This is a genomic window from Mycobacterium heidelbergense, assembly GCF_050205645.1.
In the GTDB taxonomy this organism is placed as follows: domain Bacteria; phylum Actinomycetota; class Actinomycetes; order Mycobacteriales; family Mycobacteriaceae; genus Mycobacterium; species Mycobacterium heidelbergense_A.
This window is the reverse complement of the sequence record NZ_JBNMQT010000009.1, coordinates 169,132-226,802: the sequence shown is the minus strand read 5'-3', so window position 1 is coordinate 226,802 and position 57,671 is coordinate 169,132. Positions and strand designations below refer to the sequence as shown.

Below are 57,671 nucleotides of genomic sequence, written 5' to 3'. Positions count from 1 at the left end.
GACGTAATCGACGCTGCGCGCGGTGTTGCAGGCCGCCGCACCGATCCGCGCCCGGGTCTCGGGATCGAGGAGCGGCGAAGGCGCTTCCTCGATGACCTTCTGGTGACGCCGCTGCAGGCTGCACTCGCGCTCGCCGAGGTGGATCACGTTGCCGCGCGCATCGGCGAGCACCTGCACCTCGATGTGCCTGGGCCGCAACACGAATCGTTCCAGGAACAACGTGTCGTCGCCGAACGAGGAGGCCGCCTCCCGGCGCGCGCTCTGCAGCGCCTCGCGCAGCCGGGCCGGGTCGTCGACCAATCGCATGCCCTTGCCGCCGCCGCCGGCCGACGGCTTGATCAGCACCGGATAGCCGACCTCGTCGGCCGCCGCGACGAGCTCGTCGTCGGTCAGGCCCGGCTTCGCCACCCCGGGCACCACGGGCACGTCGAAGGCGGCGACCGCATTCTTGGCGGTGATCTTGTCGCCCATCACCTGGATCGCAAGCGCCGGCGGGCCCAGGAACACCACCCCGGCGCGTTCGCATGCCGCCGCGAAATCGGCGTTCTCGGAAAGGAACCCGTAGCCCGGGTGGATCGCCTGCGAACCGGTGCGCTCCGCCGCGTCCAGCACGCGGGAGATGTCGAGGTAGCTCTCGCGCGCCGCGGCGGGCCCAAGCCGCACCGCCTCGTCGGCCTCCAGCACGTGCCGTGCGGCGGCGTCGGGATCGCTGTAGACGGCGACCGACCGGATGCCCAGCCGCCGCAGGGTCCGGATCACCCGCACCGCGATCTCGCCGCGGTTGGCCACTAGCACGGTCTCGAACATCGTCACATCCGGAAGACGCCGTAGGAGAGCGGTTCCAGCGGCGCATGGGCGCACACCGAAAGGGCAAGCCCGACAAATGTTCTGGTGTCGGCCGGATCGATGATCCCGTCGTCCCAGAGGCGGGCCGTGGAGTAGTACGGGTTGCCCTGGTCCTCGTACTGCTCGCGGATCGGCGCCTTGAACGCCTCCTCGTCGTCGGGCGACCAGGGTTTACCCGCCGCGGCGAGTTGTTCGCCGCGCACGGTGGCCAGCACGGACGCGGCCTGCTCGCCGCCCATCACCGAGATCCGCGCGTTGGGCCACATCCACAGGAAGCGCGGTGAGTAGGCGCGGCCGCACATCGAATAGTTGCCCGCGCCATAGGATCCGCCGATCACGACGGTCAGCTTGGGCACCCGTGCGCAGGCCACGGCCGTGACCATCTTGGCGCCGTGCTTGGCGATGCCGCCGGCCTCGTAGTCGCGGCCGACCATGAACCCGGCGATGTTCTGCAGGAATAGCAGCGGAATCTTGCGCTTGTCGCACAGCTCGATGAAATGCGCACCCTTCAAAGCGGATTCGCTGAACAGCACACCGTTATTGGCGACGATGCCGACGGGATGGCCGTGGATGCGCGCGAACGCGGTCACCAGGGTCTTGCCGTAGTTGGCCTTGAATTCGCTGAATTCGCTGCCGTCGACCAACCGCACGATGACCTCGTGCACGTCATAGGGCACCCGCGGATCCGGCGGTACGACGTCGTAGAGCTCGGACTGTGCGTGCGTGGGCTCGATGGAGGGCCGCACCTCCCATTGGCTGGGCTCACACGGACCGAAGGTGGCCGCGATCGCGCGGACGATCCGCAGCGCGTGCTCGTCGTCGTCCGCGAGGTGGTCGGTGACCCCGGACACCCGCGAATGCAGGTCGCCGCCGCCGAGCTCTTCGGCCGAGACGATCTCGCCCGTGGCCGCCTTGACCAGCGGCGGCCCGCCGAGGAAGATCGTGCCCTGCTCGCGAACGATGACGGCCTCGTCGCTCATCGCCGGCACGTAGGCGCCGCCCGCCGTGCACGATCCGAGGACCGCGGCCACCTGCGGAATTTCCTTGGCGCTCATGGTCGCCTGGTTGTAGAAGATCCTCCCGAAATGCTCCCGGTCGGGAAACACCTCGTCCTGGCGCGGCAGGAAGGCGCCGCCGGAGTCGACCAGGTAGATGCAGGGCAGCCGGTTCTGTAGCGCGACTTCCTGTGCCCGCAGGTGCTTTTTGACCGTCATGGGGTAATAGGTGCCACCCTTGACCGTCGCGTCGTTGGCGACGATCACACACTCGCGCCCCGACACCCGGCCGATACCGGTGATGATCCCGGCGCCGGGCGACTCATCGTCGTACATGCCGCCCGCCGCCAGCGGGGACAACTCCAAGAACGGGCTGCCCGGATCGAGCAGTCGGTCCACCCGTTCGCGAGGCAGCAGCTTGCCGCGGCTGACATGACGCTCCCGCGCGCGTTCGTTGCCGCCCAGGGCCGCCGCCGCGAGCTTCGAATTCAACTCCGCGACCAGCCTGCGGTGCTCATCGGCGAAAGACGGCGCGGCCGTCACGGAGGTCACTGTGCGGCCGCTCGAATCGTAAGGGGCGGTTGGGTCTTGGCGATCACTTCCTCGACCGATACCCCGGGGGCGGTCTCGATCAGGTGCAGGCCGTCGGCGCAGATGTCGATGACCGCGAGCTCAGTGACGATGCGATTCACGCAGGCGACCCCGGTCAGCGGCAGCGTGCAGCGCTCGAGGATCTTGGGGCTGCCGTCCTTGGCGGCGTGCTCCATCATCACGATCACCTTGCGGGCGCCGTGCACCAGGTCCATCGCGCCGCCCATGCCCTTGATCATCTTTCCCGGGATGGTCCAGTTGGCCAGGTCGCCGGTGGCCGAGACCTGCATGGCACCCAACACCGCGACGTCGAGGTGCCCGCCGCGGATGATCCCGAATGACGTTGAGGAGCAGAAGAATGCCGCGCCGGGAAGCGTGGTGACCGTTTCCTTGCCGGCGTTGATCAGGTCTGGGTCGAGCTGCTCGCGCTTGGGGTACGGCCCGACGCCCAGAATCCCGTTCTCCGAATGCAGGATCACGTGCACACCCTCGGGGATGTGGTTGGGGATCAAGGTGGGCATCCCGATGCCCAGGTTGACGTATTGGCCGTCTTCGAACTCCGCGGCGATGCGCGCGGCCATGTCGTCTCTGCTCCAACTCATGGCCGCACCGTCTCTTTCTCGATCAGCTTGGTGGGATTGGGCACGTGCACCACCCGCTGGACGAAGACACCCGGGGTATGGACCGTGGCGGGGTCGATTTCTCCGGGCTCGACGAGGTGCTCGACCTGGGCGATGGTGATCCGACCGGCCGCCGCGCAGTCGGCGTTGAAGTTGGCCGCCGCCTCGCGGTAGACCAGGTTGCCGTGGCGATCACCCTTCCAGGCGTGCACCAGGGCGAAGTCGGTGCGGATCGAGCGCTCGAGAACGTAGGTGACGCCGTCGAACTCGCGGGTCTCCTTGGCCGGCGACACCACGGCCACCTCTCCGGATGCGTCGTAGCGCCAGGGCAATCCGCCGTCGGCGATTTGAGTGCCGACCCCGGCCGGTGTGTAGAAAGCCGGAATTCCCATGCCGCCGGCGCGCAGCCGCTCCGCGAGCGTGCCCTGGGGGTTGAGTTCCACTTCGAGCTCGCCCGAGAGGAATTGGCGGGCGAACTCCTTGTTTTCGCCCACATAGGAACCGGTGGTACGGCGAATCCGCTTGTGCTGCAACAGCAACCCCAGCCCGGCGCCGTCGATGCCGCAATTGTTCGACACCGTCTCGAGATCGGTGACACCGCTATCGACCAGGGCAACGATCAGCGCTTCCGGGATGCCGCAGACCCCGAATCCCCCCACCGCCAACGACGACCCGTCGGCGACGTCCGCCACTGCCTCGGCAGCGGTCGCGAACACCTTGTCCATTGCCGCAATGCCTCCTCGCCGCGCCAGCCGATTTCAGTTAATTTTCATTAACTGGGTGAGAATACCATTACCCGTGCCGCCGCGTCCAGGGAGCTCATGCCTGGTCACGGAGGTGGTCGACGGCTCGCTCCCGCAGCTCGGTTTTTCGGACCTTGCCGGTGACCGTCATCGGGAACTCGTCGACGATCCACAGGTGCCGCGGGATCTTGAACCCGGCGATTCGGCCGGTGCAGAAGTCCCGCAGGCGCTCGACGGTGAGCGGCTGCGCGCCGTCGCGCAGCATGACCACGGCCATGATCTCCTCCCCGTACTTTTCATCCGGCACCCCGATCACATGGCAGTCGACGATGTCGGGATGGGTATGGAGGAATTCCTCGATCTCGTGCGGCGCGATGTTCTCCCCACCCCGAACGACGATGTCCTTGATCCGGCCCGTGATCCGGACATATCCGTCCGCGTCCATGGCGGCCAGATCGCCGGTGTGCATCCAGCCGTCGGCGTCGATGACCTCCGCGGTGCGCTCGGGGTCGCGCCAATAGCCGGCCATCACCGAGTAACCCCGGGTGCAGAACTCGCCGGCGACGCCGCGCGGCACGGTCGCACCGTTGGCCGGGTCCACCACCTTGACTTCCAGATGCGGGCCCACTCGGCCCACGGTGCCGACGCGCCGTTCCAGCGAATCGCCGGTACGCGTCTGGCAAGAGACGGGCGACGTTTCGGTCATGCCATAGCAGATCGAGATGCCCGGCATGTGCATGCGCTCGATCACCTCGCGCATCACCTCGACCGGGCAGGACGAGCCCGCCATGATCCCGGTGCGCAGGCTGCGCAGCTCGTAGTCGGCGAATTCCGGGAGGCCGAGCTCGGCGATGAACATCGTCGGCACGCCGTAGAGGCTGGTGCACCGTTCCGCTTGCACCGCCCGCAAGGTGGCGGCCGGTTCGAAGCCGGGCCCCGGAATCACCATGCACGCACCGTGACTGGTGGCCGCCAGATTGCCCATGACCATTCCGAAGCAGTGATACAGGGGCGGCGCAATGCAGATCCGATCCGCGGCGGTGTACTCGAGCAGCTCGCCCACCAGGTAGCCGTTGTTGAGGATGTTGCGGTGGGTCAGGGTGGCGGCCTTGGGGTATCCCGTTGTGCCGGAAGTGTATTGGATGTTGATCGGATCGTTTCGGTCCAGCCCCGCCGCGATCTCGCTCAGCGTGTCGGGGTCGGGGTCGGCGTCGGCGAGCGCGTTCCAGCGGTCGCTGTCCAGCAGCACCACGTCGCGCAGGCAGGGGCAACGCGGCGCCACCTCGACCAGCATCGAGGCGTAGTCACCGGTCTTGAAGCTCCGGGCGGCGATAACCATCGTGACCTCGGATTGCCTTAGCGCATACTCCAATTCGCCGGCGCGGTAGGCGGGATTGATGGTCACCAGGATCGCGCCGATCTCGGCGGTCGCGTACTGGACGAGCACCCACTCCCATCGGTTCGGCGCCCAGATGCCGACCCGATCGCCCACACCGATCCCCGCCCGCACCAATCCCGTCGCCAAACGCCGCACGGACACCAGCATTTCGGCATAACTCCACCGCCGATCGGCCCGGACGTCGACGAGCGCGTCGGCATGCGCGTGCCGAGCGGCCGTGGCGGCGAGGTTGGCTCCGATGGTCGTCTCGAGCAGCGGAGGCTCGCTGGGACCGCGTTCGTAGGACTGCAGGTGTGCGGATCCGGTTGCTGCCACGGTTCCTCCGGCTCGGTCGGTTACCAACGTAGACCGTCGCCGACATCGACGACCATGCCGAAACTTGAGTTAATAACCGATAACTCGTGCTATGTTAGTCGCAATTAACTCAAGTGGGACGGAGGCAGGTCATGACGACGTCCGTTCCGAACGGCCGGACCGGGGCGGCTGACGCCCGAAATCGCCGCAGCCAGTTGAAATCCGACCGGCGCCTGCAACTGCTGGCCGCCGCCGAGCGGCTGTTCGCCGAGCGCGGTTTCCTCGCGGTGCGGCTGGAGGACATCGGCGCGGCGGCCGGCGTCAGCGGCCCGGCCATCTACCGGCACTTCCCCAACAAGGAATCGCTGCTCGTCGAGTTGCTGGTCGGGATCAGCGCTCGGCTGCTCGCCGGCGCCCGGGATGTGAAGGCCCGCAGCCCCGACGCCGCCTCGGCGCTGGACGGCCTCATCGACTTTCATCTCGACTTCGCGCTGGGCGAACCGGACCTGATCCGCATCCAGGACCGCGACCTGGCCCACCTGCCCGAGGCCGCCGAGAAGCAAGTGCGCAAAGCCCAGCGCCAGTATGTAGAGGTGTGGGTGAGCGTGCTGCGCGAGCTGAACCCCGGGCGGGCCGAAGCCGACGCCCGGCTGACGGCGCACGCGGTCTTCGGCTTGCTGAACTCGACGCCGCACAGCATGAAGGCGGGCGAAAGCGCGCTCACCAGGCAAAGGGCGGCGCGGTCACGTGCGGTGATGCGGGCGATGACGGTCGCCGCGTTGCTGGCCAGTGAGCGGAGCCCGTAGCGTCCCGCCGGGTACCCTGCATGCCATGAGGCGGACATGAACGATCCACGCCCGACGGAGCGGTTCAGTCCCCCTCTCCCGGGATCGGAACCGCCGGGCCCGCAGGGTCAGCCGAATACCGCGCCCGTCGATCCGGCCTACGCCGGGCAGGCGCCGTATGCGCCGACCTATGGCGGTGGGTATGGCCCGCAATGGACGCAGAGCCTGAACGAGACCAGCCCGACCGATCAGCTGCCGGCGTACTGGCAGCAGGGCCAGCCTCCGCCGGGCGAGCTACCGTCCGAGGGCGCCGGTCCCCCGCCGCCGGAAGGCCCGAAGTCGCCGCGGTGGCTGCTGATCGCCGCCGGCGTTGCGGTGCTGTTGGTCGTCGCGCTGGTAATCGCGCTGGTGCTGGCCAACGGCGCGGTCAAAACACAGACCGCCGTGCCGCCGCTGCCCGCCATGCCGGGGTCGAGCCCGGAAACCACCACCCCGACCACGCGGACCTCGCCGCGGTCGCGATATCCGCTGCCGCCGCCGTCCGTCTCCGCCACGCCCACCGAGACCACCGGACCCGCCGGGATGCAAAGCGTCGTCTACGACGTCAACGGCGACGGGCGGGCGATCAGCATTACCTATTGGGACACCGGCGACGTCATACAGACGGAGTTCAACGTGGCGCTGCCGTGGAGCAAGCAGGTCAGCCTGTCACGGTCGCCCACTCATCCGGCCAGCGTCACGATCATCAACATCGGCCACAATGTCACCTGCACGCTCACCGTGGACGGGGCCCAGGTGACCCAACGCGTCGGAGTGGGCATCACCATCTGCGACGCCGCACACTAGGACGGTTCTAACCCCGCGTGGCGCGGCGGGACCCGAACCAGCGCCATGCCCAGCAGCCCGGCGATCAGCACCAGCGCTATGCCGCCGAGGCCGGCGCGGACGGCGCCGAACGCGTCGACGAACACCGAGAACAGCCACGGCGCCAGGAATGCGACGGCCCGACCGGTCATGGTGTAGAGGCCGAACGCCACGCCTTCCCTGCCGTGGTGTGCCATCTGGAGCAGCAGGGCGCGCGCCGACGACTGCGACGGCCCGATGAACATGCACAGCAGCAGTCCGCATATCCAGAAGGGCACGGGCCCGGACAGCACCATCAGGGTGAGTGCCATGGCGACGATCGCCACCAGCGACCCCAGGATCACAGGTTTGGATCCGATGCGATGGTCGACGAATCCACCTAGGACGGCACCCACCGCGGCCACCACGCTGGCCGCGACGCCGAAGATCAGCACATTCGCTTGCGAGATGCCATACACGTTGACCCCGAGCACCGCGCCGAAGGCGAAGATCGCCGCCAGTCCGTCCCGGAACAGCGCGCTTGCCCCCAGGAAGTAGACGAGGTTGCGGTCGCGCCGCCATTCCGCGGAAACCTCCCGCCACAGCTTGCGGTAGCCACCGAGCAGGCCGGCGGGCGGGCGCGCGGGTGTCGAGTCGGGCAGCCGGTGCGCGGCGAGCAGCAACGGCAGCGCCAGCACCGCGAGCCACGCCGCGGCCGCCAGCATCGCCACCCGGACGTAGAGCCCGTCGGAGACGGGAAGCCGGAGCAGCCCGCGCACCGCGCCCGGGCCGGAGCCCGATCCGGCGATGAATCCCGTATAGATCACGGCCAGCAGCACGACGCTGCCGAGATAGCCTGCCGCCCAGCCGAGTCCGGAGATGCGACCCGCCGTCGCCGGTGTCGAGAGCTGACGGAGCATCGCGTTGTACGGAACGCTTGCCAGGTCACCGCACGCCGCGGTCGCCCCCAACAGCAACAGCCCGGCCCACAGGTAGCCGGGGCGGTCGTGGATGAAGAACATCCAACAGGTCAGCGTCACCGCCAGGGCCGTCAACACGCTCAATACCACGCGCCGGCGGTGCGCGGCTTCCACCCACACGCCGACGACGGGCGCCAGCACCGCGACGGTCAGCCCGGCGACGGCCCCGGCGCGACCCAACCAACTCGCCGGCGTCGTCGGGCCCGGCAGGCCGACCCCCACGCTGCTGGTCAGGTAGACGGAGAACACGAAGGTCGTCACGATCGCGTTCAGGCCCGTGGATCCGGTGTCCCACAGCGCCCACGCCACGATTCGGGATCGCGCAACGGTGCCCGAACCCGAATCCGGCTGACTCATGCCCGGCACTCTATGTGTTGGGGGGCTGTCTACGATTGGCGCATGCCGATACCCGCTCCCAGCCCTGACGCGCGGGCCGTGGTCACCGGAGCTTCGCAAAACATCGGCGAAGCGCTGGCCACCGAGCTCGCCGCGCGCGGCCACAGTTTGATCGTCACGGCGCGGCGTGAAGACATCCTGACCGAGCTGGCCGCGCGACTGGCCGACAAATATCGCGTCACGGTGGAAGTGCGACCGGCCGACCTTGCCGACCCGGCGGATCGCGCGAAACTGTGCGACGAGCTGGCCGCCCGCCCGATCTCCATCCTGTGCGCTAACGCCGGGACCGCGACGTTCGGCCCGGTCGCGGCCCTCGACCCGGCCGGCGAGAAGGCGCAACTGCAGCTCAATGTCCTTGGGGTGCACGACCTTACGTTGGCGGTACTGCCCGGCATGATCGAGCGCAGGGCCGGCGGCATCTTGATTTCCGGCTCGGCGGCGGGCAATTCGCCGATCCCCTACAACGCGACCTACGCGGCCACCAAGGCGTTCGTGAACACCTTCAGCGAATCGATACGCGGCGAACTGCGCGGTTCGGGCGTACACGTCACCCTGCTGGCACCGGGCCCGGTGCGCACCGATCTGCCCGACGACACCGAGGCCACGCTGGTCGAGCGGCTGGTGCCGGACTTCCTGTGGATCTCCACCGAGCACACCGCCCAGGTATCGCTGGATGCGTTGGCGCGCAACAAAATGCGCGTCGTCCCGGGCCTGACGTCGAAGGCCATGTCGGTGGCGAGCGGCTACGGGCCCCGCGCCATCGTCGCCCCGATCGTGGGCAGCTTCTACAAGAAGCTCGGCGGCGGGTAGGCGTTACTTGCGGCGGCGCCTTCCGCCGGGCAACAGATTGCGGATGATCTCGCGTATGCCGGTGTTGACATAGCTTTTCACCGTCGGGTTTTTCAGGATTTCCTCCCACATCGCGGGCCCCTTGGGCTCGAAAGGCGCTGGCATCGGCGGCACGTCGAGCTGGTCGGGCGACGGCAGTCGGTCGTACTGGCCGCCGGGAGCCTGCGGGGGTGACGGAGCGTGCGGCGGCGGTTCCGACGGCTGCGGGACGGTCTGGCCGTATTTGGCCTGCAGCGGACTGGATTTGGCCGCGGCGGAGACGGCGTCGGTGCCGATGGCGGCCATCAGCGATCGGGGCACTCGCATGCGGGTCCACGCGACCGGCGTCGGTGCGCCCTTCTCGGAGAGCACGGTCACGACGGCCTCGCCGATTCCCAACGACGTCAACGCCGACTCCAGGTCGTACACATCGGTTTTCGGATAGGTGCGCACGGTCTTGGACAGCGCCTTCTGGTCGTCCGGGGTGAACGCGCGCAAGGCGTGCTGAACGCGGGCGCCGAGCTGGGAGAGCACGTCATTGGGCAGGTCGGTGGGCAGCTGCGTGCAGAAGAACACCCCGACACCCTTGGAACGAATCAGCTTGACGGTCTGCTCGACCTGCTCGAGAAACGCCTTGGACGCGTCGGTGAAAAGCAGGTGCGCCTCGTCGAAAAAGAACACCAGCTTCGGCTTGTCGACGTCACCGACCTCGGGCAGCACGGTGAACAGATCCGCCAGCACCCACATCAGGAAGGTGGAGAAGATGACCGGGCGCAGCGACTGACCGCTGAACTCGAGCAGCGAGATAATGCCGTGGCCGTTGCCGTCGGTGCGCAGCAGATCCTGCGGATCGAGCTTCGGCTCGCCGAAGAATGTGTCGCCGCCCTCGGCCTCCAGATTCACCAGCGCCCGCAGGATGACACCCGCCGTCGTCGAGGACACCCCACCCAGCGATTTCAGGTCGGCCTTGCCCTCGTCGCTGGCCAGATGGCTGATGGCGCCGCGCAGCTGGTCCAGGGTGACGAGCGGGCGGTTGTTGTCCTTGGCCCAGTGGAAGATCAAGCCCAGCGTCGACTCTTGGGTCGCGTTGAGCCCCAACACTTTTGACAAGAGGATCGGGCCGAAGCTGGCGACGGTCGCCCGTATCGGTACGCCCACCCCGTCGGTGCCCAGCGACAAGAACTCCACCGGGAACGCCGTCGCCGCCCAATCGTCGCCGGTGTCTTCGGCGCGTGCCGCGGTCCTGTCGTTGGCCTCCCCCGGCCGGGCCAGACCAGACAGATCGCCCTTGACGTCGGCCATCAGCACCGCCACGCCCGCGGCGCTGAGCTGCTCGGCGATCAGTTGCAGTGTCTTGGTCTTGCCGGTTCCGGTCGCCCCGGCCACCAGGCCATGCCTGTTGACGGTGGCCAGCGGGATACGAATCTGAGCGCTCGGGTCGGCCGCGCCGTCGACGACGACCGTGCCCAATTCCAGCGCCTGACCTTTGACGGCGTAACCGCTCGCGATCCGCTGCGCGGGTGTCGCCGCCGATTCGGTGCTCATCGTGCCGCGCCCCCTGTCGTTGGTTCAGCACCGCCCACCCTACTGCCCGTCGGCAGGCGGGGGCAGGGCCCGACGGGGTCCCACGTGCGCCTACGCTGAGCGCTGTGCGCGACGAATTGGTGTGGATCGACTGCGAGATGACCGGGCTGGACCTGGGTTCGGACAAATTGATCGAGATCGCAGCCCTGGTCACCGACGCCGACCTCAATATTCTCGGCGACGGCGTCGACGTGGTGATCCACGCCGACGACGCCGCGCTGTCGTCGATGATCGACGTGGTCGCCGAAATGCACTCGCGCTCGGGCCTTATCGACGAAGTGAAGGCATCGACCGTCGACCTCCCGACCGCCGAGGCGATGGTGATGGACTACATCGGCAACCACGTCAAGCAGCCCAAGACGGCGCCGCTGGCGGGCAACTCGATCGCCACCGACCGTTCGTTCATCGCGCGCGACATGCCCGCGCTGGACTCGTTTCTGCACTACCGGATGATCGACGTCAGCTCGATCAAGGAACTGTGCCGGCGCTGGTACCCACGCATTTACTACGGCCAGCCGGTCAAGGGGCTCGCCCACCGGGCGCTGGCCGACATCCACGAATCCATCCGGGAATTGAAGTTCTATCGGCAGACCGCATTCGTGCCGCAGCCGGGCCCGTCTACCAGCGAAATCGAGGCGGTGGTCGCCGATCTCGGCGGCGGAGAGCAAGCTGGCGGGCCAATCGATTCGGCCGCCGAGCCACCAACCGGCTAGTATCGACAGTCGCTGCGCGTCTAGGCGCGGCCACGGTGGCTGTAGTTCAGCTGGTAGAGCACCAGGTTGTGATCCTGGGTGTCGCGGGTTCGAGTCCCGTCAGCCACCCCACCTTCGGAGCGCCCGCGCGCGCCCGACGCACTCAGGTGTTGGCGTTGCCGGCCTTCCACACCGGCCATGGAACGTTCCAGTCGCCCAGCCCCTCGGTCCCCGGCAGCGTCGGCCCGACGGTGTGGACAACCTCGACGATATCCCCGCTCTTGCTGTGGTCGTAGAACCACTCTGCGTTGCTGGGGCTGACGTTCAGGCAGCCGTGGCTGGTGTTCGTGTGCCCCTGGGCGCCGACCGACCACGGCGCGGAATGCACAAAGACGCCGCTGTAGGACATCTGCGTGGCCCAGTCGACCTCGGTGCGATATCCGTTGGGCGAGTTGACCGGAACCCCATAAGTCGACGAATCCATGATGATGTGTTTGAACCGGCCACCGATGATGTACACGCCGTTGGCCGTCGGGGTGCTGTCCTTGCCCATCGACGTCGGCATGGTCTTGACGACTTCGCCGTTGACCCGCACCGTCACCGTCTTGGTGGTGTCGTCGGCGGTCGAGATGACCTCGTCGCCGATGGTGAAGTGCGTCTTGACGTTGTCTTCGCCGAACATCCCGTCACCCAGGTCGACACCGTAGGTGTTCACCGCCACATCAACGGTGGTGCCCGGCTTCCAGTAATGCTCTGGGCGCCAACGCACTTCGCGGTTGTTCAACCAGTAGAACGCGCCCTCAACGGGCGGGTTAGTGGTGATCGTGACGGCCTTCTGGGCCGCGGCGCGATTCGCGATGTTCTCGTCGAACCGGATCGCCACCGGCTCGCCGATGCCCACCACCTCGCCGTCGGCGGGGTAGACGTAAGGCATGGTCAGGTGGGCGGGGGAACTGGTCGCGAAGCTCATCTGGCGGTTCGCCGCGCTACCACCGAGTCCGAGCGCCTTCGCAGTCAGCGTGTAGCGCCGGTTGTAGCCGAGCGGCTCGGTGGTCGACCAGCGCAGCCCGTCGGGGCTGAGTTGCCCGTTTATCGTCTTGCCGTTCTCGTTGACCATGCTGACCGACGCCAGCACCCCGTCGGCAACGCTGACCGTCACCGGTGCGTCCACGGTGACCCCGACCGCGCCGTCGGACACCGACGACGTGAGCTTGGGAACCAGCAGATCGGCGAACGGGGTGCCCTTGTCGAAGATGACCTTCGCCGGCGCGGCCGTCTGGCTGCTGCTGCAGGCAACACCGACCACAGCAAACATGATCATGGCTACAAGCAGCCATGATCGGCGTCTGCGCAAAGGCGTCATCGAGCTGCCTTCCAATAAGATCGGCTGAGTTTGGTCACCGCTGACCAGAATCGGTGCATGCATTCTAATGGGTTCTGGCCGCTCCCCATGCCGACATCGAGCGGCAACGGGCGTCACAATCGCGACAAATTCTCCGCTGCTGCGCCGTCGCGGGCCGAGACGGCTTCGACGCGCGCGAGTTTGACGATGGCCGCCGTCGTCACCAGCGCCGCCGCCACCAGGGCGAGGCTCCCGGCGCCACCCGCACTCAGCGTCTCGCCCAGGACGACAACACCCAGCACCGACGCCACGACCGGCTGCGACACCTGCAGGGTCGGCATCGATGCGGTCAAGGGCCCGGCCCGGAACGCCGCCTGGCTCCACACCACACCCCCCGCCGCAACCAGCAGCAGGGCGTAGAGCTCTGGAGCCTGCGTCGCCGCCCATCCCCGATCGCCGAGCCGGGCGACGACCTCCTTGGCGAGCACCGCAAACACCCCCCAGAGCGAGCCCGACACGAAGGCGAACAACACCGCGGCCACCGAGCCACCCCAGATGCGGCCGGCCGCGACGCACGCGACCAGCAGCGGCCCGAGGACCACACCGACGACCGCCCAGGTTTGCGGTGGCGCGCTCGTCCGACCGGCCTGCGGATTGCCGATTACCACGATCACGATCACCGCCGCAGTGAGCAGGCCCGCCCAGATCCACTCGCCGCGGCTCACCGTGCGGTCGTACAGCCTGGCATTGATCGGCAGCGCAAACAGCAACGAAAGCACGAGCAGCGCCTGCACCAGCAGCACCGATCCCTGGCCCAGCGCGGCCGCCTGCAGCGCGAGGCTTGCCGCGAGCAGCAATGTGCCCCACCACCACCGCCGGTCGCGCAGCAGGCCCACGAACAATTCGATGTGGCCGACCGCGCCGTCGGTGACGCAGTGCGCCGCCCGTTGCTGCAGCACGTCGCCCGTCGCGATGCACAGCGCGGAACCCAGCGCAAGCACAACGGCGATATCGAGCCGGGTGATTCCTTGCAGCATTGCCGTATCCCATACCCAAACGTGGCCGTTCTGACCCGCCGGAAGTGCGGCCAGGTTTGACGGTGAGCCACTCGGGTATGGGTTTGGCTGGGGTAGAAGCGGATTGGATAGGCGATGAACACGACGGACGAGTCGATCAGGATTAGGCATCCAACCGAAGACGACTGGCAGGTTGTCTATGCGAATCAGGCTCGCGCTTTCGGGGATCCGGTGGGCGCGCGGGACGTCGAAGCCTGGAAACGCCGCGTCGAATTGGAAGACATTCTGGTCGCCGAGGATTTCTCCGATCCGCGGCGGCCATTCCTGGTAGGGACGTCGATCATCTACCGCACGCGGCTTACCGTGCCCGGCGGCGCCCGCCTGCGAGCCGCGTGGCTGTCGATGATCGCCGTCGCGTCAACTCATCAGGGCAAGGGAATATGGGCGCAGCTCAGCGCCCAGGGACTGGGCAAGCTGTTGGAGCGCGGCTATCCGGTCGTGTGCGGGGTCCCGACCCAAACCGCGATGTACGACAACTTCGGCGCCGGCGTGGCCAGCTACAGCCGCACCTACTCGATCGACCGGCGCTCGGCGAAGTTGCGGGACGCACCGAGCGATAACCGGGGCCGCGAGGTCAACGCCGCCGAAGCGCGACGACATCTGCCCGAACTCTACGAAAGGTGGTGCGCCGCAACCGATGGGGCCGTGGAGCGCAACGACGCGTGGTGGACCGACTACCTGGAAGACCGATCAACGCAGCGCGGCAACCGATCCGCGCTGAATTGCACGATTCACCCGGACGGCTTCCTCACCTATCGCGTCATCACCGAGACACAGCACGGCTTTCGGCCGCCGTTGGGAACCGTTGTCGTGCAAGACTTCTGCCCCATCACCGACGAGGCACATACCGAGCTGTTGCAGACGTTGTTGGTTTTGGAGATGTTCGACGACATAGAGATCGACGTGCCGGTCGATGATCCGCTTCCGCTCAAACTGCGCGACCAGCGTTCCGCTCGAACCGCGGGCGTCAACGACTTTCTCTGGGTACGCATCAACGACGTGCCCGAAGCACTCGGTGCCCGCGGGTACTTCGCCGACGCCGACGTCGCACTGGAAGTGGTGGACCCGCTCAATCTCGGCGGGGGACGATTCCTCCTCCAGATCCGCGATGGCATGGGGAAGTGTGTGCCGCACGAAGGGCCCCCGGACGTGGAACTCGGCCTGGCCGACTTGGCCACGCTCTATATGGGCGCTCATCGAGCGTCCGAGCTTGTCCGTGCGAACCGGATCACCGAAGTGCGCCCGGGTGCCCTACGCGAGCTGGACGCCGCCTTCAGCACCGAGCGAGCACCGTACTGCGGGACGCTTTTTTGACTCTGTTCGCTCGCGGCTCAGCAGCTACCCTGGAAGGTATCGGTGATTTCGCTCCGCGGCAGGACGCCTGTTATTGTCGCGTACGCGGTCTCGGCCGTCCAAGGCGCCGTTAGCTCAGTTGGTAGAGCAGCTGACTCTTAATCAGCGGGTCCGGGGTTCGAAACCCTGACGGCGCACCCAATCACATTTCCGGTTTTCCCGGAGTCACGATCCGGCGCGCGGCCTCTACGGCCGCTGCGCGCCGTGCGGCGATGATCGCGGGATCGGTGGCGACGGAATCAGGATGCGGTGACTGCGCCCACGCCAACGCGACGCCGAACAACAGCACGAGCAGATCCATGGGGCGCCAGACCGAGTCGACGTAACCGGCGGCCTGGGCGGCCTCGATCACGCGGAGGTCGCGGGCCTGGATCGACTCAAGGTCGTCCATCGGAGGCGGGTCGAGCGTCAGCCCCTCGAGGACGGCCCAGGTGATCATCCGGAGGTGCTCCGGCCGCCGGCAGGCGAGGTCGTAGATGTCGCCGACGAATTCCGGCACCGCCTCTGGACGCAGCGTGACGGCGGCGAAGAATTCCGCGCCATCGGCGGCGACGACGCTGCGGAACAGGGTCTCTTTGTCTCCGAAGTGGGCGTAGAGCCGCTCCTTGCTGGCGTCGGCGGCTTTGGCGATGCGGTCGATTCGGGCGCCGGCCAGTCCGTATTGGGCGAACTCGGACCGCGCGGCGGTCAGGATCGTGTCACGAAGTTCGCTGGTGGTTCGCACAGGAAGATCATACTCAGACGAACTAGTTCGTTTGGTAAGATCGTGGGAAAGCTCCCCGCCCCGATCCGAGGAATGTCGTGAACCAACCAATCAACGCGGTGATGAACCACCCGCGCCGTGTCCAGATTTTGCGCAGCGCGCTGGACCGGGTCCAGGACGGCATCGCGCCCGTCATCGATCTTTTCCGCCCGTACGTGAGCGGGTTGGCGACCTTGCCCGCCGACGGGCGGTTCTTGTTGGTGGGCAACCACACCCAGTTCGTCGGCGGTGAGGTGTTGCTGATTCCGCACTTCGTGCGTCGCGCGATCGGCACCCAGGTCCGGCCGCTGGCCGATCGCCGGTTCGGGCAACAACCCGGGTTTGCCCGCGACCTGATGACCGCCTACGGCGGCGTCGTCGGCGCGCCGGAGACCGCACGAGAGCTGATGCGGCACAACGAAACCATCCTCGTGTTCCCCGGAGGCGGCCGCGAGATCGCGAAATTCAAGGGCGAGGAGTATCACCTGAACTGGGATGGTCGTTCCGGCTTCGCCCGCCTCGCCGTGGAAAACGACTACCCCATCGTCTCCGTCGGCCTGGTCGGCGGCGACGACGTCTACAAGAGCCTGGTCACCCGCGACAGCGCGTTGGGTCGGCTCAGCCGGGCCGCGAGCGCGAAGCTAGCCGGCAATGCCGACATGGCCCTGCCCTTGATGCGTGGAGTCGGCCCCACCCTGCTCCCCCGTCCGCAACGGATGTATCTGCGGTTCGGGGAACCGATCGACACCGCGAAGCCGAACGGCGAATCGACGGAGCAGTGGGTGGCGTCAGTCAGGGACAGCACTCAGCGATCGCTCGAAACCATACTGAGCGAGCTGCTTGCAATTCGCGCTGACGATCCCTTCCACGAACTCAACCCACTGGCCTGGGCGGGGGCCGTTCAAGCGGGCGAATGAGCCTTGGGCCGCAACGGGTTTCGCTGCGGATCAGCGATTCCTGATCCTTCGGACCACCACGACCACAACCACCGAGCCAATTCCCACCAGCGAGACGGCCACCGCGGGCTTCGTCACGAACCCGATCACCTTGGCCTTGAGGTCGTCGGCCAGGCGCCGAGGATTTGCGCGCTCGGCGAGGGAGTCGACGGTGGACGCCAGCTGGTCGCGGGCGACGTCGATGTCCCGCTTGATGGTCTCGGGGTCCCGATCCGCCACGTCTCTTCCTCCAACTCGCCTTGTGCACCTGACGCACTACCCTAGATCAGCTGGCGATAACCCCACGATCCGGTGAACCGAAAGGACTCACGTTGACCGAGACCACGCGGCTTGCCCCGGGCGACAAAGCGCCCACCTTCAGCCTGCCCGACGCCGACGGCAACAAGGTGTCCCTAGCCGACTACCGGGGGCGCCGCGTCGTCGTGTACTTCTATCCGGCCGCTTCGACGCCCGGGTGCACCAAGCAAGCCTGCGATTTTCGCGACAACCTGCACGACCTCAACCACGCCGGACTCGACGTCATCGGCATCTCCCCGGACAAGCCGGAAAAGCTTGCTAAGTTCCGCGACGCCGAGAAGCTGACGTTCCCGCTGCTGTCCGATCCGGATCGCAAGGTGTTGACGGCCTGGGGCGCCTACGGCGAGAAGCAGATGTACGGCAGGACGGTGCAGGGCGTGATCCGTTCCACCTTCGTGGTCGACGAAAAAGGCAAGATCGCGGTCGCGCAGTACAACGTGAAGGCCACCGGCCACGTGGCGAAACTCCGGCGCGACCTGTCCGTCTAGACGCCGGTCAGGTCGGCCAGGTTGGCCAGCAGCAGCGCTTCGGCGATCGCCGCGCGCTCCAGCACACCCAGGTGCAGGCTCTCGTTGACGCTGTGTGCCTGGGTTGCGGGATCCTCGACGCCGGTGACGAGGATCTTCGCCTGGGGGAACGCGGCGGCGAACTCGGCGATGAACGGGATTGAGCCGCCCATGCCCATGTCGACCGGGTCGACGCCCCACGCTTGCCGAAATGCCGCCCGCGCGGCGTCGTACACCGCGCCGCTGGCCTCGATGGCGTATGGCTCGCCGAGGTCGCCGGGTGTGACGGTGACCTGTGCGCCCCATGGCGCCTGTTCCTGTAGATGCGCGGTCAAGGCGTCCAGGTGCGCCGCCGCGTCGCCGCCGGGCGCGACGCGCATGCTGATCTTGGCGCGGGCCCGCGGGATCAGCGTGTTCGACGCGGCCGCAACCGATGTGGTGTCGATACCGATCACGGTGATCGCCGGCTTGGCCCACAGCCGCTGCGGCACCGAACCCGTGCCGATTTCGGACACGCCGTCGAGCAGACCGGAGTCGGCGCGCACCCGCTCGGTCGGGTAATCGACTGGCGCGGCGCTACTTTCGTGCAAGCCGGCGACGGCCACGTTGCCGTCGTCGTCGTGCAGGCTGGCCAGCAGCCGCACCAGCACGCTCAGCGCATCGGGGACCACGCCGCCCCACAATCCGGAGTGCAGCCCGTGGTCGAGCGTGGCGACCTCCACCACGCAGTCGGCCAAGCCGCGCAGCGAGACAGTCAACGCCGGGGTGTCGACGCTCCAGTTGTCCGAGTCCGCGATCACGATCACGTCGGCGGCCAGCGCGTCGCGATGGGCAGCCAGCAACCGGCCCAGTGAGGGCGACCCGGATTCTTCTTCGCCTTCGACGAACACCGTGACCCCCACCGGGGGCCGCCCCCCGTGCGCCCGAAACGCCGCCAAATGCGTTGCGATGCCCGCCTTGTCGTCGGCGCTGCCGCGACCGTAGAGGCGCCCGTCGCGCTCGGTGGGCTCGAAGGGCGGCGAAGCCCACTGGCCGCGGTCGCCTTCGGGCTGCACGTCGTGGTGGGCGTACAACAGCACGGTGGGCGCGCCCGCCGGCGCCGGATGATGCGCGATGACCGCGGGCGCACCGACCTCGCTGACGGTGCGTACATCGCCAAAACCCGCCTGCGACAATAGGTCCGCCACCGCCTGGGCGCTGCGGTGTACCTCGGCGCGGCGGCCCGGGTCGGCCCACACCGATTCGATGCGCACCAAGTCCTCGAGATCGCGGCGTACCGACGGCAACACCTCGCGGACCCGCTTCGCCAGGTCAGTCAAGAAGTCTCCAAGATGGCCACCGCGGCGGCGGTATCCCCCTCGTGCGTCAGCGACACGTGGATCGTCACGTCGGCCAGATGCTTGGCGATATCACCGGTCAGCCGCACCCGCGGTCGTCCCCACATGTCGGTGACCACTTCGATGTCGCGGTGAATGTCCTCCGGCAGCACCGGACGTTGCGCGAACCGCGACCCCGACCAGGCCTTGATCACGGCTTCCTTCGCGGCCCAGCGCGCCGCCAGGTGCCGCGCCGCCGACGAACTCTTGTCCGAGGCATCACGGCGCTCACCCGGCGTAAACGTCTCGGAGAAGACGGTTCCCGGCTGGTCGACCTGCTCCGCAAAATCAGGGATGGAGACGAGGTCGATCCCCACTCCGACGATGCCCATGGCTGGCCAGGTTAACGGACGACCGGCGTCATCCGGCAGGGACCTCGTAGGCCTCGTCGTCACCCAGCCGGGCGGCCGGATTCAGCAGCATCGCCGCCTCCTGCCGCTTCTCCGGGGCGCCGTGGTCGAAGCGGCGGTCCGCCGGCCGCTCGTACATCGGCGCGCCGCCGGCGATGGCCGAGGCCAGTCGGCGCTGACCGGACAGCAGGCGTGCCTCCGCGCGCTGCTGGTAGGTCTCACGCTGCTCCGGGTCCAGCGCGGCGATGAACGCCTGCGGGTGGACCAGCGCGACGAGCCCGGACACATGGCCAAACCCGAGGCTGGTCAGCATCCCCGCCTTGAGCGGGAACTTCCCGCCCAGCCGCAACGTGTCTCGCACCCAGACGAAGTGCGCGGAGCCGGCGAGTTCGTCGTCGACGCAATCCAGGCTGCGGTTCGGCGGGATCACCCCGTCGCGCAGCATCTGGCACAGGCCCATCATCTGGAAGACCGCCGCGCCGCCCTTGGCGTGCCCGGTCAGGCTCTTCTGCGACACGATGAACAGCGGTGCGCCCTCGGAGCGGCCCAGCGAGTCGGCGAGCCGCTCGTGCAGCTCGGTCTCGTTGGGGTCGTTGGCCAGCGTCGAGGTGTCGTGCTTGGAGATCACCGCGACGTCGTCGGCGCCCACACCGAGCTTGGCCAGCGCGCGCGCCAGCGGAGAATCCGTGCCGCCGCGCCCCGCGCCCAGCGCACCCAGGCCCGGGGCCGGGATCGAGGTGTGCACGCCGTCGCCGAACGACTGTGCGTAGGCCACCACCGCAAGCACCGGCAACCCCATCTTGAGCGCCAGGTCGCCGCGCGCCAGCAGGATGGTGCCGCCGCCCTGGGCCTCGACGAAGCCCAGCCGGCGCCGGTCGTTGGGCCGGGAGAACTTCGAGTCGTCGATGCCGCGTCCGCGCATCATCGCGGTGTCGGCGGTGGCCGCCATGTCGCCGAAGCCGATGATGGCCTCCAGCGTCAGGTCATCCAGGCCGCCGGTCACCACCAGTTCGGCCTTGCCCAGCCGGATCTTGTCGACGCCCTCCTCGAGCGACACCGCCGCTGTCGCGCAGGCCGCCACCGGGTGGATCATCGAGCCGTAGCTGCCGACATAGGACTGAACCACATGCGCGGCAACAACATTCGGCAGCACTTCCTGCAGGATGTCGTTCGGCTTGTTCCGGCCCAACAGGTTGCCGTGATACATGGTCTGCATCGACGTCATGCCGCCCATCCCGGTGCCCTGCGTGCTTGCCACCAGGCTCGGGTGCACGTAGCGCATCACTTCGGCCGGGCTGAATCCGGCGGACAGGAATGCATCGACGGTCGCGACAATGTTCCACAACGCCACCCGGTCGATCGAGGTGGCCATGTCGGGGCTGATGCCCCACACCGTCGGGTCGAACCCGGTCGGAATCTGGGCGCCGACGACGCGCGACAGCTTGGTCTTGCGCGGAACCCGGATCTCGGTGCCGGCCTTGCGGATTACCTGCCAGTCGGTTGAGTCGGGCACCGGCCGGATGACGGTGTGCTCGGGGTCGAATTCGACGAAGCCGCGGGCGTCGGCCTCCGACGACACCACGAAGCTGAAGTCCTTGTCCAAGAAGACCGACACCAGCAGCGGTGAGGCGTGGTCGGGATCGATCGCGCCGTCGTCGACGAACTCACGGATGCCCGTGCGCTCGAGTACGGCGTCGTGGTAGCGCTCGACCAGCTCCGCTTCGTCGACCAGGTCGCCGGATTCGGTGTCGTACCAACCCGGTTGGGGGTCGTCCTCCCAGCGGATCATTCCGGTCGTCCAGGCGAGCTCGAGGACGCCGGCCGCCGAGAGTTCGTTCTCGACCTCCATCTCGAACCGGGTGCGCGACGAGCCGTACGGCCCGATCTCGGCGCCTCCGACGATCACCACCAGATCGGCCGGGTCGACGTCGAGGTCGTCCCATTGCGGTGGCGGGGCGGGCGTGTATCCGCGCGGCGGCGACGGCAGTGCGGCGATGGTGCCCTCGGTCTCGCCCTCGTCGTCCGTGGCGGCCTCAGCCGACATCTCCTCGCGCGCCTTGGCGGCCAGCTCGGCCATGTCGAGGTCGGCCTCGCCGAGCCCGCCGGTCAGGTCCGCCTTGATCGGCGCACCCGCCGCGGCCACCTTGGATTCCACATCGCACAGGGCGAGCAGCATGCCGGCCATCTCGTCGGTGGAGTAGGTGGTGACGCCGGCCTCTTCGACCGCGTCGACGATGGCGTCGTTGTGGCCCATCAACCCGGTGCCACGGGTCCAGCCAATCAGCGCGTGCGCCAGGCTGACTCGCGCCGCCCACGACGACTCGGCGTGCCAGCGGCTCACCAGGGCGTCCAGCGCCGACTTGGCTTCGCCGTAGGCGCCGTCACCGCCGAACATGCCGCGGTTGGGCGAACCCGGCAGCACCACGTGCAGTCGCGACGCGATGTCGCGCTCGGCGCCGATCTTCGACAGCCCGCCGATCAGCCGCTGCACGGCCCACAGCAGCACCTTCATCTCCATCTCGGAGCGCGATCCCGCCTCGGACAGATCCCCGACCACGCGCGGCGCCGCGAACGGGAACAGCAGTGTCGGGGTCTGCGCGTCCTTGATGTGAATCGACTGTGGCCCAAGGCTTTCGCTCTGCTCGGTACCGACCCATTCGACCAGGGCATCGATGTCGGAGTAGGACGCCATGTTGGCCGCGACCACCCACAGGGCGGCGCCGTAGCGGGCATGGTCGCGGTAGAGCGAGCGGTAGAACGCCAGGCGCTCGTCGTCGAGCTTCGACGTCGTTGCGATGACGGTGGCCCCGCCGTCGAGCAGCCGCGCGACGACCGACGCTGCGATCGAGCCCTTCGAAGCACCTGTCACCACCGCGACTTCGCTGCTGTAGGGCCCCGGATTCGGGTTCTCGGCGCCGGCGGCGATGCGGCCGTACAGCGACGCGTGGATCTGCCGGCCCGCGGCCAACGCCTTGCCCTGCCACCACGTGGCCTGGGTGGCGACGACATGTCCGGCGCCCTCGAACCTTTCGGACAAATGCAACCAGTCGGCGTCGATGTCGCCGTCGTCGGCCAGCCACAGCTTGACCAGGTCCTCGCGGGCGCTGGCCCAGCGGTCGTCGAACACGACCGCCTTCTTGGCGTCGAACACCGGAGCCACCAAACGTGGCCAGTCGGCGCCCAGTTCGAGGGTGACCAGGTCGATGAGCTCGGCATCGGTGGCCGCCGGTGACACGCTGACCGGGTCGTCGTGGCCCAGCTGGCCGAGGATCAGGCGGGCCGCCGAGGCGAGCACGCCGTCGCGACCGGTGATCTGATCGGTGAATTCGCTCAGCGCGGCCGCGTCGATGGTCGCGCCCCCGCCGGCACCGCCGGCGGACGGCAGCGCCACCGAAACCCCGCGGCGGGCGGCGACCGATGCGACCGCGGCGTCGATGACCTTGTCGACCGATGCAGCATCAGCCAGCGCACCCTCGTGCAGGTGGCCCATCGAGCCGCCGCGAACGCTGGTGCCCTCGCGGGTGCCCAACGCGACCTCGACCGTGACGTGCTTGGCCCAACCGTCACCGAGCTCCCAGGTCTTCTTGACCCGCTCGGCAATAGCGGCGGGTCGCTTACCCGAGGGCCCGAGAACCGTCCGCAGCTGATCGTTGATCGCATCGGAAAGCACTGGGCCGTAAGGCTTGTACGTGCGGGCCAGCTTGGTCACCTGCGACCGCAGCCCGGCCAGGTCCGCCTCGGCGGCACCGTCGATGGCGCCCAGGTTCAGCTCCGAGCCCAGGTCCACCAGCAGCTGGTTGCGTCGCGACGACGCGCCGTCGGTAATGGACTCGATGGAGTCGAGTTCCTCGATCTGGTCGATGCGCATCTTGGCCGACAACGCGATCAGCGCCAGGGTCGCGTCGGCGGCGTCGAACCCGATGTCGTCGGGGCGTGGAGCGCCCGACGGAGCTGTGGCGGGAGCCGGGGCCGCCGGTGCGGCCTCCACGGCGGCGCCTTCCGGTGCGGCCTCGGCGACCGGTGCCTCGTCTTCGGGCTCCGGTTCGGGGTCGGTGTCCGTGGCGAACAGCACCGCGGAGTCGCGCTCGGCGTTGAGCACTTCGACTGTGCTGTGGGCATATTCGGGCAGCTTGAGGGTATTGGTGGCCAGCCCGGCAACGGTCGGCGCCGACTTCACGCCGATTTCGACGAAGCGCTCCACACCCAGACCGCCCGCGGCCTCCTCGGTGAAGAGCAGGTCCTGGGTCTCGATCCAGCGCACCGGGCTGGCGAACTGCCAAGCGAGCAGCTCGATCAACACCTTGCGGGCGAGCTCGCGGGGCTTGTCGTTACGCCAGGTGTCGTAGTCGGCGAGGATCTCGTCGAGCGGCTCGGCGGGCACCAGGTCCCGGATTTCCTGAACGAAGTCGCGGTCCAGCGTGAACGGCCGGGGCACCAGGTTGGGGATGTAGCGCCCGATGATGATGTCGGGGTCTTTGTCGCGCGGCATGACCCGCTCCAGCGAGCGACGGAATTCGGCCACACCGATCCGCAACACCCGCGAGTGGAACGGCACGTCGATCCCGGGCACCAGGATGAACGACCGCCGGCCGCCGCTGAGCTCGCGGCGACGCTCGACTTCCTCTTCCAGCGCCTCCAAACCGCGCACCGTGCCGGCGATCGCGTACTGCGAACCGCGCAGGTTGAAGTTCACGATCTCCAGGAATTCACCGGTGCTCTCGGCGATTCCGGCGACGAACGCGGGAACCTCGTCGTCGGGCAGGTCGATCTGTGAGGGCCGGATCGCAGCCAAGCGGTAGTTGGAGCGACCCAGCTCGTCGCGCGGCACGATGTCGTGCATCTTGGAGCCGCGGTGAAACACCATCTCCAGCAAGGCTTCCAGCTCGTAGATGCCGGTGACGCAGGCCAGGGCGGTGTACTCGCCGACGGAGTGCCCGCAGGCGATGGCACCTTCGACGAAGGCGCCTTGCTCGCGCATCTCAGCAACCTGGGCCGCGGCCACCGTCGCCATTGCGACCTGAGTGAACTGCGTCAGGTAGAGCACACCCTCGGGGTGGTTGTAGTGCACACCGCTGGCGATGATGCTGGTCGGGTTGTCGCGCACTACGTGCAGCACCGAGAAGCCCAGCGTGTCACGGGTGAATTTGTCGGCGGTGTCCCACACCTTGCGGGCCGCCTTGGACCGGGCGCGCACCTCCATGCCCATGCCCTTGTGCTGGATGCCCTGGCCGGGGAACGCGTAGACCGTCTTGGGCGCGGCCAGCCGGGCGGTAGCCGACATCACCAGATCCGATCCGATGCGCGCCGCAACTTCCAAAACCTCTGCGCCCCGGTCGATTCCGACGCGGTCGACACGGAAGTCCACTTCGTCACCCGGGCGCACCATGCCCAGGAAACGCGCGGTCCAGCCGATCAGCCGGGCCGGCGGGCGGGCTTGCCCGTCGGTGGCCGTCGCCGCGTGCTGCGCAGCGGCCGAGAGCCACATGCCGTGCACGATGGGCGATTCCAGGCCGGCCAGCAGCGCGGCGGCCCGGTCGGTGTGAATCGGGTTGTGGTCGCCGGACACCACCGCGAACGGACGCATGTCGACGGGTGCGGTCAGCGTGACATCGCGGCGGCGACGTCGCGGAGTGTCGGTCGCGTTCTCGGAGACCGCGCCGCCCGCCCGCACCGGGTCGGTCAGCTCGGCCGCACCGGTACGACCGAGGATCGCGAAACGCTCGGCGAGGGTGGCGATCACGGTCCCGTCGGCATCGGTGATGGTCACCGAGACCGGGACCACACGGCCCATGTCGGTGTCGGTGGCCGACGAAGCCGTTGCGGTGACGGTCAGTTGGGCCGGGACAGCCGGCAGCTCACCCACCACGTGGGCGGCGTGGTCGAGGTGCACCAGGCTCAGCAGTCCCTCGACCACCGGGACGCCGGCGTCGGTGGCCGCGGAGCCAATGGCCGCGAAAACCGCGGGCCAGCAGAGACCCACGAGCGCGTCGGGCACGGTGGTGAGGCTGGGCGCCAGCGGCTCACCGAAGGTGGCGGTGACGCCGGTGTGGTCGGCGACCCGCTCGGGATCCCAGTCGACGCTCACCGTCGCCGTCCCGTCGACAACCCGCGGCAGGAACTCCGGCCCGTCGACGCCGGCGGCGATCGCCAGGACCGCGCGCATCGCGGTGGCGGCGGCCTCGGTGGAGACCACCGGAATACCGCCGTCAAGGGTGTTGGGGTGCAAGGTAAACGGAATATCCACCCATACGCCGGACACCGGCACGCTGAGAACCACTTGCTCGGTGCCGGCCCCGTCGTCGGACTTGACGTGAAGCCGCGCGCCGGTGGATGAGTGTGTGGCACGGAGACTTTCGGGTCCGTCGTGTACAAGCCAGTCGGCCGGATCGGCGATGCGGTGAACCGGGTTCGTGGCGGTGCGACCGGCCCACAACACGTCGGCGGCGTCGAGCACGACGGCCAGCGGTCCGGTGACGTCGGGGCGGCCCAGCCGGCGTGACCGGACAGCTTGCGGCTCGGTTCCGCTCTCGAGCACCTCGTCGATGGCGGCCTGCTCGAAGCGGTCGAGCAATTCACCGACTGGTTCGTCCATCCGGGTGATGCCGGCGACCGAAGCGGTACCCGGGATGATGCACACCTGGTCGGCTTCGTAGCGGGCGTCGTGCGCCTGCCACAGCGAGTCACTGCGCCACCAGCGCCGGACGTCCTTGTCGATCACCGGCACGAAGTTGACCGGCTTGCCCAGCGTCTTGCACAGCGTGACGAAGAACGGCACATCGGCCGGATGCAGTTGCACCTTTGCGGCGTCCGGGTACTGCTCGAGCAGGGTGGCGATGGCCGCGTCGGGATTCTCCAGCAGCGCCTGATCGGCGAACAACGTCTCGATCGGGCCGAAATCCTTTGGGTGCAAACGAGCTTCGGCGCGTTGCAGCATCTGCTCAAAGCGGTCGCGCCAGGTGTCGGCCAGCCAGGGGCTGCCCGGCGAAGCGGTGTCGGCGGTCGAGTCGCCCTCGCCGATGGTCAGCTCGACGTAGCGCCGCAACCACTGCAAGTAGGTCATGTCCGCGACGTCGCCGAAGTACGGCTTGGCCGTGTTGGCCATCGCCGCGATGATCTCGTCGCGGCGCTCCGCGACGGCGTCGGCGTCGCCGGCGACCTCGTCGAGCAGCCGACCGCAACGCGAGGCGGTGTTGTCGATCTCGTGGATGTCCGCGCCGAGCTGGCTGCGGCTGGAAGCCATGCCGCCCTGGGCTTTTCCGGCGCTGATCCACTGGTCCGTGCCCTGCGTCTCGACCAGCATGCGCTTGACCGACGGCGAGGTGGTGGACTCGAGAGTGGCCATCGCCGCGGTGCCGACCAGGATCCCGTCGATTGGCATCAGGGGGAAGCCGTAGGACTGCGCCCAGCGTCCGGACAGGTATTCGGCCGCCCGCTCGGGGGTGCCGATGCCGCCGCCCACGCAGACGGTGATGTTGGGGCGCGAACGCAGCTCGGAATACGTTGCCACCAGCAGGTCGTCGAGGTCTTCCCAGGAATGGTGACCACCCGCGCGCCCGCCCTCGACGTGCATGATCACCGGCTTGGTGGGCACCTCGGTAGCGATGCGGATGACCGAGCGGATCTGCTCGATGGTGCCCGGCTTGAACACGACGTGGCTGATGCCGACCTCGTTGAGCTCCTCGATCAGCTCGACGGCCTCCTCGAGATCCGGGATGCCGGCGCTGATCACCAGGCCGTCGATCGCCGCGCCGGACTGGCGGGCCTTCTGCACCAGACGCTTGCCGCCGACCTGGAGCTTCCACAGGTAGGGGTCGAGGAACAGCGCGTTGAACTGGTAGGTGCGGCCGTCCTCGAGCAGCCCGGACAGCTCCTCGATCCGGTCGGCGAAGATTTCCTCGGTGACCTGCCCGCCACCGGCCAGCTCGGCCCAGTGGCCCGCGTTGGCCGCGGCGGCGACGATCTTGGCGTCGACGGTGGTCGGCGTCATGCCGGCCAGCAGGATTGGCGACCGCCCGGTCAGCCGGGTGAACTTGGTCGACAGCTTGACGCGGCCGTCGGGCAGGCGCACCACTGTCGGGGCGTAGCTCGACCACGCCCGAGCCACCTCGGGGGTGGCCCCGACGGTGAACAGGTTGCGCTGACCGCCGCGGGTCGCCGCCGGCACGATGCCGATGCCGAGGCCCCGGATCACGGGCGCGGTCAGCCGGGTCAGGATGTCGCCGGGTCCAAGGTCGAGGATCCAGCGCGCTCCGGCGTTGTGGACCTGCGTGATCTCGTCCACCCAGTCGACGCCGCGCACCAGGATGGCCTCGGTCAGTTCCCGGGCCGACTCCGCGTCGAGGCCAACCTTCTCGGCCCAGGTCCCCACGATGTCGATGCCGTCGGCCAGCCGCGGCGTGTGGAAGCCCACCTCGACCCGCACCGGCTCGAAGACGGGCGAGAAGACGTCGCCGCCGCGGATCTTGTTCTTGCGGTCGGCCTCTTCTTTCTCGGAGATCTGCCGGCAGTAGAGCTCGAATCGGGACAACTGCTCCGGGGTCCCGGTGATCACGACCGAGCGCCGGCCGTTGCGGATCGACAGCACCGGCGGCAGCACGGTGCGAACATCTTGTGCGAACTCGTCGAGCAGCCGGCGAATGTGTTCGGGGTCGGCGTTGGTGACCGACACCATCGGCGGACGGTCGCCGAGCACGGAGATGCCCCGCCTGCGGGCCACCAGGGTGCCGGCCGCGCCGATGAGTTGGGCCAACGCCAGCAGCTCGACGTCACGCGCGCCAGACGCCTTGAAGGCCTCGACGGCAAGGACGCCTTGCGAATGCCCGGCGACGGCCACCGGGGGCGTCGCGGCCCAGTCCATGCCCTGACGCGCCAGGGCACGCCCGGCGGCGATCTGGGTGAGCAGCACGCCGGGTATCGACACCGCGGCGGACGTCAGGTGCTTCTCGGACGGAATCGGATCTTCGGCCGCCAGCGCGCGCACCCACTGCAGCGGCTCGAAGCCGATCGGACGCACCACGACCAGCTCTTTTGCCACGGGTTCGAGCAGCAGCTCCACCTCGCCGACCAGCGTTGCCAGGTCGGTTTCGATCCCGGCCGACGACACCAGTTCTTCCAGGGTTTCCAGCCAGGCGCTGCCCTGGCCGCCGAAAGCGACGGCGTACGGCTCGCCAGCCGTCAACCGGTCGACCAGAGCATGCGTCGCCTGGGGGCTGTTCCCGTCGCGGTCAGCGGACACCCGGTCGGGCTCGTGGATCGTCACCTTCTATATCTCCCTGTATGCGTCTTTACGTCTCGGTTCGCTGGCCGGTTCCGCACCGGCGCGCGTGGCCTGTCGCTTCCAGTCGATTCCGCGTCGAATCGCAAGCCAAAAAATGGCTGACCGGTGTCTTGTCGGCGGGCCGCCCCCTTGAACCGAATGGATCCGAGCGGCGCGACGGACTGCATCGGCTGTACTAAGAGTGTCATAAGAATCAAGGCCCTTTTTGCATGTTGAGCAGTTACTGGTGAGTTCTACGCGCGGGTAACCGTGTCATGGGTAACACCCGGCGCAACTCCGGCCGCGAACGCCGCAAACAAACCTCCTGCATGCAGGTGGTTACGGTCGAGTAGCTATAACTGCGCTGGTTAACGCAGTTTTGTTATCAAATCGTTATATTAAAATTTCGCACTCGCGGCGGGCATCCGATGGCGTGCGCGTCGGGCCGGCGCGCAAGGCTCGGCGGCCGCGGCACCGAACGAACGGCGAACGAGTGTTTGCTGGATCGCGCGGCCCCGACGCCCGCGTGGGGCCGATCATCGGGCCGAGGAACCGTCGAGGCGACGCGCGCGGGCTAGGCCCACTGCCCGAATTGAGGCTTGAGGATTTCGTTGATGTCCACCCCTACCCCGCCGACGCTGCGCTTATCGATCTCCACCTGGTGCAGATTGGCGGCCGGATGGGTGAATCCCTTCGGCGAGCCCCAGTTGTGCTGCCAGAAGTACGAGCCCAGGCCGTCGTGCAGGGCCCAGTCGATCGTCTTCGAATTGGCGTAAACGCCCGTCCGCTGATGCCCTACCACCGACTCCCAGGACCGTAGGTAGGGGACGATCTGGTTCTTGTACTGGTCATAGGACGGGTCGTCGTCGATCGACGCGTAGATCGGGGCGCTGGCGGGCCCGCCGGCCGCGGCGTGCAACTGCATCCCGCGCTGCGCGTGCTGCTGTCCGGCGGCGGCACCGCCCAGCCAGTCGGCGGTGCTGCCCTTGCCGTACTGGTAGCACGACACGATCTTCAGCCCGTTGCTATTGAGGTCGTGCGCCTCGGCGACTTGGATCGGCTTGCCCAGCATCCAGTTGCCGCCGGGCCGCCGATCGGACACGTACCTGATGGACCCCACCGCGCCGGCGGCCCTGATCTGGCTCGCCGGGATCACGCCGGCCGCGTAGTCCAACAGGGTTCCGAGTGACGCCGACGCCGGCGCGGCGCGCAACGACGACGCCGCGACGCCCAGGCTGACTAAGGCTGGGGTGGCGGCCGCGAATTTGAGCAGGTCACGTCGCGAAACCGATGACACAAGCCACAGGGTACGGCACAAACACCACCAGACACATTGACCACACTAGTCACATCTGTATCACATTGCGGCAACGTCGGCGCTGGGGCTGGCCGAGCCCGAGGCCGGCAGCACGATGACGCTGACCGCCTCCAACCCACGCCGCGCGGTCTGGATGGCGATTTCATCGATGAAGTGGGCGGCTGCTGGGTTTATCGACGCCGCCCACGCGCGGAAGCCCTGCACGATCACCGGGTCGTGCTCCAGCAGCGGTCGCACGCCGCGCAGCGCGCTGACCACGTCGTCGGGCAGCGGGTCGGCCACCTGCTGATCGATCCAGGTGCGCGCGAGCTCTTGTGCGGCCGTGAGGTTTTCGCCCAACGCGACGACGTCGCCGGCGAGGCTGCGCAACCGGTCGAATAACACCCGGCCTCCCGGCGTCGAGGCGAGCCCTTCCAGCAGCGTGCTGGCCGCAGGCGGCAGCACCATCTGGCCGAACAGGGCGGGCACGGGCAATTGCCATTCGTCGAACAGGTCGGCATACATCGCGGCGACGGGCGCGGACAACGGCGCGCTGAGGCGCCCGATGACGCCGATGCTGTCCCGGTGCGTGGTCGCCAGCCGGCGCAGAATCTGTTCGTTGACGGCCGCGGCGCCGGGCTCGGTGGCTTCGTCGATGGCCGCGATCAGTTGATCCAGCCGATCCCGCTGCCGCACCAGCAACGCGCGGTGCTCGTCGAGCAGGGCGGCCAGTGTGGTCTGACCCCCGTCGACCAGCCGCTGAATGTCGTTGATGCTGACGCCGAGGCTTCTCATCAGGTCGATGCGCAACAGGTCGAGGACCTGCTCGAGGTCGAAGACCCGATAGCCGTTGGAGAGGTGCTCGGCGCGCAGCAGCCCGATCTTCTCGTAGTGGCGGATCCGACCCGAGGCGATGCCCGTCAAGGCTGCGACGTCGCCGATCAGCAACTGCTCAGCCACCCCTTGACCTTACAACCGTCGCAAGGTCTGTACTGGGACGATGGACCGTGATCAGCTCATCGACCTGACCCGGCGGGCCCTGAAACTGGCCCGCGACAAGACCACCGACCTCGCGCCCGGCGAGCACACGGTCGACGCGGCCGACTACACGTCACTCGAGCGGCACCACCGCGACCGGGCCCTGCTGCTGGCCACTCCCCAATTGGTCGGCTACGTCTCGGAGCTTCCCGCTCCCGGCGCGTACTGCACCAAGACTGTGATGGGGCGATCGGTCTTGCTGACCAGGACATCCGACGGAACGGTCAAGGCGTTCGACAATGTCTGCCTGCACCGCCAGTCGCAAGTGGTGACGGGCTGCGGCAGTGCGAAGCGGTTCACCTGCCCGTACCACGCCTGGACCTACGACAACAGCGGCAAGCTGGTCGGCCTGCCGGGGCGCGAGGGCTTCCCCGAGATCACAGTCAAGTCCGACGGTCTGACGGAGCTTCCGGCGGCTGAATTCGCCGGATTCCTCTGGGTGGCACTGGATCCCGGCGCCACCCTGGACGTGGCGGCGCACCTGGGGCCGCTGGCGGACGAACTCGACTCGTGGGGCATCGGACGGTGGTCGCCGCTGGGCGAGAAGGTGCTCGACTGCCCGATCAACTGGAAGCTGGCCGTCGACACCTTCGCGGAGAACTATCATTTCGCCACCGTCCACCAGCAGACCTTCGCCAGGATCGCGCGCAGCAACTGCACGGTGTTCGACTCGTACGGGCCGCATCACCGGTTGATCTTCCCGCTCAACACGATTCTCGAACTGGAGGATGTTCCCGAAGAGCAGTGGGATCCCTTCCACAACATGGTCGTCATCTACGCGCTGTTCCCCAACATCGTGCTGTCGGTGACGATCGCCAACGGCGAGCTGTTCCGGATCTACCCCGGCGACCGACCGGGCCGGTCGATCACGGTGCACCAGAACTCGACGCCGCTGGACCTGTCCGAGGAATCCGTGGCCGCCGGGGCGCAGGCCGTCTTCGAGTACGCGCACGCCACCGTGCGCGACGAGGACTACAATCTGGTCGAGGGGCTGCAGGCCAACCTCGAGTCGGGCGTGCGCGATCGGCTTCGGTTCGGGCGCAACGAACCCGGACTGCAGCATCGCCACATCGCCTGGACCGAGGCGCTGGCCCGCTCGGCAACGTCGAGACTGTAATTTCGCAGGGAAAGTGCGAGTAGAGGCCTGCAAAATTACAGGCTCGGCGCACAGGTCAGTCGGACAGCGCCGCCGCGAGGTCGTCGAAAAGGGTTGTCAGCGTGTCGTTTTGGCCTGGACTCGCGCCGGCCAGGAGTTCGAGCGCCTCGCCGCGCTTTCCCGCGGCTATCAACGGCACCAGCTGATCCACCATCGCCTGCACCTCGGGGATCGGCGGTTCGGCGTTCGCGACCGTGGTGGCCAGCACCCCGACCAGCTCCCAATCCCGGTACAGCGCCAATGAACGCTCGTTGAACGCGAAGCCTGTCACCGGTTCGCCGCGCAGGGTCCCGCGGTAGCGATATGGGCCCTCCATGTACTCGATCGGCAGGCCGTGCGCGGGAGCCGCCACCAGTGGCTCCCCGAGGAGATCTAATTGCATTGTGGCGCAGGTGATCCGGTGCCGATCGGGCAGGTAGCGGGCCCGCGCAAGCGGACGCACCAGGGGCCGCACAATTTCCGGCCATCGCACGTAGCTGCTGACGCTTACCTCAACGTCCTCGGCGCATTCCGGCGGCATGGCCGGGTCGGGATAGCTCGTCGTGACCCCGGTAAACGGTTGCAGCGCATTGCCGTTGGTGCGGTCGAACTGCCGCCAGATGCTCATGTCGACGCCGTTGTCGAGATTGATGGTGCGCCATTCGTGCGACCGGGCCCGCGGGTCTCCCCCGCTTCCGCCGCCGCCGGCGTATTTCGGAAACCACTGCCTGTCGACATGCCCGCCGCTGCCCGACACTTCCTCGACCACGTCGCCCCAGCGCAAGGTTCCGGTCATCGACATTCCGGTCTGGAAGTAGGAGTACGTATCGCTTTGGCCGAAGCAGACGATCTTCCCGTTGTACGTCGACGCGCCCACCGGCGTCGGCGCACGCGTGGGCGTTACGGCCAAATCCAGTCGCATGGTCCGGCCGTGGTGGTCCTCGCCGACCAGGCTGACCCGGTAGGTGTAGGGCAGCAATTCGCCGTCGCCGTCGCGGCAGGCCGTCCACGACGCGGTGCCCGCGCCGCTGTGATAGCTGACGTCCAGATGGCCCACCGCCATCGCGAGCTTGCGCTGCGCTCCCGGTTCCATGTTGGCCGGCGGCATGTCGTAGTCCGTATAGGTGCCGTAGTCGCCGGTATCCAGATCGAAAAGCGCCATCGTGTAGAAGTCCGCGACGATCGTCCCCCCGGGCCGGTTCTTGTTGAAGATCGTCAAGAAGGCGAACGAGCGGCCGCTGTCGGTTGCGTCGAGCTGCCCGGCGATGAACCAGGTGTCCGACTCCTGATCGGGGTGTTCGCCTTCGGCGGCGGGAAACTCCAACTGGCTGTCGCCGGGCACCAACCGAAACGGGTAACTGCGCCAGTCGTCGCTCACGATGCGCGCTTCCATGCCACGGCGCAATCCTGCTTTCTTCGCTATGTTAGCGTCAATAGCGAAGTTGCGGTCGCGGTCCCATTCCCCGAGGAAGTGCCCCGATGACAGAGAAATCCGACCATCGTTCCTATGACGAACTGTTCATCGGAGGGCAGTGGCGCAAGCCCGCCAACCCGCAGCAGCTCGCCGTGATCTCCCCACACTCCGAGGAGCCGGTCGGCCATGTCCAGGTGGCCGGACCCGAGGACGTCGACGCCGCCGTCGCCGCGGCGCGGCACGCTTTCGACCACGGCCCGTGGCCACGGATGAGTCACGCGGACCGGATGGCCAAAGTCGAACAGCTCGCGGCGATCTACGCCGCCCACATGGACGAGATGGCCGACCTGATCACTGATGAGATGGGGTCTCCGCGCAGCTTCAGCCGGATGGGCCAGGGGGCGGCCGCGGCGACGCTGATCCACCTCGCGCTGGCCGCCGCACGCGACTTCCCATGGGTCGAACGCCGCCAGGGTGTGCTCGGCGAGGTACACCTGCGCAGGGCTCCGGTCGGAGTGGTCGCGGCGATCGTGCCGTGGAACGTCCCGCAATTCCTGATCATGCCCAAGCTGATCCCCGCCCTGATCGCGGGTTGCGCGGTCATCGTCAAGCCGGCACCCGAAACTCCTTTGGACGCTTTGTGGTTGGCGGAGATGCTCGAGCAGATCGACCTGCCCGAAGGCGTGGTGTCCGTACTCCCCGGCGGCACCGACGTCGGCGAGGCGTTGGTGCGCCATCCCGGTGTGGACAAGGTCGCGTTCACCGGGTCCAGCGCCGTCGGGCGCCGCATCGCCACCCTGTGTGGCGAGCAGCTGAAGCGCTACAGCTTGGAACTGGGCGGCAAGTCGGCGGCGATCATCCTCGACGACGCCGATATCGACAAGACGGTGGCCGGCCTGAAGACGGCTGGCCTGATGAACAACGGGCAGGCATGCGTCGCCCAGACCCGCATCCTGGTCAGCGAGAAGCGCCATGACGAGGTCGTCGATGCGCTCGCCGGCATGATGTCAGGCCTGAACGTCGGCGACCCGGCCGAGGAGTCGACGGACATCGGACCGCTTGTGGCCCAACGGCAACAACGCCGCGTCCAGGACTACATCCGGTCCGGCCAGAGCGAAGGCGCCCGCATCGTCCTCGGCGGCGAGGACAGCCCGGCCGATCGCGGCTGGTACGTGCGGCCCACGCTGTTCGCCGACGCCACCAATGACATGCGCATCGCCCGGGAGGAGATCTTCGGCCCGGTGTTGACCGTGCTGCGCTACCGCGACGAGGACGACGCGATCCGGATCGCCAACGAGAGCGACTACGGCCTGGCCGGTTCGGTGTGGACGGCCGACATCGCGCACGGCCTGGAGGTCGCCGCGGGCGTTCGCACCGGCACCTACGGGATCAACATGTACACGCTCGACATCGGTGCGCCGTTCGGCGGCTTCAAGCAATCGGGCATCGGGCGCGAGTTCGGTCCCGAGGGCCTGCACGAGTACGTCGAGCTGCAGACGTTGGTCTGCAAAGGGCAGTTGCCGCCGCTATAGCGGATCCCAAAAGGGATCGCGGCCAAGCCGCGCGAGAAGCCTTGCCTGCGCATCGCTTTCGTCGGGTACCGCGACCGGCGCGCCGAACATTCCGGGCGGGCCCAAGGCCTTGAGATCCGCGGGCAAGTCTGCGTAGAACAGCTCACACCATCCCGGGTCGAGCCGGTCGTCGGCGCCCACCGCACGCGCCAGGTCCCAAGTGTGCACCAAGACGTCGCGGGTCAGGCTGGGGATCAGCTTGTACGCGACCAGCTCCGTGATCCTGCCTGATCCGAAGGCGTTCGCCAGCGAGTCATAGGTGAGTTGCCATCGCGCCTGCGGATCTTCGCGTGGGCGAGCGGGTTTCAGTCCGAGGGGGCGAAGGACGAGCACGTCGTGAAAACCGATCACGTGCTCCAGCACTCCCCTGGCATCCCACTCCTCGCACGGGGAGCGGCGGTCCCACTTGCCGTCCGCCGACCGAACCGCCTCGCCGAACCGCCGGCACACCGCCAGATGCAGTTCGCCCATGCCGTCAGCCATTGGGAAACTGCACCGTGAGCTCGACCGGACAACACAGGGCGCCATGCTGATTGGTGACCTCGATCTTGATGTCCACCAGGCAGCGCGCCGGCTGCGCCGACGTGTCCCGGCGTTTGGCCAAGGCTTGGCCGCGGCCGGTGATGGTGTCGCCGGCGTAGACCGGGCTGGCAAGTCGTAGTGAGCGGCGCACCACGCGACTGCTCGGGCCAGCCCAATCGGTTGCGACGCGGTCGGCGAATCCCGCGAGGTGCATGGTGTTGACGTAAATCGTTGGGTTGCCCTGGTTTTGGGCATAGTTCGGATCGAAATGGCCCGGGAAGTAATCCCACGTTGCCCCGGCATTCTCCACGACCCGCTGGTAGCTGATGTGGTCGACAACCTCCGGCAGCTCCACGGGAACGCGGATGTCGTTCCAGTCCAGATCGGTCACGAGGCACCATCCGGGGTGAACCGAAACAAGGTATTGCGACACGTCGCGACGACGGTCCCGTCCTGACGACGATAAGTCTCCAGCGTCTCGACGAAATGACCGACGCCGAGTCGCGTCCGCTTTTCCGGCGACACCGACACCAGCTCCTCGACGACGGTCAGCAGATCGCCCTCGACAATCGGCTCCAAAAACTCGACGTCGTTGGCCGCGTTGATGAATGTGGTGCCGGGCAACGGCACCCGCAGCACCATCGACGCCGCCGGCGGTCTGCCCGCCGGTTCCCACGGCGGCGGTATCAACCAGCCCATCAAGAGCGCCGGCGGGGCGAGCAGGCCGCCCCATTTCCGCCGGGCGAAGTCGGCATCCCAATACGAACGATTGCCGTCGTGCACCATCGCGGCGAACAGTTGGATCCGCGCACCGCTGACGGGGGTTCTCGCGGTTCGCGGTTCGCCCGCCGCGCCGACCATGCGCAGCGCATCCTCGTAGGTGCCGAAGGTCAGCTCATAGCTGAGGTCGGAGTCCACGTATCGGTGCCGCTTACATCACCAGCGGGTGCCGGCTGGGCACCGAATCCCAAGAAAGCTCCCGGGATTCGAAATACCAGCCGCCGCGCTCGTAGATCAGGTGGTCCCGGAAAATCCCGGTCGCGCGCAGTGTGGTGTCGCCGTACATGGCGGCATACAGCACGGCTACACAGCGTTGAGTGGCCTGGACGCCGTCGATGCGGATCTCGTGATCGACGCTCACCAGGCGCTGCCCGTCGCCGCCGTCGAAGGCCGCGTGCAGATCGGTGAACACCTCGCCATCGCGGGTGTAGCGGCCGCCGGAATGGCGAAACGTCGCAACCCAGCGGTCACGGTCGCCGTTGGAGTAGGCCCGGTTGTGCCGGGCGGTCAGGTCGAGGATGGCTGCCCGGGCAATCGCGGCGTGGAGGAACTGCTCTTGCTGATACGTCAGGGTCATCTTGGCTCTCCAGCCTCTCTGGGAAATCACGGGGGCAAATTGCCTGCTTGTAACGCTAACTCAATTCAACGCGCAACGATATAACCGTGCCTTTCACGATCCCAGGCGCCGGGATTCAATCCCCGAGTTCGCAAGAGATCTTTACGTATTCGTCCAATGACGTTCTTTGGGAGTTCATCGACCGTCTCGACAAATCTCGGCACGCAGAAGTACGGCATGCGGGCGGCGCAGAAGTCGAGCAGCTCCGCGTAATCCAGTGTCGCCCCGGGGCGCAACGTGACGATCAGCAGGATGTCGTCCTCGCCCAGCTCGCTGGGCACCGCGATCGCGGCGGCTTCGGCCACCGCGGGATGACGCATGACGACGGCTTCCACTTCAACCGAGGAGACATTCTCGCCGCGCCGGCGCAGCGAATCCTTGATCCGGTCCACATATGTCAAGTTCTCGTCGGCGTCGAGCCGGCCGAGGTCGCCGGTGCGGAACCACTCCGGGTGCGGTGCAACCTGCAGGCCCTGGCTCACATAGCCCTCGCTCATCACGTGCGGGTGCCTGGCTCGGCAGGTGATCTCTCCGACGGCGCCGGCGGGCACCGGGCTGCCGTCCTCGTCGACGATGCGCACATCGAAGTTGGGGTTGGGCCGGCCCGACGTCCCGGGAACCCCGTCGTCGGCCACGCTCTTGACGGCGATCGGAAACGCTTCGGTCATCCCGTACATCGTGACGATGCGGCAGCCGTAACGCTTTTCGATGGCACGGTAGGAGTTCGCGTCGATAGGTGCGGCCGAGATGAAACGGAGCGGCAACTGCGCGTCACGCGAATCGGCCGGCAGGTTCTGCAGCATCGAGACCATCGCGCCGGCGCCGGCGAAACCGATGGCGCCGCGGGCGCGGATGTCATCCCATACCTCGCCGGGATGGAAAGCCTGCGCCAGCACGGTCGTTCCGCCGACCAGCATCGGGGCCAGCACGCTGGGCGCGGCGCTGAGGTGGAACAACGGCATCGCCGTCCACAGCACCTCCCCGGCGCCAAATTCCCATGCCGCGGCGGCGGTCGCGGCCACCGAGAACAGGTAATGCCACGTCGTGGCAACCGCTTTCGACGGCCCGGTGGTGCCCGACGTGTAAAACAGCGATCCCAGCTGGTCGGCGCTTGCGGCTGCGTCACCGCCGCCGCCCGCCGGCGCGGCGCTCAGCACTGCGGCGAGTGAATCGTCTTGCACCACAATGTGAGTCACCGTGTCCAACTCGTCGGCGACCTCGTCGACGCGTGAGCGTCGCTCGGGGTCGGTGAGGATCACCTTGGCCTGGGCCAATCGCAGAGTGTGCAGCAGGAAGTCACCCTTGTTCGCGGCGTTGACCGCGGCGCTTACCGCGCCGATGCGCGCCGCGCCCAGCCAGAAGTAGACCCACTCCGGGCAGGTGGCGGTGAACAGCGCCACGCATTCCCCTGGGCCGACGCCCATTTCGGTCAGCACATGCGCGGCGGCGCAGGATCGTCGGCGCATCTGGTCGAAGGTCACGTCGACTCCGCCGATCGACATCATCACCCGATCGGGGTACTGCTCGGCCCGGCGATCCAGCACGGCCGGCACGGTGAAACGATCGACGCCGAAATCGGAGGGACCGAGCAAGTCTCAGGCCTTGGCAGCCGCCGGGTCGGGCTCACCCGCGGCGGTGTAGCCGAAGTCGGTGGGCGAAGGTTGGGTTCCCGGGTAGAAGCGGTGGGCCCAGCGGCGAAGGGCGGCGTAGTCGTGTGCCTCCTCGGGCGCCAGGTTCGGCTTTTCCAGATACTTCATGTTCTCCCAGGTGAAGAAGTCCTGTTTGATGACTTCTTGCTGCAGGGCCAGGAATTTGGCGGCACGGCCGGTGGGCACGTCGCCGGTGTCGCCCGGCTCGCGAACGGACGCCTGCGTGTAGAAGTAGTCGGTGTAGTCCTCGTCGACCGGCGTCTGCCCGGTGACCTGGATGGTGCCGACCAAGTCGCTGGGGAATCGCACGATGCCCAGTCCCAGCGAGTAGTTGTCGTAGATGATCTTGGCGTCGACCGGCCCGTTCGGGGTCAACCAAGTCGACGCCCGGCCGCCGCCGAAATGCGCGTTGACCGTGGCGTGCAGGTGATAACCCGATACCTCGAATGAGGCCGTTGTCGCGGGGTTGGCGGCCTTGTGCACGTATTGCACGTGGTACGGGTCGGCCGCGTTCTCGATGATCATCTGCGGGTGCACCTTGACCCGGTTGAGCATCTGGGTGTGCGGGTGCAGTGGGTAGTACTCGTTGGTTTCCAGTTCGGGCAGCACCGGCGGTTGCCAGTACGGCGCCCGGCCATGACGTTCGTGCCACACGACGATGAAGCCGTACCACTCCTGGCTCGGGTAGGTGCGGATGCGGACGTTGTTCTTGCAGCCGATCTTGCTGTACGGGATCAGCGCATTGGTGCCGTCGCCGCGCCAGCGCCACCCATGCCAGGGGCAGACGATGTTCTCGCCCTCCACGGTGCCGCCGACGCCCAGGTTGGCGCCGAGGTGCTGGCAATAAGCGTCCATCACATGGACCTCGCCGGACTCGGTGCGGAACAGCACCAGCTCCTCGCCGAAGTAGTGCAGCCGCTTGACTTGGCCGGCCCGCAGATCGGAGGCGAAGGCGACAATGAACCAGCCCGTGGGGAACCGGTAGGTCGACAGCGCGATGCCACCCTGTCCGAACTCCCGTTCCGACGGATCGGACTCGGTTGGGTCTGAAATCGTATGCGTCACGAGTACTCCGTATCCCGCCTGGACCAGCAGGAGCCGAGCGCTACTGGGCCGACCGCGGTTCGACGTCTGGATCTATTTTTACTATCTTAAGCATTGAACGTCAACGCGGCGCCAGGCGCGTCCGGTTAGAGCGAGGTTGCATATGACGGCTGCGGCGGTGGATCTATCCGACCTCGCCTTGTGGCGCAACGGTTTTCCCGACGGGCTGTTCACCGAGCTGCGCCGCGCCAGGCCGCTTTTCCGGCACGAGCTGACGCCGGGCGTCACCCAGCTGTTTTCGGACACGGTTCGGCGCGAATTCTGGGTGGCTACGAAGCACCGCCACGCGGTTCGCCTGCACCGGGACACCGATTCGTTCACCGCGGTTGACGGTCCGCTGATCCAGCCGGTCGGCATGTTTTCGTCGTATCCGACGATCATCAACATGGACCCGCCGGGGCTGAACAAGCGCCGCAAGCTGATCTCCCACGCGTTCAATCCGCGCGCGATCGCCAAACTCGAGGACGGCATTCGGGCGCGCGCGGCGCGGATGATCGACCACCTGCTCGCCGAGGGAGGCGGAGACTGGATCTCCGACGTCGCCGACGCGCTCCCGATGACGGTCATCGGCGACATCATCGGCATACCGGAAGAAGACCGGCCGCGGATCTTCGATTCGCTCGACCGCATCCTGAAGGCCAATTCGCCCGGGGCCCGGCCGAGCCGGCAGGACTATACCGATCTCTACGCCACCATCTTCGGGTACGCCATGGAGCTCACCGCGGAAAAGCGGCGCAATCCCGCCGACGACATCTGGAGCACGCTGGCGTCCGCGGTGATCACCGGCGACGACGGCGAAGAGTTCAGCCTGCCCGCCAACGAACTCGAGTTCTTCTTCTTCGTGTTGACGTTCGCCGGCAGCGACACCACCAAGAACGCTCTGGCCATCGGGCTACAGGCGTTCGTGGCCAATCCCGAACAGGCGCAGCGGTATCGCGATCACGAGGAACTGCGGCCCACCGCCGTCGAGGAGGTGCTGCGCTGGGCGTCGCCGGTGGCGTACTGGACGCGCACCGCCAAGGTCGACGTGGAGATGGACGGTCAGCACATCCCGCAGGGCGACCGGGTGGTGTCGATGCTGCGTTCGGCCAACCGCGACGACGAGGTCTTCGACTCGCCGTTCACCTTCGACATCGGCCGACAGCCCAATCCCCACGTGGCTTTCGGCGGCGGCGGGCCGCACCACTGCCTGGGCGCGATGCTCGCACGCGCGGAACTTCGCGCGGTGTTGGACGAACTGCTGCTGCGCTGCGACGACATCGAAATCGGCCCGGCCACAGTGACTTATCCGAATCTGACCACCAACATGTCGATCTACGACGAGATGTCGATATCGCTCAACCAGCGATAGGTCAGTCGACCAACCGCAGCGCGGCCTTCGGGCACTGGTCGACGGCGGCGCGGACGTCGATCTCCCGCTCGGGCGGCACCGGGCCGTCCGCGATCTGCACGACGTCGGCGTCGCCCAGTTCGAATATGTCGGCCGCGATGGATTCGCAGAAGCCGTTGGCTTCACACAGGTTCTCGTCGACGGTGACGCGCATCAGATGTCCCCTAACTCTTATAGGCCTTTGGGGCGGGTCCCGATCACCCCGCCGGTGGCAAGCTTCCTTAGTTCGTCATCGGTCAGCCCGCACCGATCGCGCAGTATCTCTCCATTGTGCTCGCCCAACCGCGGCGGCGGACGCTGCAGCCACCTTTCCTGACCGGCCAGCGCCGCGAACGGTGGGCACGGATAGAGACCGGCCCCCGTACTCGGATGGTCCAGCGCCTCGAAGAATCCCCGATGACGAAGTTGGAGGTTGTCGGTCACCAGCGACGGCGACACGACAGGTGCCGCGGGAATGCCCGCGCCGGCCAGCCGCTCCACCGCCGAGTCCAGGGGCTGGGCCGCGAACCACTCCGCCAGCCGGCGGTCGATGTCGTCGGCATGCTCGCGCCGGCCGGCGACCGTGCCCAGGCCCTCGTCACACCACGCGGGCCGATCCATCAGATCGACCAGGGCTCGCCACTGCCGGTCGTCTTGCACCGTGACCGCGATCCAATCGTCCGAGCCGGCGCAGCGATAGAGGTTCTGGATCACGTCGCAGTGCCCGCGGTTGCCACGGCGGCTCAAGGTCACCCCGAAGACCTCGGACTCGATCGCCTGTATCGCGGTGGCGTTCAACGCGGCTTCCAGCATCGGCAGCTCGACGAGCTGTCCCGTGCCGGTGCGCTCGGCGAAGTTCAGCGCGGCCAGCACGGCGAAGGCGGCGTGCACGCCGGCCAGCGGGTCGCACGCTCCCCGCGGCGCCACCGGCGCAGCGTCGGGCAGTCCGGTCACCCAGGCCAGGCCGGCGATCTGTTCCATCGTCGGGGCGAATCCGACGCGGTCGCGCCACGGGCCGGACAGCCCGAACGCGGGCATCCGGGCGACGACGAGTTTGGGGTTGACCTCCAACAGCACGTCGGCGGTGAGTCCGAACTGCTCCATCACCCGCGGCGAGAAGTTCTCGATCACGACATCGGCGCCGGCAGCCAGCTTCTTGAAGAGGCGGCGCCCGTCGTCGGAGCCCAAATCCAGTGTGACCGAACGCTTGTTGGTGTTCATCGCGTGGAACACCCACCCGTACTCCCACCAATCGTCCACATCGGTGCGCATCCCGCCCGAGTAACGAATGCCGTCGGGCCGCTGGACCGACTCCACTTTGACGACGTCGGCGCCGAAGGCGGCCAGCAGGTGGGTCGCGGCCGGCCCGGCCCAGAATGCGGTCAGGTCGACGATGCGTACGCCTTCGAGTGGTCGCGTCCTCGGCGCCGGCTCCGGATCGAATTCGCTCTTCCGCCAAGGCGACTCGTCGTTATCCGCACCGACGGCTGCGGTGGGCGCGGGTGGCGCGGGGGCGCACGCGTCCATCAGCCACGGCGAACGGGGCTGGTGAAAGCCCGCGGGGTTGCGGACGAACACCCCACGCTGCGTCATGTACTCCATGTCCCGGATGGTGGAGCCGTTGCCCAGCTCCGCGATCGGAAGCCGGAACAACTGCCCGAGTTCGACGATCTCTGCCACGGTCCGTTCGGCGAGCCACGGGTGAATCTGCTCGCGGATCAGGTCGCGGTATTCCCAACGGCCGATCTGAAAGCGCAGCTGCTCGATCTCCTCGAGCCCGGGGCATTCGACCATCGCCAGGAAGTCGAGCCACTGCTGGCCGGTGACCATGGTGATCCCGACGTAGCCGTCCTTGGCCGGTTCGATCGACGGCACCTCGGTGGTGCGGCTGATGGGAGGCACCCGCAGCAGCTGCGAATGCAACCACTCGCTGCTTTGCATCAGGGTCATCGCCTCGAGCATGGACAGGTCGAGATGCTCGCCGGGCCCGCCGCGCTCGACGCGTCGGCGCACCGCCAGCGCACCGAACGCGGCGAACACGCCCCCCATGTACTCGCCGAGGTCTCCGCCGATGGTGATCGGGGGCCCGGCGGGATCGCCACGGAAGCCGGGGGAGCCGGCCCACGCTTGCAAGGTGAACTCGCTGGCGGCGCGGTCGGCGTATGGTCCGGTCCAGCCGAAGTCGGAGATGGTGACGATGACCGCCCGCGGCGAATCGGCCAGGAGCACATCCGGATCGATCCCCAGCGCCGCCGCCCGCGACCGGCCCGCGGTGACGACCACGACATCGGCGGCGGCCAGTTCGGCGCGATAGCGTTCGGCGTCCTCGGCGATGGTCATGCTGCGCTTGCCCGCGTTGAGGTAGCCGAACAACGGGGAAGTGGAGCCCTCTGGCACCGCCGAACAGGTGGCGGAATACCGCCGCAACGAATCCCCTTGCGGTGGTTCGAATTTCCGTACCTGCGCCCCAGCGTCGACCAACAACTTGCCGCAGTAGCTGCCGGCGATCCGGTCACTGATCTCGACGACACGCAGGTCGTGCAGCGGTGTCGGCCGGGTGTCGGATCCGCGACTCACCCAGCTATTTATACCATTACTGCTAAGATAGCTAAGCCAGCCAGTTGCTTGTAACGAGGATCGGATGACCGCCTTGGGAATTGGGACCGACGCAAGGCGCCGGTTGTCGGCGCCGCGGATCGCCGAAATCGTAGCCGACGAGTTGCGCCGCCAGATCATCGACGGCGAGCTCGCCGACGGCGATCTGCTGCCCCGCCAGGAGGTGCTGGTCGAACAGTTCAACGTCAGCCTGGTCTCCCTGCGCGAGGCGCTGCGGATCCTGGAGACCGAGGGGCTGGTCTCGGTTCGCCGGGGCAACCGGGGCGGCGCCGTCGTGCATGCGCCGGCGAAGACCAGCGCGGCCTACATGCTCGGCCTGCTGCTGCAGAGCGAGTCCGTAGCGGTCGCCGATCTGGGCATGGCGTTGCAGGAACTCGAGCCGGCCTGCGCCGCGCTGGCGGCCCAGCGGCCGGACCGGGCCGACACCTTGGTGCCCGAGCTCAAGCGGGTCAACGATGCGATGGCCGAGCACCTCGACGACGGCCGGCTTTTCACCGAAATCGGCCGTGAATTCCACGATCTCATGGTCCGCGGCTGCGGAAACCACACCATCATCGCGGTCGTCGGCAGCCTGGAGACGCTGTGGACCAGCCACGAACAGCAGTGGGCCGACGAGAGCGCCGCGCGCGGCACCTACCCGTCGCTGGCTCAGCGCCGTGCGGTTCTGGCCACCCACACCAAGCTGACCGAGACCATCGCGGAGGGTGACGTCGACCGGGCTCGCCGCATCGCGGGGCGCCACCTCGCGGACACGCAAACGTATGTGCTGTCCGGTCGGCCCGATCAACGGATCTATGCGCTTTCGCCGCAGGCGTTGTCCCGCCCGCGGGATATCCGGCACTCCTGAGAGGCAGCCCGCTGGGTGAGTGGCAAGTCCATGCGAACCGCAGTGGTCACCGGCGGCAGCGGCGGGATCGGCAAGGGATGCGGTCGCAAGCTGTGCGACCTGGGTTACGACGTGGTGCTGGTGGCGCGGCGCGAGGGCCCCTTGCGCGCGGCCGCCGAGGAACTCGGTGCGCGATACGTCGTGGCCGACGCGTCCGACCCGGACGGATTTTCTTCTGCGATAAGCACATTGGAAAAGATCGACCTCGTCGTCCACGCGGCCGGCACGTTGGGCGGAACCTACGCGCGCAAGCAGACTTTCGAGCAGTGGCGGACGATCATTTCGGCCAACCTGGATTCGTGCTTCGTCGTCACGGCCGCGGCGCTGCCCCGAATGCGCGCGGGCTCGCGGTTCGTGTTCATCTCGTCGTCGGCGGCGCACGAACCGATGATGGCTCGCACCGCCTACTCCGCGTCGAAGGCCGGCATGAACGCGTTCGCACGCGCCTTGGCGCTCGAGGTCGACCGCGACGGCATCGCCGTGCACATCGTCACGCCGGGCCCGGTGGAAACCGAGATGCTGCAGGATGTTCCCTTCGAGATGTACGCAATTCGGGTGTCCGACGTCGCGGAAGCGGTCGCGTGGCTGGACACCGTCGACCCCTCGGTCGACCTGCCGGAGATACGGCTTTCCGCCGTGCAGCGGGGTCCGTATGCCCGCCCGCCGGTGGTGCCTACCGAAGCCCGGCGCCGGCGTCAGGAAACGCCTTGATCACCGATTCGCCGAACTCACGCAGCGAATCGGGCACGGCGAAATCAGCGAACCACACATAGAACCGCTCGACCCCCTGGGCAGCCAGAGCGGCGAAGTGCCGGATCAGCTCGTCGGCGTCGCCACACACCAGGCCCGACCCCAGGTTGCCGAATCGTCGGGTGCTCACCTCGCGGACTGTGTTCGGATCGTCGCCCGACCGGGCGAACCCGATCATCTGCTGAACCGAGATCCGCGCGGATCCCGTTTGCGGGGCCAGCTTCGGCAGCCGGTCGATGCGATCCGCCTGCAGATTCCACCAATCCGCGTGGTTACGAACGAGTTCCATCATGCGCGGTCCGCTGCCGCCCAGGACCAGCGGTATCGGATGGTTCCGTTTGGGGAGCTGAACGGGGCCGTCCTCGTCGGCGCCGTCGCCCCAGTATTGGCGGAGCAGGGCCAGGTGACGGCCGAGCTGCGCAACGCGGGCCACCGGATCCTGTTGGCCCACTTCGAATCTGGTGAATTCCGCGGGCCAGGATCCCGCGCCGAGGCCGAGGTCGAATCTCCCTTCGGAAGCCTCCGAGAGGGTGACGGCTTGCTTGGCCAGCACGGCGGGATGCCGGAAGGCGTCGCACAGCACCAGGTGGCCGATCCGCAGCCGCTGGGTCTTGGCCGCCACCCACGTCGCAATCGCCATTGCCTCCCAAATGCTTTCGTTGGGCAGCCCGGGTGCTTCCAGATGGTCGATGAAGGCGATTCCGTCGAAGCCGCTGGCCTCGGCGTGCAGTGCCCGGTCGGCGATGGCGGCCGCGGACAACCTCACCTGCGGCAGGAACAGATACCACTCGACCATGCACCCACCTAATGCTCGCGCCGATTGCAACAGCGTCGCTAGTTTACTATTTTTATTATGTTAGGGGTCTTATGGATGTCGGTCTGACTTCGGAGCAGCTGTCGCTGCGCGACACTGTGCGCGACATCCTGCGCACGGAGTGTCCCCCCGACGCCGCCCGCCAAGCGATGACCGACCCGGAGCGCTGGCGCGCCGTGTGGAAGACGGTCGTCGACCTCGGCTGGACGGAACTTGCCGCACCCTCAGAAGAAGGGGCTACCGGCGATTACGGGCCCGTCGAGCTGGCGGTGGTTCTCGAGGAGTGCGGCGCCGCGATCGCGCCGATCCCGTTGCTCAGCAGTGTCGGCCTGGCCGCGGGCGCGTTGCGCGCCGGTGGCCTCGACGCGGTACTGGCCGACATCGCCGGCGGCGTCGTCGCGACGCTGGCGGTGCACTCCCCCGACCGCCGCCTGCCCGGGGCCCCGATGACCCTCCGGCACGGGCGCCTGCGCGGCCGGGCCGTCGCGGTGCCCAACCTGTCCCGATCGGAGCTGATCGTCACGCTGGCCCGATCCGATGGCGGCGTCCTGGTGGCGGTGGCCCGCTGCGGCGACGGGGTGACGCCGGCGTCGTCGGGTGAATCGACCGACCCCGCACAACCGGTGGCCGACGTGGAGATCGACGTCGAGCCGTTGGCGACCGCGCCGGTCGGTGTCGGGTCGGCGTTGACCGCGCCGTTGGTGGCCGCCGCGGCCGACCTGGTCGGCGTGGCGAGCGCCGCCCTGCACCGATCCGTCGAGCACGCCAAGGCGCGCCGTCAGTTCGGTACCCCGATCGGGGCGTTCCAGGGGATCAAACACGCGCTGGCCGACAACTACGTCGCCCTGGAACGCGCCCGCAGCCTCACGTATGCGGCGGCGGCCCGCCTCGGCGACCCCGGCGTCGCACCCGCGGACGCCTGGACCGCCGCGGCGCTGGCCAAGGCGGCGGCCGGCGACGCGGCGGCCAATTGTGCACGCACCGCGGTGCAGGTGCACGGCGCGCTGGCGCAGACCTGGGAGCACGACATCCACCTCTATGTCCGGCACGCCTGGCAGGGCGCCGCGCTGCTCGGCGACAGTCGCGCGCTCTACCACGCGGTGGGCCGCCGTTTTGCGGGAGGCGCGGCGTGAGCGCCGTCGTGCGGGAATTCGGCGCCTGGCTGACGGAATTCCTGCCGAACGACTACTACGAGAACTACCGGCGGTACCGCTGGGACCTCGCACTGCGGCGCGACTACCAGCGGGTCGCGTTCGAGGCCGGATGGATCCAACCGACCTGGCCCCGCGAGCACGGCGGTCGATCGCTGGGCTTGCGCGACGCCATGGAAGTGCGGCTCGAGGGGGCGCTGCGCTCGGCGCCCAAGCTGCCCAACATCGCCGGCCCCAACGTCGCCGCGCCCGGAATTCGTCAGTTCGGCACACCCGCGCAGATCGACCGCCTGCTCGTGCCCCTGCTGCGCGGCGATGAATGGTGGGCGCTGGGCATGTCCGAACCCGAAGCCGGGTCGGATTTCGCCGGCTTGCGCACCCGCGCCGAGCGCGACGGAGAGGTGTTCCGGGTCAACGGTCACAAGATCTGGACCACCCAGGCGCACGAGTCGCGGTGGTGCACGCTGTACGCCCGCACCGATCCGGACGCACCGAAACACCGCGGCATCTCCTGCCTGATCCTCGACCTGCACTCGCCCGGGGTGCGCGTCGAACCCATCCGGATGGCGTCGATCTCCGACGAGACGTTCTGCGAGGTCTTCCTCGACGACGTCGAGGTGCCCGCGGAAAACCTGTTGGGGCCGCTCAACGGCGGCTGGAACGTCGCGCTGGCCTCGCTGCAGCACGAGCGCCAGATGATCTGGGTCATGAACTGGGTCGAGATCAAGCGGGGTCTCGACTCGGTCCGCGGCACCCACGACGACGACCTCTACACCGAGCTCGGCTCGCTGCTCGCCGATGCCGAAGCCCTGCGAGCCACCGGCTACCGCGCGCTCGGCAACGAATTGGCCGGTCGACCTAGCCCCGAAGCGGACATCCTGAAACTGCTCGGATCGGTTACCCTGCAACGTGTTTGGGAACTCAGCGCCGCCGCGGCGGGTCCGCGTTCGGCAGGCGACCCGGATCTGCTCTTCGAACGCCAGGATGCGCTGGCGGCAACCATCTACGGCGGAACGTCGGAGGTCCAGCGCAACATCGTCGCCGAGCGGCTGCTCGGGCTGCCGAAGGGATGACCACGATGGACTATGACCTCGGCGACGATGCCGGCCAACTGCGAAACCACTTGCGGGAGCTGATAGCCAATCACATACCCGCGGACTTCCTGGGCGCCTGCACCGACGATCCGCGCGACCTGGCGACCACCGAAACTTTCTGCAAGCTGCTGGCTTCCGAGGGCCTGCTGGCGCTTGCCTGGCCGAAAGAGCATGGGGGCGGCGGTGGTTCGGTATGGCAGCAGACGGTGCTGCGCGAGGAGATGTGGGCCCAGCACGAGCCCCGCGGTCCGCAATATATGGGGATCAACTGGGTGGGTCCGGCGCTGATGCGCTACGGCACCGCCGAACAGAAGGCCAAGCATCTGGCGGCCATCGCCTCCGGCGACGTGATCTGGTGTCAAGGATTCTCCGAACCCGAAGCCGGCACCGACCTCGCGTCGTTGCGTACCCGCGCCACGCCCGACGGTGACGGCTGGCGCATCACCGGCCAGAAGGTCTGGACGTCGTACGCGCTGATGGCGTCCTGGTGCGTGCTGGCGGCATGCACCGACCCCGAGGCCCCAAAGCCCAAGCGGCTCACCCTCTTTCTGATCCCGATGGACCGGCCCGGTTTCACCGTCCGGCCAATCGGATCGATGCTCGGGCCGCATCACCTCAACGAGATGTTTCTCGACGACGTGCCGGCGTACCCCGGCGACGTGCTCGGCGAGATCGGCGACGGGTGGCGGGTGATGCGCGAGGCGCTCGCATTCGAGCGGGTGGGCATCGCGCGGTACGCCCGCTGTGAATCGCTGCTCGACCGGATGCGCACCGAACTCGGCGACGACTGGAATGGGTTGCCCGAATCGATTCGCGCCCGCTGGGTGCGGGCGTTGGTGGACCTCCGGGTGGCCCGGCTGCTGGCCTATCGGGCGGTGTCGCTGCAGGACGATGCCGCGGCAGGCGCGGCGGCCAGCGCCGCGCGGATCGTCACCACGACGTGCGATCAGCAGGTGGCCGAGCTCCTGTTCGACGTGCTGGGTCCGGCCGCGCTGGACAGCGGCGCCTCGGCACCGTTGCACGGAGCGATCGAAGACCATTGGCGTTACGCACAGGCGGCCACCGTGGCATCGGGCACCATCGAGGTGCAGAAAATGCTGGTGGCACGTGACGTGTTGGGAGAACACCGGTGAAAACCGATCTGCCACAAGATATTTGCGACTTCGCCGACGTTGCCACCAAGCGGCTCACTCGGTTAGGCGGGCCGCCGGCGGCGCTGCGCGCCGAGACCGACGACGAGGTTCGGCGGTCGGCGCGCGCGGCGCTGAGCGAGGTCGGCGCGTTCGAGCTCGACGTCCGCTCGGCGGTCGATGATCTGCTGGCCGCCGCGGTGCTCTGCCAGTCCGCCGGCGCGACGGCGCTGCCCTATCCGCTCGTCGAAGAGCTGCTGACGATCGACGGCGCCCGCCTGGCCCTGGTGAATCCGGACGCGCCGCGCATCGATCACGGCGACCTGCCCGGCGACTGGATCGCCGCGGATCTGGACGGCAACCGGTACCACCCGCAGCCCGGGCCGCGGACGAACGCGAAACTCGGGCCGTTTCTGGTGCCGGCCACCCTGAGCGCACCCGATGGAACCGTCCCGGCCGCCGACGTTAATCTTCATCTCGTGCTGGGATCATGGCGGATTCTGGGAGCGGTGCAGCAGTCGCTGCGGATCGTCACCGAACATGTGCGCGCCCGCATCCAGTTCGGCAAGCCGCTGGCCGATTTCCAGGCGGTCCGGTTCGCCGTCGCGGATGCCGCCGTCGCGGTGCGCGGACTCCATGAGCTCGCCAAATACACCATCTCCCGTCCGGAATCGGTAGCACCGCAAGTCCGTTCGGCCGACGCGCTCGTCCTTCGGCTCAGGGCATCCGATACCGCGAGGCAGGTGCTGCGCACTTCGCATCAATTGCTCGGCGCGCTGGGCTTTTGCGACGAGTCCGACGTGAGCGTGCTCGACCGGCACACCCAGCCGCTGATCCGATTGCCGTTGAGCACCGAGGAGTTGGCGCTGCGGCTGATACCCGGCGTGCCGGACGGCTCGCTGGAGACACTGTTCAGCGCTCCGGTATCGGCATGAGCACCCAGCCCGTCGCGCCTTCGGCAACGCCCAATCCGCTCGAAGACGGAATCCCGTTCGGGACCAAACTGGCGCAGCTCGCCCAAGAACGGCGCGACCACCCGGCGGTGACCGTCGTCGGGCTCGACGGCAGCGCGCCGTCGCTGACCTTCGGTGAGCTCGATGCACGCGCCAACCAGTGGGGACGTGCGCTGGCGGCCAGCGGTGCCGAGTCGGGTTCCCTTGTCGCGCTTGCTATCCCGAATTCGGTGCACCTGGTGCTCGCCACGCTGGGGTGCTGGAAGATCGGCGCGGTTCCGGTGCCCATGCACTGGGACCTGCCCGAGTGGGAGCGCGAGCGGGTGCGCGAGGTGATCGACCCTGCGGTCGTCGTCGACGAAACCACCCGCTGGGAGTTGGAGGCGCGCGCGGCCGGTGAGTCCACGAGCCCGCTGCCCGAGGCCGTTGCCCCCCATTCCAACGGCATCTGCAGCAGCGGGTCGACCGGCGTGCCGAAGGTGATTCTCAGCCTCGCGCCGTCGCTGTGGACGCCGCAGCACGGTGAACCGTTTCTGTCGAACTGGACGCCTGTGGCCCAGCCCCAGACCATCATGGTGCCCGCCCCCATGTATCACACCAACGGCTTCGCCACCTTCCTTTTCCTGCTCGCCGGCGACCATCTGGTGGTGCTCGAAAAATTCGACGCGGCACTGGTTTTGGACGTGATCGAGCGCTATCGGATCACCAACTTCACGGCCACGCCCACCATGCTGTCGCGCATCGCGGCCCGACCCGATGTCCGGCGGCGCGACCTGTCCAGCGTCGTCTTCATCCTGCAGGGCGCCGCGGTGATGCCGCCGTCGCTCATGCGCACCTGGTGCGAGCTGCTCAGCCCCGAGCGGATCGTGACGGCGTACGGCATGACCGAGAACCTCGGGCTGACCGCGTTGCGGGCCGACGAGTGGCTCGCTCACCCGGGCAGCGTCGGCCGCGGCTTCCGCGACACCGAGATCCGGATCCTGGACGCCGACAAGAAACCGCTTGGCCCGGGCGAACACGGCGAGGTGTATCTGCGCGCGCCGATGAGCGCGGGATCCCGCTACTTGGGCGGGGCGGCGCCGCTGCCGTCGACCGACGACGGCTTCGTTTCCGCCGGCGACATCGGATACCTGGACGACGACGGCTACCTCTATATCGTCGACCGCCGCGTCGACATGATTGTCACCGGCGGCGCCAATGTCTTTCCCGCCGAGGTGGAGTCGGCGCTCGCGGGCCACCCGGGCATTGCCGATGTCGTGGTCATCGGGCTCTCCGATCCACAGTGGGGACGTCGCGTGCATGCCGTGGTGCAACTCGCCGACGGCCAAGACGAACTCACCGAGCAGCAGGTGATCGAGTACGCCAAAAGCCGGCTCGCCCACTACAAAGCCCCCAAGACCGTCGAGTTCGTCGACGCGATTCCCCGCACAGCGGCGACCAAGGTCAATCGCTCGGCGATGATCGCGGCCCGGGGCGGCTAGTCAGGCCGTCTCGGCGGGAATTCGGCGCGCTGCGCGATGGCATCGCGGTAGGCGTACACCCGATTTGAGACCGTCCCCAGCACGGCAATGGTGCGACCGCCACGTCCGTACGCCGCGAGGAACTCCCAGGTATCGGGATCGCCTTCGATAACTTCGAGCGCATCGTAATCGGTTGGTACGCCCAGCATTTGCACCTTCACGTCGTACTGATCGGACCAGAAATATGGCACGTCGACGTACGCCTCCGCGTCGTCCGGCCCCGCCAGCAGCGTCCGGGCCGCGGCCGCGCCCTGACGTCCGGCATCGTCCCAGTGCTCGGTACGCACGTGCCGTTCATACAGCGGATGAAGCCAGCGCGCGACGTCGCCGGCGGCGACGACGTCGGTGCCGCCGTCGACCGCTCCCGTGGCATCACAGACCACACCGTCGTCCACACGCAATCCCGAGCCCTCGAGCCAATCGGTCGCGGGAGTCACGCCCAGTCCGACGACGACGAGATCGGCCGGAACCTGCGAACCATCGGTGAGCCGAACCGCCTCCACGCGACCGTTACCGACGAACGCGTCGACCCCCACCCCGACCCGTAAGTCCACGCCATGGTCGCGGTGCAGGTCCGCCCAACGAGGTGCCAGCTCGCCGCCCAAGGCGGCCAGCAGTGGACTGCTGGCCTTCTCGATCAGCACCACGTCCAGGCCCAGCGACCGGCAACTCGCGGCAACCTCGGCACCGATGAACCCGCCGCCGACCACCACGACCCGGGGCCGCGAGCCCAACCGTTGGCGGATCGCCAGGCAATCCTCGACCGTGCGCAGCAAGAACACTCCGTCGGGAACCGGGCCCGGCCATTGGCGCGGCACCGCACCGCTGGCAATCACCAGCCCGTCGAATCTCACTGCCAGATCCTGGTTTTCGTCGCGCACGTGGACCACGCGCGCGGCCATGTCCAACTTGAGCGCCGATGCCCCGCGCAGCACACGAGCCTCGAAGTCGAATTGCGGCGCTAGGTCGACACCCGCGCGGTGCACCTCGCCGGTAAGCAGCTTCTTCGACAGCGGCGGGCGATGGTAGGGGGCTTGCCGCTCGGAACCCACGATGGTCAGCGCACCGTCGTAGCCCTCTTGCCGCAGCGTCTCTGCCGCCCGCGTGCCTGCCACGCCCGCGCCGACAACGACCACATCATTCAGCTGACGACTCCGCATCGGCTCAGTCCTCCACCTTGATCGCCTGCGTCGGGCAAGACACTTCTGCGCCCATCAGCTGCTGGCGCAACTCCGCCGGCGGCTCGTCCTGGAGCAAGTGGAGCCCGTCTTCTCGCACGTCGAACACCTCATGGCAAATGCTCATGCAGACGCCGTTGCCGTCGCAGGTGTCTAGATCCACCGAAACCTTCATCGAACCTCAGCCCTTTCCGCTGCTACGCCGGAAACCCCGCGGGAACCGTCGGGTCCGCCCGACTTCGCCTGGGACCGCGCCCGTTCCTGGGCCGCCTTCGCCACCGGCGAGTAGTTCAGGTAGTCGACCGCCATCTGCGTGGACGCCTCGTCGTTGGGATGGTGGCTGGGCCGCAGATACCGGACCGGCGTCGTAACCATGAGCTTCCACGGGCCCGGCAACCGGTACTCGCGGGCGGCCCACAGCCAGTCCCGCCAGCGCCACTTGGCATCGATGGTCGGGTCTTGGGCCATCAGGTACCGAGCTCCGGCGATCCACCAGCCGACGAACAACGGTGTCGTGAAGAACATCGAGAACGCCCTGATCCAGTAGTTGCCGCTGACGTGCTGGAAGACGTCGTACACCAGCGAGCGGTGCTCGACCTCCTCGGCGCCGTGCCAGCGCAGCAGGTCGAGCATCATCGGGTCGGCCTTCGCATAGTCCAGGCCCCGGTTCGAAAGCACCCACTGGCCCAACATTGCGGTGTAATGCTCCAGCGCGGCCACGTCGGCCAGCCGTCGATACAGCCACCACCGTTTCATCGCGGGCGGAAACCACCTGGGGGCATCGCCCAGCGTTATCGACAACAGTCTCCCGAGCCGGTCCGTGTACGGCTTGGTGTCGATGCCCTGTTCGGCCAGGTGGTCCAGCACGATCTGGTGCGCCCAGGCGTGCCAGGACTCCTGCTGGATGAACGGCTTGATGGCCGCCTCCAGCTCCGGGTCGTCGACCAGCGACGACGCCTCCAGGACGGCCTTGATGAAGTGCCGCTCGCCCTCGGGAAGCAGCAGATGCAGGACGTTGATCATGTGGGTCGAGAACGGGTCGCCGGGCACCCAGTGCAGCGGTGTGTCCGACCAATCGAAACGGACCATCCGCCGATACTTCGGGTGTCCTTCGTGGTGAAGTTGGACCTCTGGCATGAGAAGCTCCTCCCGCCGACGAAGCGCCTCCGCCGGTTCCTTCGTTGCCTCGAAAACGAACAATCAAGCCACCAGCGAAGCGAACGGCGCTGCGCCGCGGAACAACTGTTCACTCAAGCGCGTACCCGCCCGAGGGACGGGTTATTCGTACCGTCGGTACTGCTTTCCTGAGAGTTCAATCAGGAAGCGGCGGACTCCAATTCACGTATGCGCTGCAGCGCTACCTTCGTCAATCGCATCGACAACGCCGGCGAGAGCCGCTCCAGGTACCAAAATGCCTTCCACCATGCCGGCGCCACGATGATCGCGTCTCCCCGCAACACGGCGCGAAGCGCGCGCTCGGCGAACTTCTCGGGCGCCATCGGCCGCAACCGCTCCCACGATTTCAGAATGTCCTCGTCACTGACGCCGGCCATGTCGACCCGTCCGTACTTGCCGCCGGTGAGGATCGGCGTCCGGATCGCGCCCGGACAAAGCACCGATACCTGCACCCCGTGGCGCTCGGCCTCCACCCGCAACGCCTTCGAGATTCCGACGACCGCGTGTTTGGTGGCGGTGTAGCTCACCGAGCCGGGCGAGGCAACGAGACCGGCCATCGACGCCGTGTTCACGATGTGCCCGGTGCGCCGTCGGATCATGTGCGGGTAGACCGCTTGAATGCCGTGCACCACACCGCGCAGGTTCACGTCGAAGACGTCGTTCCAGTCATCGAGCGTGTATGAATCGGCCTCGCCGGCGACGCCGATGCCGGCATTGTTGAACAGGTAGTCGATCCGCCCGGATTGCTCTACCGCCGCGGCGACGGCGCCTTCGAACGACGAGTAGTCGCGCACGTCGAGCTCGACCGCGTGTGCCCTTGGACCGCCACTGTCGAGGCGTTGTGCCAGCTCCTGCGCCGGTCCGATCTGACGATCGGCGATCCAGACCTCGGCGCCCCCGTCGAACAGCTTGGCGGTCAACGCGGCACCGATGCCGGACGCGCCGCCGGTAATGAATGCGATCTTCCCTGACACCGTCGACGCCATGGCGGAAGAATATTCGCATTCCACTTTCGCGGATATGCCACAACGCGCGGTAACCTCATTCTCATGACCGGCCCCGACGAGGAAACCGACGTAACGCGCGCCGAGCGCTTCATCAAAACGGCAGTCGCGATACTGGGCGAAACCGGACGCACCGACTTCACCGTGCAGGAGGTCGTGGCACGCTCCAAGACCTCGCTGCGGGCCTTCTACCAGCATTTCGGCAGCAAGGACGAGTTGTTGTTGGCGTTGTTCGACCGGACCATCGCGCAATCCGTGCAGGCCTGGCGCGCCGAGATCACCGGGCTGGACAGCACCGCCGCACTGAAGCTGCTGATCGACCGCGTCAGCGAACAACCGGAATCAACCACCCAGGACAGCCTCAATCGCGCGCTCGGCCTCTACAACCAGTACCTGGCCGAGACCCGTCCCCGCGAATACGCGCGGGTGCTGTCTCCCATGCATCAACTGATTCGGGACATCGTCGGGCAAGGCATCACCGAGGGCGTGTTCAACCCGGGTCTCGACCTCGGCGCGGCGGCCGCGATCGTGATGCAGACGATCGTGGGCGCGCAGCGATTGCATTGGCTGGGAAGCGAATTGAACGGAACACCGATCGACTCCGGCCAGCTGTATGACTTCTGCAGCCGCGCCCTGGGCATCCGGGAGACCGACGAGGAGTCGACGGCGCCCTCCCTGTCGGAGCTGTTCGCGCAGATCGGCATGCGGCCGGGCTCGCGCGAGGGCGAATTCGCGATGACGATGCCGGTCAGCCCGCAGGTGGTCAACACCTCCGGCGCGCTGCAGGGCGGCTTGATCGCGACGCTCGTGGACGTGGCCGGAGGACAGTTCGGGCTCGAGTACCTGCAACCGGGCACCACGATGACGACCGCGGACCTGTTCGTCCGCTACCTGCGGCCGATCCGGCAAGGCTCGGCGTTCGCGGTGCCCCGGATGCTGCGGTCCGGGCGCCGGTCGATGGTCATGCAGGTCGACATTTACGGCGACGGCGACGAACTCCTCGCGACGGCGACGGTGAACTTCGCGGTGATCGAGGGAACCACGCCCAAGCTCCCCAGCTGGCCAGACGCATAGCCGTCCGGGGACGGGTACACGTTGTTGCGCAATGGTGGTAACGTCATTACCACCGACTGAGAATCAAGACTTGCAAGGAGATCGCCATGCCGTCTCGCGAACTTTCCTTCCCCGTGTTCGACGCCGACAACCACATGTACGAACCGCAGGAAGCGCTGACCAAGTTCCTCCCGGACAACCGCAAGCATGTGATCGACTACGTCCAGGTGCGCGGTCGCACCAAGATCGTGGTGCGCGGCCACATCAGCGAGTACATCCCGAACCCGACGTTCGAGAAGGTCGCCAAGCCGGGAGCCCAGGAGGACTACTTCCGTAACGGTGCCCAGGGCAAGAGCTACCGCGAGATCCTGGGCGAGCCGATGAAGGCCATCCCCGCTTTCCGCGAGCCCGCGCCGCGGCTTGAGGTCATGGACGAGCTCGGCATCGACTACGCCCTGATGTTCCCGACGCTGGCCAGCCTCGTCGAGGAGCGCATGAAAGACGACCCGGAGATGACTCACGACGTCATCCACGCGCTCAACCAATGGATGTACGAAACGTGGTCGTTCAACTACCAGGAGCGCATTTTCGCGACCCCGGTGATCACCCTGCCGATCGTCGAGCGCGCGCTTGAAGAACTCGAATGGGTGCTCGAGCGCGGCGCCCGCACGGTTTTGGTGCGCCCCGCGCCGGTTCCCGGTTTCAAGGGCAGCCGCTCGTTCGGCCTCGAGGAGTTCGACCCGTTCTGGCAGGCCTGCATCAAGGCCGAGCTCCCGGTGTCGATGCACGCCTCGGACAGCGGTTACTCCGAGTTCGCGAACGTGTGGGAGCCGGGCGACGAGTTCCTGCCGTTCAAGCCGACTCCATTCCGCAGCTTCGCGATGGGCCATCGGCCGATCCTGGACGCCATGGGCGCGCTGGTCTGCCACGGCGCGCTGTCGCGCAATCCCGAGCTTCGGATCCTGTCCATCGAAAACGGCGCCGACTGGGTGCCCGACCTG

Annotated in this window: 49 protein-coding genes, 2 tRNA genes and 1 pseudogene (2 of these 52 only partly in view); 22 read left to right on the top strand and 30 right to left on the bottom strand. The window is 67.6% G+C overall.

Features of this window, described 5'->3' with window-relative positions; translation table 11 throughout:
- From ACQI5H_RS13130 to ACQI5H_RS13110, 5 genes are all read right to left on the bottom strand, one after another.
- Nucleotides 1–807, bottom strand: the beginning of a protein-coding gene (locus ACQI5H_RS13130) for an acetyl/propionyl/methylcrotonyl-CoA carboxylase subunit alpha (RefSeq protein WP_427079785.1). Its footprint begins 1,182 nt before the window's first position; the window shows 807 of its 1,989 coding nt (coding positions 1–807); its start codon is at nucleotides 805–807; the stop codon falls past the left edge of the window.
- Between the two features lie 2 nt (nucleotides 808–809).
- Nucleotides 810–2,384 carry a carboxyl transferase domain-containing protein gene (locus tag ACQI5H_RS13125; RefSeq protein WP_427079784.1) on the bottom strand — a complete coding sequence of 525 codons (1,575 nt, stop codon included), beginning with the start codon at nucleotides 2,382–2,384 and terminating at the stop codon, nucleotides 810–812.
- 5 nt (nucleotides 2,385–2,389) lie between these two features.
- Entirely contained in the window at nucleotides 2,390–3,034 is a 645-nt protein-coding gene (locus ACQI5H_RS13120; RefSeq protein ID WP_427079783.1) for a CoA transferase subunit B, read from the bottom strand.
- Complete coding sequence (locus ACQI5H_RS13115) at nucleotides 3,031–3,777, bottom strand: CoA transferase subunit A (protein WP_427079782.1); 747 nt, start codon at nucleotides 3,775–3,777, stop codon at nucleotides 3,031–3,033. The genes ACQI5H_RS13120 and ACQI5H_RS13115 overlap by 4 nt, the downstream gene beginning before the upstream one ends.
- Nucleotides 3,778–3,871: 94 nt before the next feature.
- Entirely contained in the window at nucleotides 3,872–5,509 is a 1,638-nt protein-coding gene (locus ACQI5H_RS13110; protein ID WP_427079781.1) for an AMP-binding protein, read from the bottom strand.
- Nucleotides 5,510–5,640: 131 nt separating this feature from the next.
- Between ACQI5H_RS13110 and ACQI5H_RS13105 the strand changes: the two genes are divergently transcribed.
- Nucleotides 5,641–6,294, top strand: coding sequence for a TetR/AcrR family transcriptional regulator (locus ACQI5H_RS13105; RefSeq protein ID WP_427079780.1), 654 nt, complete (start codon nucleotides 5,641–5,643; stop codon nucleotides 6,292–6,294).
- A 36-nt stretch (nucleotides 6,295–6,330) separates the two neighbouring features.
- Nucleotides 6,331–7,119 (top strand): MmpS family transport accessory protein, encoded by a 789-nt coding sequence (locus ACQI5H_RS13100; RefSeq protein WP_427079779.1) that lies wholly within the window; start codon nucleotides 6,331–6,333, stop codon nucleotides 7,117–7,119.
- Here ACQI5H_RS13100 and ACQI5H_RS13095 read toward each other — a convergent pair.
- A complete protein-coding gene (locus ACQI5H_RS13095; protein ID WP_427079778.1) occupies nucleotides 7,116–8,453 on the bottom strand; it encodes an MFS transporter in 1,338 nt (445 codons plus the stop codon). The genes ACQI5H_RS13100 and ACQI5H_RS13095 overlap by 4 nt on opposite strands.
- Before the next feature lie 42 nt (nucleotides 8,454–8,495).
- Here ACQI5H_RS13095 and cmrA point away from each other — a divergent pair, with 42 nt between their 5' ends.
- On the top strand, nucleotides 8,496–9,302 hold the full coding sequence (gene cmrA / locus ACQI5H_RS13090; protein ID WP_427079777.1) for a mycolate reductase: 807 nt from the start codon (nucleotides 8,496–8,498) through the stop codon (nucleotides 9,300–9,302).
- Between the two features lie 3 nt (nucleotides 9,303–9,305).
- Here the strand turns inward: cmrA and ACQI5H_RS13085 are convergent, their stop codons facing one another.
- Entirely contained in the window at nucleotides 9,306–10,865 is a 1,560-nt protein-coding gene (locus ACQI5H_RS13085) for a helicase HerA-like domain-containing protein (protein ID WP_427079776.1), read from the bottom strand.
- Nucleotides 10,866–10,969: 104 nt separating this feature from the next.
- Between ACQI5H_RS13085 and orn the strand changes: the two genes are divergently transcribed.
- Both orn and ACQI5H_RS13075 read left to right on the top strand, forming a co-directional pair.
- Complete coding sequence (gene orn / locus ACQI5H_RS13080) at nucleotides 10,970–11,617, top strand: oligoribonuclease (RefSeq protein ID WP_427079775.1); 648 nt, start codon at nucleotides 10,970–10,972, stop codon at nucleotides 11,615–11,617.
- A gap of 35 nt (nucleotides 11,618–11,652) precedes the next feature.
- A tRNA-His gene (locus tag ACQI5H_RS13075) sits at nucleotides 11,653–11,728 on the top strand.
- Between the two features lie 31 nt (nucleotides 11,729–11,759).
- On the opposite strand, the gene ACQI5H_RS13070 is transcribed toward ACQI5H_RS13075, so the two are convergent.
- Both ACQI5H_RS13070 and ACQI5H_RS13065 read right to left on the bottom strand, forming a co-directional pair.
- Nucleotides 11,760–12,959 (bottom strand): L,D-transpeptidase, encoded by a 1,200-nt coding sequence (locus tag ACQI5H_RS13070; protein ID WP_427079774.1) that lies wholly within the window; start codon nucleotides 12,957–12,959, stop codon nucleotides 11,760–11,762.
- Nucleotides 12,960–13,072: 113 nt separating this feature from the next.
- Entirely contained in the window at nucleotides 13,073–13,975 is a 903-nt protein-coding gene (locus ACQI5H_RS13065) for a DMT family transporter (RefSeq protein WP_427079773.1), read from the bottom strand.
- 114 nt (nucleotides 13,976–14,089) lie between these two features.
- Between ACQI5H_RS13065 and ACQI5H_RS13060 the strand changes: the two genes are divergently transcribed.
- A complete protein-coding gene (locus tag ACQI5H_RS13060; RefSeq protein ID WP_427079772.1) occupies nucleotides 14,090–15,328 on the top strand; it encodes a GNAT family N-acetyltransferase in 1,239 nt (412 codons plus the stop codon).
- A gap of 103 nt (nucleotides 15,329–15,431) precedes the next feature.
- A tRNA-Lys gene (locus ACQI5H_RS13055) sits at nucleotides 15,432–15,504 on the top strand.
- 5 nt (nucleotides 15,505–15,509) lie between these two features.
- Here ACQI5H_RS13055 and ACQI5H_RS13050 read toward each other — a convergent pair.
- Nucleotides 15,510–16,091, bottom strand: coding sequence for a TetR family transcriptional regulator (locus ACQI5H_RS13050; protein ID WP_427079771.1), 582 nt, complete (start codon nucleotides 16,089–16,091; stop codon nucleotides 15,510–15,512).
- A gap of 101 nt (nucleotides 16,092–16,192) precedes the next feature.
- Between ACQI5H_RS13050 and ACQI5H_RS13045 the strand changes: the two genes are divergently transcribed.
- The gene (locus ACQI5H_RS13045) at nucleotides 16,193–17,026 is read left to right on the top strand and encodes a lysophospholipid acyltransferase family protein (protein ID WP_427079817.1); all 834 of its coding nucleotides are present in this window, start codon (nucleotides 16,193–16,195) and stop codon (nucleotides 17,024–17,026) included.
- A gap of 30 nt (nucleotides 17,027–17,056) precedes the next feature.
- On the opposite strand, the gene ACQI5H_RS13040 is transcribed toward ACQI5H_RS13045, so the two are convergent.
- On the bottom strand, nucleotides 17,057–17,284 hold the full coding sequence (locus ACQI5H_RS13040; protein ID WP_076060487.1) for a DUF3618 domain-containing protein: 228 nt from the start codon (nucleotides 17,282–17,284) through the stop codon (nucleotides 17,057–17,059).
- Between the two features lie 92 nt (nucleotides 17,285–17,376).
- On the opposite strand from ACQI5H_RS13040, the gene bcp reads away from it, so the two are divergent.
- A complete protein-coding gene (gene bcp / locus ACQI5H_RS13035) occupies nucleotides 17,377–17,850 on the top strand; it encodes a thioredoxin-dependent thiol peroxidase (protein WP_427079770.1) in 474 nt (157 codons plus the stop codon).
- Here the strand turns inward: bcp and ACQI5H_RS13030 are convergent.
- The 5 genes from ACQI5H_RS13030 to ACQI5H_RS13010 form a co-directional block, all read right to left on the bottom strand.
- Entirely contained in the window at nucleotides 17,847–19,187 is a 1,341-nt protein-coding gene (locus tag ACQI5H_RS13030) for a dipeptidase (RefSeq protein WP_427079769.1), read from the bottom strand. The genes bcp and ACQI5H_RS13030 overlap by 4 nt on opposite strands.
- Nucleotides 19,184–19,576, bottom strand: a complete 393-nt coding sequence (locus tag ACQI5H_RS13025) for a holo-ACP synthase AcpS (RefSeq protein WP_076060480.1) — start codon at nucleotides 19,574–19,576, stop codon at nucleotides 19,184–19,186. The genes ACQI5H_RS13030 and ACQI5H_RS13025 overlap by 4 nt, the downstream gene beginning before the upstream one ends.
- Before the next feature lie 28 nt (nucleotides 19,577–19,604).
- Complete coding sequence (locus ACQI5H_RS13020) at nucleotides 19,605–28,853, bottom strand: fatty acid synthase subunit beta domain-containing protein (RefSeq protein WP_427079768.1); 9,249 nt, start codon at nucleotides 28,851–28,853, stop codon at nucleotides 19,605–19,607.
- 571 nt (nucleotides 28,854–29,424) lie between these two features.
- The gene (locus ACQI5H_RS13015; RefSeq protein WP_427079767.1) at nucleotides 29,425–30,147 is read right to left on the bottom strand and encodes a DUF1906 domain-containing protein; all 723 of its coding nucleotides are present in this window, start codon (nucleotides 30,145–30,147) and stop codon (nucleotides 29,425–29,427) included.
- Nucleotides 30,148–30,207: 60 nt separating this feature from the next.
- A complete protein-coding gene (locus ACQI5H_RS13010) occupies nucleotides 30,208–31,107 on the bottom strand; it encodes a MerR family transcriptional regulator (protein ID WP_427079766.1) in 900 nt (299 codons plus the stop codon).
- A gap of 40 nt (nucleotides 31,108–31,147) precedes the next feature.
- Here ACQI5H_RS13010 and ACQI5H_RS13005 point away from each other — a divergent pair, with 40 nt between their 5' ends.
- Nucleotides 31,148–32,302: an aromatic ring-hydroxylating oxygenase subunit alpha gene (locus tag ACQI5H_RS13005; RefSeq protein ID WP_427079765.1), complete on the top strand. Its 1,155-nt coding sequence runs from the start codon at nucleotides 31,148–31,150 to the stop codon at nucleotides 32,300–32,302.
- 55 nt (nucleotides 32,303–32,357) lie between these two features.
- Here the strand turns inward: ACQI5H_RS13005 and ACQI5H_RS13000 are convergent, their stop codons facing one another.
- Nucleotides 32,358–33,698: a secreted hydrolase gene (locus ACQI5H_RS13000; RefSeq protein ID WP_427079816.1), complete on the bottom strand. Its 1,341-nt coding sequence runs from the start codon at nucleotides 33,696–33,698 to the stop codon at nucleotides 32,358–32,360.
- A gap of 101 nt (nucleotides 33,699–33,799) precedes the next feature.
- Between ACQI5H_RS13000 and ACQI5H_RS12995 the strand changes: the two genes are divergently transcribed.
- Nucleotides 33,800–35,266, top strand: coding sequence for an aldehyde dehydrogenase (locus ACQI5H_RS12995; RefSeq protein WP_427079764.1), 1,467 nt, complete (start codon nucleotides 33,800–33,802; stop codon nucleotides 35,264–35,266).
- On the opposite strand, the gene ACQI5H_RS12990 is transcribed toward ACQI5H_RS12995, so the two are convergent.
- The 6 genes from ACQI5H_RS12990 to ACQI5H_RS12965 all read right to left on the bottom strand — a co-directional run bounded on the left by ACQI5H_RS12990 (nucleotide 35,261) and on the right by ACQI5H_RS12965 (nucleotide 39,937).
- The gene (locus tag ACQI5H_RS12990; RefSeq protein ID WP_427079763.1) at nucleotides 35,261–35,788 is read right to left on the bottom strand and encodes a maleylpyruvate isomerase family mycothiol-dependent enzyme; all 528 of its coding nucleotides are present in this window, start codon (nucleotides 35,786–35,788) and stop codon (nucleotides 35,261–35,263) included. The genes ACQI5H_RS12995 and ACQI5H_RS12990 overlap by 6 nt on opposite strands.
- Nucleotides 35,781–36,218: a MaoC family dehydratase gene (locus tag ACQI5H_RS12985; RefSeq protein ID WP_427079762.1), complete on the bottom strand. Its 438-nt coding sequence runs from the start codon at nucleotides 36,216–36,218 to the stop codon at nucleotides 35,781–35,783. The genes ACQI5H_RS12990 and ACQI5H_RS12985 overlap by 8 nt, the downstream gene beginning before the upstream one ends.
- Entirely contained in the window at nucleotides 36,215–36,688 is a 474-nt protein-coding gene (locus ACQI5H_RS12980; protein WP_427079815.1) for a MaoC family dehydratase, read from the bottom strand. Before ACQI5H_RS12980 ends, ACQI5H_RS12985 begins: the two co-directional genes overlap by 4 nt.
- Nucleotides 36,689–36,758: 70 nt before the next feature.
- Entirely contained in the window at nucleotides 36,759–37,184 is a 426-nt protein-coding gene (locus ACQI5H_RS12975; protein ID WP_427079814.1) for a nuclear transport factor 2 family protein, read from the bottom strand.
- A 65-nt stretch (nucleotides 37,185–37,249) separates the two neighbouring features.
- Nucleotides 37,250–38,815 (bottom strand): AMP-binding protein, encoded by a 1,566-nt coding sequence (locus tag ACQI5H_RS12970; protein WP_427079761.1) that lies wholly within the window; start codon nucleotides 38,813–38,815, stop codon nucleotides 37,250–37,252.
- A 3-nt stretch (nucleotides 38,816–38,818) separates the two neighbouring features.
- On the bottom strand, nucleotides 38,819–39,937 hold the full coding sequence (locus ACQI5H_RS12965) for an aromatic ring-hydroxylating oxygenase subunit alpha (protein ID WP_427079760.1): 1,119 nt from the start codon (nucleotides 39,935–39,937) through the stop codon (nucleotides 38,819–38,821).
- Between the two features lie 142 nt (nucleotides 39,938–40,079).
- Between ACQI5H_RS12965 and ACQI5H_RS12960 the strand changes: the two genes are divergently transcribed.
- Nucleotides 40,080–41,327: a cytochrome P450 gene (locus tag ACQI5H_RS12960; RefSeq protein WP_427079759.1), complete on the top strand. Its 1,248-nt coding sequence runs from the start codon at nucleotides 40,080–40,082 to the stop codon at nucleotides 41,325–41,327.
- Between the two features lies 1 nt (nucleotide 41,328).
- On the opposite strand, the gene ACQI5H_RS12955 is transcribed toward ACQI5H_RS12960, so the two are convergent.
- Complete coding sequence (locus ACQI5H_RS12955; protein ID WP_427079758.1) at nucleotides 41,329–41,520, bottom strand: ferredoxin; 192 nt, start codon at nucleotides 41,518–41,520, stop codon at nucleotides 41,329–41,331.
- 17 nt (nucleotides 41,521–41,537) lie between these two features.
- On the bottom strand, nucleotides 41,538–43,922 hold the full coding sequence (locus ACQI5H_RS12950) for a CoA transferase (RefSeq protein ID WP_427079757.1): 2,385 nt from the start codon (nucleotides 43,920–43,922) through the stop codon (nucleotides 41,538–41,540).
- Nucleotides 43,923–43,986: 64 nt separating this feature from the next.
- On the opposite strand from ACQI5H_RS12950, the gene ACQI5H_RS12945 reads away from it, so the two are divergent.
- Together ACQI5H_RS12945 and ACQI5H_RS12940 are read left to right on the top strand one after the other, a co-directional pair.
- On the top strand, nucleotides 43,987–44,808 hold the full coding sequence (locus ACQI5H_RS12945; protein ID WP_427079756.1) for a FadR/GntR family transcriptional regulator: 822 nt from the start codon (nucleotides 43,987–43,989) through the stop codon (nucleotides 44,806–44,808).
- Nucleotides 44,809–44,838: 30 nt separating this feature from the next.
- On the top strand, nucleotides 44,839–45,558 hold the full coding sequence (locus ACQI5H_RS12940; protein WP_427079755.1) for an SDR family oxidoreductase: 720 nt from the start codon (nucleotides 44,839–44,841) through the stop codon (nucleotides 45,556–45,558).
- Here ACQI5H_RS12940 and ACQI5H_RS12935 read toward each other — a convergent pair.
- A complete protein-coding gene (locus ACQI5H_RS12935; RefSeq protein ID WP_427079754.1) occupies nucleotides 45,521–46,393 on the bottom strand; it encodes an LLM class flavin-dependent oxidoreductase in 873 nt (290 codons plus the stop codon). The two genes, ACQI5H_RS12940 and ACQI5H_RS12935, sit on opposite strands and share 38 nt — an antisense overlap.
- Nucleotides 46,394–46,464: 71 nt before the next feature.
- Between ACQI5H_RS12935 and ACQI5H_RS12930 the strand changes: the two genes are divergently transcribed.
- From ACQI5H_RS12930 to ACQI5H_RS12905, 6 genes and pseudogenes are all read left to right on the top strand, one after another.
- Nucleotides 46,465–47,544 carry an acyl-CoA dehydrogenase family protein gene (locus tag ACQI5H_RS12930; protein ID WP_427079753.1) on the top strand — a complete coding sequence of 360 codons (1,080 nt, stop codon included), beginning with the start codon at nucleotides 46,465–46,467 and terminating at the stop codon, nucleotides 47,542–47,544.
- A pseudogene (locus ACQI5H_RS12925) lies at nucleotides 47,541–48,164 on the top strand (acyl-CoA dehydrogenase family protein); the annotation flags it as partial. The gene ACQI5H_RS12930 and the pseudogene ACQI5H_RS12925, both read left to right, overlap by 4 nt.
- Nucleotides 48,165–48,179: 15 nt before the next feature.
- The gene (locus tag ACQI5H_RS12920) at nucleotides 48,180–48,635 is read left to right on the top strand and encodes an acyl-CoA dehydrogenase family protein (protein ID WP_427079813.1); all 456 of its coding nucleotides are present in this window, start codon (nucleotides 48,180–48,182) and stop codon (nucleotides 48,633–48,635) included.
- Nucleotides 48,632–49,789, top strand: a complete 1,158-nt coding sequence (locus ACQI5H_RS12915) for an acyl-CoA dehydrogenase family protein (protein ID WP_427079752.1) — start codon at nucleotides 48,632–48,634, stop codon at nucleotides 49,787–49,789. Before ACQI5H_RS12920 ends, ACQI5H_RS12915 begins: the two co-directional genes overlap by 4 nt.
- On the top strand, nucleotides 49,786–50,721 hold the full coding sequence (locus ACQI5H_RS12910) for an acyl-CoA dehydrogenase family protein (protein WP_427079751.1): 936 nt from the start codon (nucleotides 49,786–49,788) through the stop codon (nucleotides 50,719–50,721). Before ACQI5H_RS12915 ends, ACQI5H_RS12910 begins: the two co-directional genes overlap by 4 nt.
- Nucleotides 50,718–52,220 (top strand): class I adenylate-forming enzyme family protein, encoded by a 1,503-nt coding sequence (locus ACQI5H_RS12905; protein WP_427079750.1) that lies wholly within the window; start codon nucleotides 50,718–50,720, stop codon nucleotides 52,218–52,220. Before ACQI5H_RS12910 ends, ACQI5H_RS12905 begins: the two co-directional genes overlap by 4 nt.
- On the opposite strand, the gene ACQI5H_RS12900 is transcribed toward ACQI5H_RS12905, so the two are convergent.
- The 4 genes from ACQI5H_RS12900 to ACQI5H_RS12885 all read right to left on the bottom strand — a co-directional run bounded on the left by ACQI5H_RS12900 (nucleotide 52,217) and on the right by ACQI5H_RS12885 (nucleotide 55,599).
- The gene (locus ACQI5H_RS12900) at nucleotides 52,217–53,419 is read right to left on the bottom strand and encodes an NAD(P)/FAD-dependent oxidoreductase (RefSeq protein WP_427079749.1); all 1,203 of its coding nucleotides are present in this window, start codon (nucleotides 53,417–53,419) and stop codon (nucleotides 52,217–52,219) included. The two genes, ACQI5H_RS12905 and ACQI5H_RS12900, sit on opposite strands and share 4 nt — an antisense overlap.
- 4 nt (nucleotides 53,420–53,423) lie before the next feature.
- A complete protein-coding gene (locus ACQI5H_RS12895; RefSeq protein ID WP_427079748.1) occupies nucleotides 53,424–53,600 on the bottom strand; it encodes a ferredoxin in 177 nt (58 codons plus the stop codon).
- A gap of 8 nt (nucleotides 53,601–53,608) precedes the next feature.
- The gene (locus ACQI5H_RS12890; protein WP_427079747.1) at nucleotides 53,609–54,574 is read right to left on the bottom strand and encodes a metal-dependent hydrolase; all 966 of its coding nucleotides are present in this window, start codon (nucleotides 54,572–54,574) and stop codon (nucleotides 53,609–53,611) included.
- A 179-nt stretch (nucleotides 54,575–54,753) separates the two neighbouring features.
- Nucleotides 54,754–55,599 carry an SDR family NAD(P)-dependent oxidoreductase gene (locus ACQI5H_RS12885; RefSeq protein ID WP_427079746.1) on the bottom strand — a complete coding sequence of 282 codons (846 nt, stop codon included), beginning with the start codon at nucleotides 55,597–55,599 and terminating at the stop codon, nucleotides 54,754–54,756.
- Nucleotides 55,600–55,662: 63 nt separating this feature from the next.
- On the opposite strand from ACQI5H_RS12885, the gene ACQI5H_RS12880 reads away from it, so the two are divergent.
- A complete protein-coding gene (locus ACQI5H_RS12880; RefSeq protein WP_427079745.1) occupies nucleotides 55,663–56,691 on the top strand; it encodes a hotdog fold thioesterase in 1,029 nt (342 codons plus the stop codon).
- A gap of 86 nt (nucleotides 56,692–56,777) precedes the next feature.
- Nucleotides 56,778–57,671: the 5' portion of an amidohydrolase family protein gene (locus tag ACQI5H_RS12875; protein WP_427079744.1), read on the top strand. Its footprint extends 312 nt past the window's final position; 894 of the gene's 1,206 nt are visible here — the first part of the coding sequence; it begins with the start codon at nucleotides 56,778–56,780; the stop codon falls past the right edge of the window.

Bases quoted from the DNA above. Each gene is read 5' to 3' on its own strand.
- ACQI5H_RS12890 (WP_427079747.1), bottom strand. From the start codon at position 54,574: ATGCCAGAGGTCCAACTTCACCACGAAGGACACCCGAAGTATCGGCGG.
- ACQI5H_RS12990 (WP_427079763.1), bottom strand. From the start codon at position 35,788: ATGGCTGACGGCATGGGCGAACTGCATCTGGCGGTGTGCCGGCGGTTC.
- ACQI5H_RS12945 (WP_427079756.1), top strand. From the start codon at position 43,987: ATGACCGCCTTGGGAATTGGGACCGACGCAAGGCGCCGGTTGTCGGCG.
- ACQI5H_RS13025 (WP_076060480.1), bottom strand. From the start codon at position 19,576: ATGGGCATCGTCGGAGTGGGGATCGACCTCGTCTCCATCCCTGATTTT.
- ACQI5H_RS12880 (WP_427079745.1), top strand. From the start codon at position 55,663: ATGACCGGCCCCGACGAGGAAACCGACGTAACGCGCGCCGAGCGCTTC.
- ACQI5H_RS12900 (WP_427079749.1), bottom strand. From the start codon at position 53,419: ATGCGGAGTCGTCAGCTGAATGATGTGGTCGTTGTCGGCGCGGGCGTG.
- ACQI5H_RS13115 (WP_427079782.1), bottom strand. From the start codon at position 3,777: ATGGACAAGGTGTTCGCGACCGCTGCCGAGGCAGTGGCGGACGTCGCC.
- ACQI5H_RS13085 (WP_427079776.1), bottom strand. From the start codon at position 10,865: ATGAGCACCGAATCGGCGGCGACACCCGCGCAGCGGATCGCGAGCGGT.
- ACQI5H_RS13120 (WP_427079783.1), bottom strand. From the start codon at position 3,034: ATGAGTTGGAGCAGAGACGACATGGCCGCGCGCATCGCCGCGGAGTTC.
- ACQI5H_RS12935 (WP_427079754.1), bottom strand. From the start codon at position 46,393: ATGGTCGAGTGGTATCTGTTCCTGCCGCAGGTGAGGTTGTCCGCGGCC.
- ACQI5H_RS12995 (WP_427079764.1), top strand. From the start codon at position 33,800: ATGACAGAGAAATCCGACCATCGTTCCTATGACGAACTGTTCATCGGA.
- ACQI5H_RS12975 (WP_427079814.1), bottom strand. From the start codon at position 37,184: ATGACCCTGACGTATCAGCAAGAGCAGTTCCTCCACGCCGCGATTGCC.
- ACQI5H_RS13005 (WP_427079765.1), top strand. From the start codon at position 31,148: ATGGACCGTGATCAGCTCATCGACCTGACCCGGCGGGCCCTGAAACTG.
- ACQI5H_RS13105 (WP_427079780.1), top strand. From the start codon at position 5,641: ATGACGACGTCCGTTCCGAACGGCCGGACCGGGGCGGCTGACGCCCGA.
- ACQI5H_RS13095 (WP_427079778.1), bottom strand. From the start codon at position 8,453: ATGAGTCAGCCGGATTCGGGTTCGGGCACCGTTGCGCGATCCCGAATC.
- cmrA (WP_427079777.1), top strand. From the start codon at position 8,496: ATGCCGATACCCGCTCCCAGCCCTGACGCGCGGGCCGTGGTCACCGGA.
- ACQI5H_RS12955 (WP_427079758.1), bottom strand. From the start codon at position 41,520: ATGCGCGTCACCGTCGACGAGAACCTGTGTGAAGCCAACGGCTTCTGC.
- ACQI5H_RS12960 (WP_427079759.1), top strand. From the start codon at position 40,080: ATGACGGCTGCGGCGGTGGATCTATCCGACCTCGCCTTGTGGCGCAAC.
- ACQI5H_RS12915 (WP_427079752.1), top strand. From the start codon at position 48,632: ATGACCACGATGGACTATGACCTCGGCGACGATGCCGGCCAACTGCGA.
- ACQI5H_RS12940 (WP_427079755.1), top strand. From the start codon at position 44,839: ATGCGAACCGCAGTGGTCACCGGCGGCAGCGGCGGGATCGGCAAGGGA.
- ACQI5H_RS13100 (WP_427079779.1), top strand. From the start codon at position 6,331: ATGAACGATCCACGCCCGACGGAGCGGTTCAGTCCCCCTCTCCCGGGA.
- ACQI5H_RS12980 (WP_427079815.1), bottom strand. From the start codon at position 36,688: ATGGTCGGCGCGGCGGGCGAACCGCGAACCGCGAGAACCCCCGTCAGC.
- ACQI5H_RS12930 (WP_427079753.1), top strand. From the start codon at position 46,465: ATGGATGTCGGTCTGACTTCGGAGCAGCTGTCGCTGCGCGACACTGTG.
- ACQI5H_RS13045 (WP_427079817.1), top strand. From the start codon at position 16,193: ATGAACCACCCGCGCCGTGTCCAGATTTTGCGCAGCGCGCTGGACCGG.
- ACQI5H_RS13060 (WP_427079772.1), top strand. From the start codon at position 14,090: ATGAACACGACGGACGAGTCGATCAGGATTAGGCATCCAACCGAAGAC.
- ACQI5H_RS12905 (WP_427079750.1), top strand. From the start codon at position 50,718: ATGAGCACCCAGCCCGTCGCGCCTTCGGCAACGCCCAATCCGCTCGAA.
- ACQI5H_RS12885 (WP_427079746.1), bottom strand. From the start codon at position 55,599: ATGGCGTCGACGGTGTCAGGGAAGATCGCATTCATTACCGGCGGCGCG.
- ACQI5H_RS13070 (WP_427079774.1), bottom strand. From the start codon at position 12,959: ATGACGCCTTTGCGCAGACGCCGATCATGGCTGCTTGTAGCCATGATC.
- ACQI5H_RS13065 (WP_427079773.1), bottom strand. From the start codon at position 13,975: ATGCTGCAAGGAATCACCCGGCTCGATATCGCCGTTGTGCTTGCGCTG.